The organism is Nostoc sp. (genome assembly GCF_036917415.1).
Lineage (GTDB): Bacteria > Cyanobacteriota > Cyanobacteriia > Cyanobacteriales > Nostocaceae > Nostoc.
Genome location: NZ_JBALDJ010000092.1, coordinates 1 through 57,671, shown reverse-complemented (window position 1 = coordinate 57,671; position 57,671 = coordinate 1). Strand labels below are relative to the sequence as shown.

The 57,671-nt window shown below is 42.1% G+C and carries 45 protein-coding genes (1 of these 45 running past the window's edge); 19 read left to right on the top strand and 26 right to left on the bottom strand.

The genetic code is table 11. The annotated features are described in order from the left end of the window. Nucleotides 1–108, top strand: partial view of an ATP-binding protein gene (locus tag V7K41_RS19740; RefSeq protein ID WP_334850856.1) — the 3' end only. It extends 2,718 nt beyond the left edge of the window; only the last 108 of its 2,826 coding nucleotides appear in the window; the start codon falls outside the window, past its left edge; it ends in the stop codon at nt 106–108. A 186-nt stretch (nt 109–294) separates the two neighbouring features. On the opposite strand, the gene V7K41_RS19735 is transcribed toward V7K41_RS19740, so the two are convergent. From V7K41_RS19735 to V7K41_RS19710, 6 genes are all read right to left on the bottom strand, one after another. Further along, nucleotides 295–1,782 (bottom strand): hypothetical protein, encoded by a 1,488-nt coding sequence (locus V7K41_RS19735; protein ID WP_334850854.1) that lies wholly within the window; start codon nt 1,780–1,782, stop codon nt 295–297. A gap of 18 nt (nt 1,783–1,800) precedes the next feature. Then, nucleotides 1,801–2,532, bottom strand: a complete 732-nt coding sequence (locus V7K41_RS19730) for a class I SAM-dependent methyltransferase (RefSeq protein ID WP_334850852.1) — start codon at nt 2,530–2,532, stop codon at nt 1,801–1,803. A gap of 884 nt (nt 2,533–3,416) precedes the next feature. Next, a complete protein-coding gene (locus tag V7K41_RS19725) occupies nt 3,417–4,511 on the bottom strand; it encodes an alkene reductase (RefSeq protein WP_334850850.1) in 1,095 nt (364 codons plus the stop codon). 84 nt (nt 4,512–4,595) lie between these two features. Then, nucleotides 4,596–5,336, bottom strand: a complete 741-nt coding sequence (locus tag V7K41_RS19720) for an SDR family oxidoreductase (RefSeq protein WP_334850848.1) — start codon at nt 5,334–5,336, stop codon at nt 4,596–4,598. A 452-nt stretch (nt 5,337–5,788) separates the two neighbouring features. Next, nucleotides 5,789–6,244, bottom strand: a complete 456-nt coding sequence (locus V7K41_RS19715; protein WP_334850845.1) for a hypothetical protein — start codon at nt 6,242–6,244, stop codon at nt 5,789–5,791. Between the two features lie 501 nt (nt 6,245–6,745). Beyond that, the gene (locus tag V7K41_RS19710) at nt 6,746–8,056 is read right to left on the bottom strand and encodes an efflux RND transporter periplasmic adaptor subunit (protein ID WP_334850843.1); all 1,311 of its coding nucleotides are present in this window, start codon (nt 8,054–8,056) and stop codon (nt 6,746–6,748) included. Between the two features lie 581 nt (nt 8,057–8,637). Here V7K41_RS19710 and psaK point away from each other — a divergent pair. From psaK to V7K41_RS19685, 5 genes are all read left to right on the top strand, one after another. Then, complete coding sequence (gene psaK, locus V7K41_RS19705) at nt 8,638–8,898, top strand: photosystem I reaction center subunit PsaK (RefSeq protein ID WP_334850933.1); 261 nt, start codon at nt 8,638–8,640, stop codon at nt 8,896–8,898. A gap of 161 nt (nt 8,899–9,059) precedes the next feature. Further along, a complete protein-coding gene (locus tag V7K41_RS19700) occupies nt 9,060–9,182 on the top strand; it encodes a hypothetical protein (RefSeq protein WP_334850842.1) in 123 nt (40 codons plus the stop codon). A 5-nt stretch (nt 9,183–9,187) separates the two neighbouring features. Next, nucleotides 9,188–9,439, top strand: coding sequence for a hypothetical protein (locus V7K41_RS19695; protein ID WP_334850840.1), 252 nt, complete (start codon nt 9,188–9,190; stop codon nt 9,437–9,439). Nucleotides 9,440–9,709: 270 nt separating this feature from the next. After that, nucleotides 9,710–9,853, top strand: a complete 144-nt coding sequence (locus V7K41_RS19690; protein ID WP_334850838.1) for a hypothetical protein — start codon at nt 9,710–9,712, stop codon at nt 9,851–9,853. 96 nt (nt 9,854–9,949) lie between these two features. Beyond that, on the top strand, nt 9,950–10,705 hold the full coding sequence (locus V7K41_RS19685; protein WP_334850836.1) for a hypothetical protein: 756 nt from the start codon (nt 9,950–9,952) through the stop codon (nt 10,703–10,705). Nucleotides 10,706–10,860: 155 nt separating this feature from the next. On the opposite strand, the gene V7K41_RS19680 is transcribed toward V7K41_RS19685, so the two are convergent. Further along, nucleotides 10,861–11,766 (bottom strand): hypothetical protein, encoded by a 906-nt coding sequence (locus V7K41_RS19680; protein ID WP_334850834.1) that lies wholly within the window; start codon nt 11,764–11,766, stop codon nt 10,861–10,863. Nucleotides 11,767–11,907: 141 nt separating this feature from the next. Here V7K41_RS19680 and V7K41_RS19675 point away from each other — a divergent pair, with 141 nt between their 5' ends. Together V7K41_RS19675 and V7K41_RS19670 are read left to right on the top strand one after the other, a co-directional pair. Then, on the top strand, nt 11,908–12,651 hold the full coding sequence (locus V7K41_RS19675; protein ID WP_334850832.1) for a thermonuclease family protein: 744 nt from the start codon (nt 11,908–11,910) through the stop codon (nt 12,649–12,651). Between the two features lie 213 nt (nt 12,652–12,864). Further along, a complete protein-coding gene (locus V7K41_RS19670) occupies nt 12,865–13,584 on the top strand; it encodes a hypothetical protein (RefSeq protein WP_334850830.1) in 720 nt (239 codons plus the stop codon). A gap of 69 nt (nt 13,585–13,653) precedes the next feature. On the opposite strand, the gene V7K41_RS19665 is transcribed toward V7K41_RS19670, so the two are convergent. After that, nucleotides 13,654–13,836 carry a hypothetical protein gene (locus tag V7K41_RS19665; RefSeq protein WP_334850829.1) on the bottom strand — a complete coding sequence of 61 codons (183 nt, stop codon included), beginning with the start codon at nt 13,834–13,836 and terminating at the stop codon, nt 13,654–13,656. Here V7K41_RS19665 and V7K41_RS19660 point away from each other — a divergent pair. Continuing rightward, the gene (locus V7K41_RS19660) at nt 13,835–14,602 is read left to right on the top strand and encodes a DUF1350 family protein (protein WP_334850827.1); all 768 of its coding nucleotides are present in this window, start codon (nt 13,835–13,837) and stop codon (nt 14,600–14,602) included. The genes V7K41_RS19665 and V7K41_RS19660 overlap by 2 nt on opposite strands. Before the next feature lie 366 nt (nt 14,603–14,968). Next, on the top strand, nt 14,969–16,105 hold the full coding sequence (locus V7K41_RS19655; protein ID WP_334850825.1) for a PP2C family protein-serine/threonine phosphatase: 1,137 nt from the start codon (nt 14,969–14,971) through the stop codon (nt 16,103–16,105). Here V7K41_RS19655 and V7K41_RS19650 read toward each other — a convergent pair whose 3' ends face one another. The 4 genes from V7K41_RS19650 to V7K41_RS19635 all read right to left on the bottom strand — a co-directional run bounded on the left by V7K41_RS19650 (nt 16,106) and on the right by V7K41_RS19635 (nt 18,898). Beyond that, complete coding sequence (locus V7K41_RS19650; protein ID WP_334850824.1) at nt 16,106–16,432, bottom strand: STAS domain-containing protein; 327 nt, start codon at nt 16,430–16,432, stop codon at nt 16,106–16,108. Between the two features lie 861 nt (nt 16,433–17,293). Further along, the gene (grpE, locus tag V7K41_RS19645; RefSeq protein WP_334850932.1) at nt 17,294–17,947 is read right to left on the bottom strand and encodes a nucleotide exchange factor GrpE; all 654 of its coding nucleotides are present in this window, start codon (nt 17,945–17,947) and stop codon (nt 17,294–17,296) included. Between the two features lie 81 nt (nt 17,948–18,028). Then, entirely contained in the window at nt 18,029–18,520 is a 492-nt protein-coding gene (locus V7K41_RS19640) for a Dps family protein (protein ID WP_334850822.1), read from the bottom strand. Between the two features lie 114 nt (nt 18,521–18,634). Then, a complete protein-coding gene (locus tag V7K41_RS19635) occupies nt 18,635–18,898 on the bottom strand; it encodes a ParB N-terminal domain-containing protein (protein WP_194043156.1) in 264 nt (87 codons plus the stop codon). 115 nt (nt 18,899–19,013) lie between these two features. Here V7K41_RS19635 and V7K41_RS19630 point away from each other — a divergent pair, with 115 nt between their 5' ends. Then, nucleotides 19,014–20,711, top strand: coding sequence for a SpoIID/LytB domain-containing protein (locus V7K41_RS19630; protein ID WP_334850820.1), 1,698 nt, complete (start codon nt 19,014–19,016; stop codon nt 20,709–20,711). A gap of 237 nt (nt 20,712–20,948) precedes the next feature. Here V7K41_RS19630 and V7K41_RS19625 read toward each other — a convergent pair whose 3' ends face one another. Next, on the bottom strand, nt 20,949–21,248 hold the full coding sequence (locus V7K41_RS19625; RefSeq protein WP_334850819.1) for a ferredoxin: 300 nt from the start codon (nt 21,246–21,248) through the stop codon (nt 20,949–20,951). Between the two features lie 627 nt (nt 21,249–21,875). Here V7K41_RS19625 and V7K41_RS19620 point away from each other — a divergent pair. The 3 genes from V7K41_RS19620 to V7K41_RS19610 all read left to right on the top strand — a co-directional run bounded on the left by V7K41_RS19620 (nt 21,876) and on the right by V7K41_RS19610 (nt 24,457). Then, nucleotides 21,876–22,880 (top strand): Gfo/Idh/MocA family protein, encoded by a 1,005-nt coding sequence (locus tag V7K41_RS19620; protein ID WP_334850818.1) that lies wholly within the window; start codon nt 21,876–21,878, stop codon nt 22,878–22,880. A gap of 10 nt (nt 22,881–22,890) precedes the next feature. Then, complete coding sequence (map, locus tag V7K41_RS19615; RefSeq protein WP_334850816.1) at nt 22,891–23,676, top strand: type I methionyl aminopeptidase; 786 nt, start codon at nt 22,891–22,893, stop codon at nt 23,674–23,676. Nucleotides 23,677–23,821: 145 nt separating this feature from the next. Further along, nucleotides 23,822–24,457 (top strand): Uma2 family endonuclease, encoded by a 636-nt coding sequence (locus V7K41_RS19610; RefSeq protein WP_334850814.1) that lies wholly within the window; start codon nt 23,822–23,824, stop codon nt 24,455–24,457. A gap of 20 nt (nt 24,458–24,477) precedes the next feature. Here the strand turns inward: V7K41_RS19610 and V7K41_RS19605 are convergent, their stop codons facing one another. Beyond that, nucleotides 24,478–25,812, bottom strand: a complete 1,335-nt coding sequence (locus V7K41_RS19605; protein WP_334850813.1) for a pentapeptide repeat-containing protein — start codon at nt 25,810–25,812, stop codon at nt 24,478–24,480. A gap of 93 nt (nt 25,813–25,905) precedes the next feature. On the opposite strand from V7K41_RS19605, the gene V7K41_RS19600 reads away from it, so the two are divergent. Next, nucleotides 25,906–27,354, top strand: a complete 1,449-nt coding sequence (locus V7K41_RS19600; protein ID WP_334850811.1) for an FAD-binding oxidoreductase — start codon at nt 25,906–25,908, stop codon at nt 27,352–27,354. Nucleotides 27,355–27,477: 123 nt separating this feature from the next. On the opposite strand, the gene chlP is transcribed toward V7K41_RS19600, so the two are convergent. Next, nucleotides 27,478–28,698: a geranylgeranyl reductase gene (chlP, locus tag V7K41_RS19595; RefSeq protein ID WP_334850809.1), complete on the bottom strand. Its 1,221-nt coding sequence runs from the start codon at nt 28,696–28,698 to the stop codon at nt 27,478–27,480. A gap of 569 nt (nt 28,699–29,267) precedes the next feature. Between chlP and V7K41_RS19590 the strand changes: the two genes are divergently transcribed. Continuing rightward, nucleotides 29,268–30,284: a sulfate/molybdate ABC transporter ATP-binding protein gene (locus tag V7K41_RS19590; protein WP_334850807.1), complete on the top strand. Its 1,017-nt coding sequence runs from the start codon at nt 29,268–29,270 to the stop codon at nt 30,282–30,284. 353 nt (nt 30,285–30,637) lie between these two features. Here V7K41_RS19590 and V7K41_RS19585 read toward each other — a convergent pair whose 3' ends face one another. Then, nucleotides 30,638–33,454: a M16 family metallopeptidase gene (locus tag V7K41_RS19585; protein ID WP_334850805.1), complete on the bottom strand. Its 2,817-nt coding sequence runs from the start codon at nt 33,452–33,454 to the stop codon at nt 30,638–30,640. A 369-nt stretch (nt 33,455–33,823) separates the two neighbouring features. Between V7K41_RS19585 and V7K41_RS19580 the strand changes: the two genes are divergently transcribed. Further along, entirely contained in the window at nt 33,824–34,291 is a 468-nt protein-coding gene (locus V7K41_RS19580) for a hypothetical protein (RefSeq protein WP_334850803.1), read from the top strand. Nucleotides 34,292–34,558: 267 nt separating this feature from the next. Here V7K41_RS19580 and V7K41_RS19575 read toward each other — a convergent pair whose 3' ends face one another. Then, a complete protein-coding gene (locus tag V7K41_RS19575; RefSeq protein WP_334850801.1) occupies nt 34,559–35,035 on the bottom strand; it encodes a Uma2 family endonuclease in 477 nt (158 codons plus the stop codon). 276 nt (nt 35,036–35,311) lie between these two features. Here V7K41_RS19575 and V7K41_RS19570 point away from each other — a divergent pair, with 276 nt between their 5' ends. Continuing rightward, nucleotides 35,312–40,150 carry a PAS domain S-box protein gene (locus tag V7K41_RS19570; protein WP_442943233.1) on the top strand — a complete coding sequence of 1,613 codons (4,839 nt, stop codon included), beginning with the start codon at nt 35,312–35,314 and terminating at the stop codon, nt 40,148–40,150. A gap of 28 nt (nt 40,151–40,178) precedes the next feature. On the opposite strand, the gene V7K41_RS19565 is transcribed toward V7K41_RS19570, so the two are convergent. The 8 genes from V7K41_RS19565 to V7K41_RS19530 form a co-directional block, all read right to left on the bottom strand. Next, on the bottom strand, nt 40,179–42,272 hold the full coding sequence (locus V7K41_RS19565; RefSeq protein WP_334850797.1) for a prolyl oligopeptidase family serine peptidase: 2,094 nt from the start codon (nt 42,270–42,272) through the stop codon (nt 40,179–40,181). Nucleotides 42,273–42,634: 362 nt separating this feature from the next. Then, a complete protein-coding gene (locus V7K41_RS19560) occupies nt 42,635–43,468 on the bottom strand; it encodes an NAD-dependent epimerase/dehydratase family protein (RefSeq protein WP_334850931.1) in 834 nt (277 codons plus the stop codon). Between the two features lie 302 nt (nt 43,469–43,770). Next, nucleotides 43,771–49,629 (bottom strand): hybrid sensor histidine kinase/response regulator, encoded by a 5,859-nt coding sequence (locus tag V7K41_RS19555; protein ID WP_334850796.1) that lies wholly within the window; start codon nt 49,627–49,629, stop codon nt 43,771–43,773. 125 nt (nt 49,630–49,754) lie between these two features. Further along, nucleotides 49,755–52,703, bottom strand: a complete 2,949-nt coding sequence (locus V7K41_RS19550) for a methyl-accepting chemotaxis protein (protein ID WP_334850795.1) — start codon at nt 52,701–52,703, stop codon at nt 49,755–49,757. Nucleotides 52,704–52,717: 14 nt separating this feature from the next. Further along, nucleotides 52,718–53,248, bottom strand: a complete 531-nt coding sequence (locus V7K41_RS19545) for a chemotaxis protein CheW (RefSeq protein ID WP_334850794.1) — start codon at nt 53,246–53,248, stop codon at nt 52,718–52,720. A 13-nt stretch (nt 53,249–53,261) separates the two neighbouring features. Further along, on the bottom strand, nt 53,262–53,627 hold the full coding sequence (locus V7K41_RS19540; RefSeq protein ID WP_069073698.1) for a response regulator transcription factor: 366 nt from the start codon (nt 53,625–53,627) through the stop codon (nt 53,262–53,264). A 164-nt stretch (nt 53,628–53,791) separates the two neighbouring features. Next, entirely contained in the window at nt 53,792–53,971 is a 180-nt protein-coding gene (locus V7K41_RS19535; protein ID WP_334850792.1) for a hypothetical protein, read from the bottom strand. Next, nucleotides 53,968–55,146, bottom strand: coding sequence for a response regulator (locus tag V7K41_RS19530; protein ID WP_334850790.1), 1,179 nt, complete (start codon nt 55,144–55,146; stop codon nt 53,968–53,970). Before V7K41_RS19530 ends, V7K41_RS19535 begins: the two co-directional genes overlap by 4 nt. A 384-nt stretch (nt 55,147–55,530) precedes the next feature. Here V7K41_RS19530 and hmpF point away from each other — a divergent pair, with 384 nt between their 5' ends. Continuing rightward, entirely contained in the window at nt 55,531–57,288 is a 1,758-nt protein-coding gene (hmpF, locus tag V7K41_RS19525) for a pilus motility taxis protein HmpF (protein WP_334850788.1), read from the top strand. 56 nt (nt 57,289–57,344) lie between these two features. Here hmpF and V7K41_RS19520 read toward each other — a convergent pair whose 3' ends face one another. Then, a complete protein-coding gene (locus V7K41_RS19520; protein ID WP_334850786.1) occupies nt 57,345–57,515 on the bottom strand; it encodes a hypothetical protein in 171 nt (56 codons plus the stop codon). Between the last annotated feature and the right edge of the window lie 156 nt (nt 57,516–57,671).

Here is a 57,671-nt window from a genome sequence, read left to right as displayed (position 1 = left end):
GGCAAGATCGAGTGTATTTCTGAGCCGGGACAAGGGGCCAAGTTTTGCATTCAAATCCCGATGAAACAGGCGTATGTCGCAAAGATAGGTAACACTAGCACTCTTTAATCTGTTTTGCTAAGATAATAACTCTTTTTCACTTGCAATAGAGAAAATCTGAAATCCTTGATTGAAACAACTTTATTTCATTGTTAATTCATGAAATTTATTTTCAATCTGAAGTCCAAAATTCTCATGCAATCAAACTCCAAAAATCATAACTATTTTTTCTTGCCACGCTACAAGAGGAATAATCTAAACCTTATATACCACCCATTGAAGCTTTTTATATTCTACAGGTGAGAACTTCTCTTTGAAGCTAAACAATCCACTTGTTTCCGAGCCACCTAAATTTAAATAGCGATATCCTGCTTTTTGGAGGAGCCGACAGCATTCCACAATCAAGTACTCTGAAAGGTTAGGAAATTCTTGATGCAAGGTGATACTAGCATAAAGCCCCACTGTATCATCACTTACAGGCTCCATAGCAAAGAAAGCCGCAGCCTTACCACCAATCCGAATCAACCGTGAGAAGTACATTTTGCCGTTGTTGCCCAGTGGGGGATAATGAATAATGTTGTCATAGTCTGAGGTCTGGGAAATGTGCAACTGCTTAATATCCAAATAGTCAAAGAATTTATTGACAATATCATGTGCTTCAGCAGCATTCTCTTCGCCGAGAAACTCAGATGTGGTTTGCTCTCCAAACTTAGAGCAGAAGTAACGATAGTTGGTCTTAAGACCACTGCGTTGATGCACCTTGAGCTTTTCCAAAACGGCATTGACATCGAGGATTTGTTCAGCAAAGGTATCATCTTCTTCCATAGCTTGGGCGTGCCAGGGATAGTCCTCGATTGGTGAAAAGCCAATGCCTAAAAGGCGATCGCGTTCTTCTGTCGTTAACTTTTTCACGAACACAGGAACGCCACTTAGCTCTAATAAATGCCGACATAGACGCTGTAAGCTCTCTGGATCGAATTCTCCCATCGGGTTGACAACATGGAAGTGCCAGTTACCTCCAAGTGAGAAGCGATTACCAATACCGATACCAGCCAGCATCCGACCATCGAAGTACTTTAGTCCGAGGCGATCTGGCCCGAGTCCATTAGCTGCTTGGCAGACATAATAAAAGCTGTTACCGTAAGTCTGCGTTTTGTCTAATAGGCGAAAATCTCGAAAAAGCTGCCGATCTTTGCCACTAATGTAGCTGACTCGACCGCCAAATCGTTTGATTGTCCGTTCAGCCAAGAGATGCTTTGCTTCTAGTGTGTTGCTTTCTGTTGTTGGAATCTCTGCTTGTTCCCACATACAGAGAAACTGTTTGCGCTGTGCGTCAGCAAAGGCAAAATCTTGCACTACTAATATCTGAGCCGGAGAACCCCAAAAAATTGTGGCGACCTTATCGCCGTAGACACAAATAGTAGTGGGATTAAAGAAATGCTCTGGAATCCAACGATGTTGGGATTTGGAGTCTTTAAGGGTGAAAGCATCACCAAATCGGGTAAGTACTCGTGTTTCAATCCCTTGAGCTATTAGTTGACGCCAACGGGAAACTATGTTGTCTGGATCGGACTCCATAAAACGACGCTCATCGACACCACTAAAGTAAACTTCACCCCCTGTATTACCAAGGGTTTGGTGAATATCGTCAAGCACAGTCTGCACCACATTATTCCCTTCAAGGGTAGACATTACAGAAGGCCGATTTCCTAGTTCAGCCTTGATAAGTAATACTCCGGTCATGGGTAAAGTTCTCCTTTTTTAGTTAGTACGTTTCTTGAGTGAATAAATCACCCAACATGGATGCTCCAGTTCACTTACCCAGGTAAAGGGTTCGTTCCCTTGAGCGAGAGGTCGTTGCGCTTGAATGACCTCAAACCCCGCCTGCTCAAACGCAATTCGGTAGTCTCGATCTGTCCAGTAGTAGTCATATAAGACTATCTCTGTTCCCCGAATCGAGACTCGAACTCTTTCCCCTGACTGAAGGCTATGATTCTCTGGAAAATCATTTTGAAACGACAACCAATCATGGGAGTAATATTCCTCTGAACAAGTTACGACGATCGCCATGCCATCATTTTTTAGTAGGCGATCGCATTCTCTGAGTGTTTCTATCATCTGAGGAATGGAGGAATATTCGAGCAAGACAAAACTTTGAAAAATCAGATTGAAGTCAGCATCTGCAAAAGGCAATGGCAATGCATCAATCAAATAGTATGTTCCGGTTGGATCGATTTGACGAGCTTGGGCTAACATTTCGGCATTGATATCAACACCAATTGCATCCCATCCCAAGGACTTAAGAAACCTAGTCGATCGCCCTGTTCCACACCCAAAATCTAGAGCTAGTAAACCGCAAGCAGGGTTTTGAATGCGTTGGGGAATATCGGCGAACGCAAGATAATATGTCCCTTCAATTCCTAAGTTGGAATACTGTTCTGAAAATCTTTGGTATGCATGGGTCTGCTCGTGTGCAATTTTAATAACAGACACAAAAATATCTCCAAAATATTTGAAACTTAGTAATAGCTAGCAAATCTAAAATTTACATAAAGAATACGTAACTTATGTAGTTATTGAAATATTAAACGATAATACTAAAAAAGTATTGCAAAAAGTTAATTATTATTTATATTAACTAATATATTATTAAGAATTATTGAGATTTGAGTTAGTAATACACTCAAATATTAAACAATTTGTAAATATTTTGAGATTTTTGAGAATGCAGAAAGTTATGTTAATAACCTGTTAACTGATTGTATAAGTTGTATATAAAGACAAGAATGCGAAGTATTTCTTGAGATACTTCGCATTTATATGCTAAAAAGACAGCTTAATGACAGCAGTTTGCAAGTTAATGAGCTACAGTTTTTAAACTCAAAAACCAGATATAAAGCAAATTTTATTTCTGAGTCTTGTAATATCAAGTTCGGGTTATTACTTGTAATAAAATCTATCAATGTAGGTTGGGGAGCCACTGCGTTGGACGGGTTCCCCGGGTTGTACCCCTCCGGGGAAGCAAGCTACGCGCAGCGTCTCCCCTTGGGAGAAGCAAGTGGCGTTTGAACAGCAGTGAAACCCAACATAAACAAGGATCAAATGTTGGGTTTCGTTCCTCAACCCAACCTACAGATATTATAAGTGTTTAACCGGACATGATATAACTTCTGTTCGTCCTACTTTCTGCATAGAGAAAGGGAATTATAACTAATTAGCCGGACATCATATTAATACAAACTTTTTCAGCCCACATTTAGCAATCCGTTTTCATCGTCAGGTAGCAGGGGCGTGTTCTCCTATTTGGACAAATATAAAACTGAAAAGTTTTGCAACTGACAAATTATATTTTTGATTTAGAGATGACTGTGATTCCTTTAAGTGGTCTGAAGTTCTAAAAATGGGTAGTCGGTGTATCCTATGGCGTCAGGGGCATAAAATGTTTTTGGATCTGGGGTGTTCAAATGTGCGTTAAGTTCTAAGCGTTTTGGTAAGTCAGGATTAGCAAGATATAACTTGCCAAAAGAAACTAAATCTGCATTGCCACCAGTAAGAATACTATCTCCTGTTGGGCGATCGTAGCCACCATTGGTAATCAAAGTACCTTGGAATACTTGGCGGAAGTAGGGTGTAACAGGGTTCATGACTTCGCGGGTTGTTAAATCGACTTCATTCGGTTCCATCAGGTGAAGATAGGCAAGTCCAAAGGGGTTAAGAGCATTGATAGCATAACCAAAAGTTTCTTGAGGGTTGGAGTCATGCATTCCATAAAAAGTGTTACTTGGCGAAAGTTTGATACCAACCCGGTTTGCACCCCAAACGCTAGCGACTGCTTCCACAACTTCTAAGAGGAATCGGCTACGCTTTTCTATTGAACCGCCATACTCATCTGTGCGCTGGTTCGAGCCATCTTGGAGGAATTGGTCGATTAAATAGCCAAATGCACCGTGAAGTTCAATCCCATCAAAACCAGCCGCCAAAGCATTTTCGGCACCTTTGCAAAATTGCTCAACAATCTCGGAAATTTCTGCGCTTTCTAAAGCACGGGGAGTTTCCAACGATACTTTACCTATGGGTGTGTGGAGTGAGCCAATCCCAGCGATCGCACTAGGAGCAACTGGCAACTCTCCACCAAGTAAAGCTGAGTGAGAAACTCTCCCAGAATGCCAAAGTTGCAAAAAAATTCTGCCCCCTTGTTCATGTACTGCATTAGTTGTCAACCGCCATCCTGCCACTTGTTCTTCTGAGTAAATTCCTGGGCAGTTAATGTATCCTAAACTTAGAGGTGAAACCATTGTACATTCGGTAACGATCAGCCCAGCACTAGCGCGTTGGGTGTAGTAAGTTGCCATTAGCGAGTTGGGTATGCTTGCAATTGCCCGTAAACGCGTCATTGGTGCCATTACGATCCGGTTTGGTAGCGTGTAAGGGTCAAGCTGAACTGGTGTGAAAAGATTGATATTGGAATTCATCGCTTAAATTTCTATTACGGCGTTGCACATTACTGGCTGAGGTTTTGAAACGGGGAATATCGCTTTCATCAGGAGAGCTTTTCTTCACGCGATTCCACCGTTTACACGAATATTTTGCCCAGTGATCCACCGGGCTTCGTCGCTAGCGAGAAATGCTACTACATCGGCGATTTCTTGCACATCTCCGAGTTTATTAAAAGCAGCCATTTGGGCTAAACGATCTATCTGTTCTTGTGTTTTACCTTCTCGGAATAGTTCTGTATCGGTGGGGCCAGGAGAAATAACATTAACTGCGATCGCTTTTGCACCTAATTCTTTAGCTAGTACCCGCGTAATTTGTTCAACAGCACCCTTAGTTCCTACATAGGCACTATAAGTTGGCAGCATCATGGCTGTGGTTGATGAGGAAAAGTTGATAATCCGTCCCCCTTCTGCCATGTGTTGCACGGCTTGTTGGCAAGCAAAATAAGTGCCTTTGACATTAATGGCAAAAATCGTGTCGAAATCTTCTTCTGTCACCTCAGTAATTGGTTTATAGAAGGCGATTCCGGCATTGTTGACCAAAATATCGATTTTACCAAAGCGTTCAAGAGTTTGCTCAAATAACCTTTGGATGTCGGGCACTTTGCTAATATCAGCTTGGATAGCAACTGCCTCTACTCCCAACTTTTCAATTTCTGCAACAACTTCTTGTGCTTTGCCTGCATTACCTGCATAGTTAACGACAATAGATGCGCCGTTACCAGCTAATTTTAGTGCGCTCGCTCGTCCAATTCCCCGCGATGCACCAGTGATAATTGCAACCTTCCCGGCTATTGATACCATAAATTAATCGAGTTTTATTTTGGTTCACTAAAGTGATTATCTGCTCTTACAGTACTGTTCCAAGGTTAAATTTAGCGATCGCTGCTAAAACTGTCGACTTGATTCCAGCCGAAATCCCGCCAGCGAATTTAAGTAACTCTCAGGCGGGAGAAATGAAAATACTTTGCAAAAGGTGAGGATACGTGGTTTCTTGGCGGCATCTTCACAGCAGATTAAGATTTGCTACGGCTTGGCAAATATTGTTGAATATGTTGAGCTAAATTGACTTTCTGAGTGTTCTTTGAGCTAAACGCAATGCCTACAACAGTAAACTACGCCCTACCGAACTTGACAGAATTTAAGTGCTGATTACACAGGTATTGTCTTGGCCATAGTCTACAAACATCTTTTATAAATTGTCTGTCTTCGTTAACCAAAAACTCATCTGGTTTATCATATCTGCGTAGATTAAATTATTTTAAGAAGGGATTTTCTGAACCTATCTCGGATTCAATCTCAATCGGACATGTTGGCTCAGATAAGCGTGTTCCATTAAATGTATAAGTAGTGCCGTTGGAATTGATAGCATTACCACTTATCCTTTGATCTGGAACAAAGTCCTTTTTTATTTCACCTTTAAGTGCGACACTTACTACTGAAGTTGGATTTGTGACTGCTTGCCAATTTCTCTGATCCTGACCTAGATTTGTACGGTTATAAGTAGCGTCTAGCCCAACAAAACGTAGGCTGCTACCATTGGCGTTAAATTCAAAACAAGCAGTAAAATTATCTCCCTGACTCGAATTAACATTGACATTATAACTTTTGCCCTCCACTCCAGCTTGTACTGGCGCAGCCAACAACATTATCTGTCCAAGTAAACAAGTTAAAACTAAACCACATTTAGATTGGATGATTTTCCCTGACATAATTGTTTACCTTTGTTACGTAATCAAGTAATTGCTTACTTTTACTCATTGGTGACAGGTTAAAGTCATTAACCATTTGTCAATAAGTAATGGTGATTAAATTTAGTAAAAATCGAGGTTGCAAACGGAAATTTCCAGCCTGCGATGCCTTCGCATAGGGTCTCATAAACAAGACTAGCTACGCTTACGAATATTTAAAAGTATCGTTCATCCTTGCCTTAAAATTTAGTATAAAGCTTAATTAGATACTCGATAGCATAGATAATTTACAGCGTAATCACAATTGACAAAACGAATTATATCTTCAAATGTCATGAATGCTTTTTTCTAAGAGAAAAGAATGGAAGTAAGTTCAGAGTATATTGCTATAGATATATACGTAGAGACTACTTTACAAGTTCTCCAACAAAGAGCGATCGCTATAGTTAACGCTTTTGGGTGAAGATTAGTAGGAGACAAGATTGAGACTTCTCTCCTGCTCCTCCTCTCTACTCCCCTTAATTAAAATTCTGGAACGATCGCAACACCATCCCTAAGATTAAGCAACCCTGAAATAATAACTTTATCTTCTGGCTGTAATCCTTCAATAACTTGGTAATTATTACCTTTAATCTCGCCTAGCTTCACTCGCTTTTGCCGAGCTACTTGTTGGGATACACCTTGGGGAGATGTTTCTGTTTCAACTACATAAACAAAAGTGTCCCCGCCTACACGAGTCATTGCTGTTGTGGGAATTAAAACTCCGGGGCGCTGATTCCAGAACACTCTAGTCCTGACCAATTGATCTGCACGTAGCTGACCGTTAGTGTTATCAAAAAGTGCTTTAATCAATATCGTTTGTGTTTCATTGCTGGCATTAGGTGCAATAAAAAATATCCTACTTCTACCAAGCTTTTGACCTTGTGTGTTCATCACCTCTACTGGCATACCCTTACGCAATTGGGACCCTTGCTGTAGTGGTATAGAGATATTCACTTCTAAAGGTTGATTTTGCGTGATATTAACTAATGGTGTAGAAGTATTAACAAAATCACCGACTTTCACAGGGATGTTACCAACTGTGCCATTAAAGGGAGCGGTAATTTTGTCAGACTGAGGCTGTTGTGTTTGGGTATTTACATTAGATTGCTGCAAAGATTTTTCAGCCTGCAAGATGGTGGCTCGTTGTGCTTGAATCCTGGAATCGATTGCATCCAGACTAGTCTTAGCATTGGCAAGCCGATTAGCAAACTGATTGCTAGTCTGTCGAGACACGGCTCCTTGTTCAGCTAGGCTAACAAACTTTTCGTAGTTCTGCTGGTACAATTGCACATTCGCAACGTAGGATGGTCGTTCTGCTTCTAAAGATTTGAGTGTGGCGCGGGCATTTGCCAGTTGCACTAAAAATGCTTGAGGTACAGTATTACTCCTAGCGATCGCTGCCTGTGGCGTAGGTTCTACTTGGAGAATTGCCGCTCCTTCGACGATTGGATCTCCCGATTTTACAAGTATCTGGGTAACTTGACCCTGAATCTTTGGCTGGAGCGTGACTGAGCGCAGGGATTTTAGACTAGCAATAAAATCTGAACTTTCCTCAATTATGCCGTTTTGTACTGTTGATATTTTGACTCTTACCCCTTGAGGTTGAGCGTTAACATTTGAAGGTGCTGAATTTTGCGGAGTGAGTAAACGCCAAACTAGAGTTGCTCCGCCCCCTAAAAAGAGGAGCACGGCTAAACTCAACCAAAGCCACCGCCGTTTTCCAGAAGGTGGCTCAAATGACGTTTGTGGAGTTTTTTCTCCAAAATCAGTTTGAGGCTCAGGGGATGTCATGGCTTTTGAGGAACTTAAGGAACAAATTAACTAGAATTCAATCAAAATTTCATCTGTTGATTTGGAAATTACTGATTTAGCATGAGGTTTTGTGGCAAATTATGTGTTATACCCATTCAAATATACAGTTTTGATGATTCTGTCTAAATCTACCAAAAGGTGAATCCGCTCTTTAAATTTCTGACTTCAACTGTATCCTTCAAAAAGTCGGGGATTATTTTGTTCATAAATCCTGTACAGATTTCTATAGATACATTGACATAATTTTATCGGAATCACTTTTATCTACAGCAGATTTCAAATTGGTGAGGTATACAAGTTAAGTCTGTTACCCACGTATAAAGCGTATTTTACTCCTGAAGTTATGCTATAAGTATAAATTCATACTAACAGGTTGTTTGTTTCAGACATTGAAATTCAAACTAGCTACCACAATCAGCTCACCGCGTTGAACTCATATTGTATTAAGTAGTAAGAATAACTGTTAAATATTGATGCAAAATCGGGTAATTTATTGAATTTGCTTCGGAAAGTTTCAGATTATGTTTTCAACCATTAATAAATTTCAGGAGCATAATCAGGTGTTGACCTCAACCTTACTCGCTGCTGCAACCACGCCTCTGCAATGGAGTCCTATAGTTGGACTGATTATGATTATTGCTAATATCGTTGCCATTGCCTTTGGCAAATCTACCATCAAGTATCCCAACGCAGAACCAAAACTACCCTCAGCCAATTTCTTTGGTAATTTTGGTCTACCAGCCCTTTTAGCAACTACCGCCTTTGGTCATATCTTAGGAGTAGGTACTATCTTAGGGCTGCATAACCTGGGAAGAATTTAGGTTCTTACCCAAGTTAGCCTTTATTTGATGATTCTTTTGTCTCCAGGTTAGAGTCAGAGAACTAACTCTCTGGCTCTTTTTTATCTAAATGGATGCTTTAGTCCAATAACTCAACTCAAAACTACGTCAATGACAACCTGACATTGCTCAATAAATGCGCGATGTTTAGCGCTGGCTACGTCTATGCACTTCTAAAAGTAGCTTTAGAAGCCAAGCAAAAAGGCAAACCTATTTGGGTTGCAGATAATAACCAAAATATTGAAACTGAAATTATTGGTATCTAAACAGCATGACAGATATAACAGATTTATCAAAAATAATTGCCAGCAAAGGCAACAACCCGCTAATTTTGCCATCTGTAAACTTGCAGTCACAAGAAGACTTAGAACTTGAGCGAAAACTACGAGAACTCAAGTTTAAACAAGAACTAAGAAAAGATTGGATTTTATTTATTGTCAGGGATGTAATAATTTTCCCTGCTGCCATCCTTTTTATTTTTGCTCTCAGTGGTTATTCTCTATTTACTCATATTCATCGGTGACATATCTGGCTACAATTTTTAATCGACCGCAGAGGCGCAGAGTCTAAAGAGAAAAGAGAGATGTTAACAATTCAAAATTCACGCATTCAAAATTCAAACATTTTAGACATTTTCAGACGGGGATTTAAACCCCGGCTGAAACTGATCGGAGGCGGAGTGGCTCCGACTCCGCACTACGTATAGACGTAGGGATCTTAAACCTTTTAATTTACGATAAAGTTCACAAATAATTTGAAATTGTTGTAAATTATTTCTCTCGCAGTCATGATTATGGCAATTTATATTGCCAGTTTATTTCTGTTTTGCATGGCTCCTCGTGTTTGGTGGCATCCAGGGTTATTTCTCTACGTGGCTGGGATTACAATAATTGCGATCGCAGTGGGAAGTTTATACAAAATTGCCTGTCTCCGATAGGGCGGAAGCGTAATTGCCCAAGAGTTAGGAGAAAGACTCCTGCTACCAGAAATAGCCGATGAACAAGGGCGACAACTATTAAATATTGTTGAGGAAATGGCGATCGCTTTGGCGCTAGCGTTAGATACGGAAAATCTCCAAATTCAAGAACGTCAAATTGCTTGGTTACGCGAGGTGCAGCCTGCTGATTTGGTAGAGAAAACCTTGGAACTAAGTAGCGAAATAAGCCAGTTAGATCCCAGAATTCGCTTACCACTTGTGGATTTGGCAGTGCCTATATTGCGCCAAAACTCTGCCAAAGAATGCCAAAGAGTGTGCAAATGCGTCCACGGTTTAGTTGTAGCCACCGGAAGTTTATCGCTGTGGCATTTTGTGTTGCAGTTAATACTGTGGCATCGTCTTCAACCTAGTATAAATCCCACATCTACTACAACCGTAAAATTCACCTCCATCGAACAGATTTGGCCAGATAGTCTATTAGTACTGTCCGTAATTGCCCGTGTCGGACACTCCCAACCTGATGCGTCTACTGAAGACATCGCCTATGCTTTTCGTTCTGGAGTTTTTCGACTTCCCAAAGCCGGAGAGCAAGAAAAACCAGAAAAACCACTAAGCTGTAATTTTACTGAACTCAAAAAAAGTCTTGAGCGTCTGCGTTTTGCCACTCCCAAACTCAAACAGGCTATTGTTGATGCTTGCGCCCACACGGTACTATTAGATAACCAAGTTACTCATTCAGAAGCGGATTTACTCAAAGCGATCGCCATGACGCTAGAGTGTCCTATCCCCCCATTTTTAAACCCTCAGCGTGGCGTTTCAAAACAGAAACAATCTTCTCCAAAGCGAAATTAATGTAACTAATGGGATGCAATACAAACAATCACTTAATCAATCATATAGCAATCCTATTTAATTTGCGAGAATTGCAACCCGCAGATCCCCGACTTATTAAAAAAGTTGGGGATCTTGTTTATCAATGATTAAGAATTGTTATAAATATTTAAATATTAAGGACACTGCGACTTTTCTCCTGCTTTAGACTCGGAATTGTTTTTTTGCTTTTCGGTAGTAGAAGAAGCTGTATTTGTCTGTCTTGATAAATCAGGTAAGTCGCCTGTAGATGTATTAATACCAGAATTATTTGTATCTGAAACAGAAGAATTATTTGTTGGGTGAATATAATTTAAATAATCATATACAGCCTTACTATCTATTGCTATTGGTATTGCAAAAAGTGCTAATAAATTTAGGGTAATTGTAAGATGAGATGTAGTTGTTTTTATTCGTTTATTGAGGTCTTGATTAGTATCCTCAAGATTTTGGCATTTCTTTCTCAGTTCTTCTAATTTATTTCGCATATTTTTAGGAGATGGATCGCTGCTAATGATACCCGTTCCTAAATTATCAGGATTTGACTGTATTTCTCCTTCTGCTTGAAGGTGACTATTAGACATTGCTCTTCGATTTGGCAATTTTTCAGAATGTTTATCTTTACATATTTCATCAAACTGATTTAAATTATTCTCCTTGTCGGTATCCCAAAGTGTGAAAACAAATTGCCTATCTCCCACACCTTGTTGAGAAAAGTTGGTGAGGATTTCTAAATAGGTTTCAAAAAAGTCAATCGCGTTTTCAATCTTCGGTTTATTAAGTATTTCTTGGTATCCATCAGCTTTAATTAGTTCAATTAATGACTCTACAGTACACCTAACAGCAAGTTCTGGTTTGTTCTTTGCCCAATTGACTGTGAGTTTTTCACTCAACTTTACTTTCGGCTCATCGTTTGCATAGTTGAGTAAATCCTCTAGTAAGCGCCTTGCTCGTTCTTGTTGTGAATCCCCGTAACTCCTCTTTGTCATTCTTGATAAACCTCTATGTGTAAATTTTTCATAAAGAAATTCAGGATACCTCAAGTTATTTGACTACCCCGAAGTTACAAAAGGCTGATATTATGAGTATTTTCAGAATAATTAGCTATTTATTTTGTGGTGTTGCTTTCGGGTATAGGCTGTGTTGTCTAATTGAAATCGAACAACTCGTTGCAGGTCATACCAATGAAATCAGTTATTTTAAAAACAATTTTTGCTATTGCAGCGCTATCTACTCTTGGTTTAGTAGCATCTAAAGATAAAATCACCTCGTCATTTTTGACGACTCAATCTTCTGTAACTCCAAATTTATTAGTTGCTGAAGCAAAACCATTTTATTCAGTAGAGCGGATTACTGATGGTGACTCAATTTTGATTAACAAAAATGGCAAAAAAACCGAAGTGCGGTTAGCCTGTATTGACGCACCAGAAGGAAAACAGTTTTGGGGACAACAAGCAACAAATAGATTGTCAGAACTTTCACCTCCTGGTCAAAAAATCGAATTGCAAGAAACGGGACGCGATCGCTATAATCGGACTGTAGCTGAAGTTTTTGTTGCTGGTCAATCAGTGAATATACAGATGGTTCAAGAGGGAAATGCTGTGGTTTATCTGCAATATCTAAATAATTGCGCTTCTAACAAAAAACAGTATCTTCAAGCTGAAGAGTATGCCAAGATACAGAAATTAGGTTTTTGGAACCAGCAAAATCCAGTAATGCCTTGGGATTTCCGACGAGGTAAGCGCAGCAGTCAACCTACATATTCACCTTCTCCGGTTAATCCGAGTAACTTGCCCAAAAACTATAACTGTCCCGACTTCAACACCCAACCGGAGGCTCAAGAAATCTTCAATAAGTATCCCAACGATCCATTTGACCTAGACCGCGATCACGACGGCATAGCCTGTGAAAACCTTCCTAAAAGCTAATTAGTGAATAAAACAGAATAGGTGAGCATTGCTCACCTTTCTTATTTTTAATGTCTCCTAGCAGGAGTTTATAAAGTATCATATTGTACAAAACTTTTTGATATTGCCTATAAATATTAACTTGCCTGAAAAAATTTAGACAAAATGCCAGCATTCTAGAAATTTGATTGCTATATTAGATTAAATAACTATTCTGGCAAGGGTTTAAAAGCTGTGCGGAATGATTTACAGGACTTAGAAATTAGTCATAACGATCTGCAAAAGCTGACTAATTTACCTGTCAATGGGGAACTTTTAATCATTACAAATCCTCTCAAGAGATTAGCAAACATATATATACAAAAGCTTAAAAGCTCTGAAGGAGCAACTGTAGTTTTTATTGGATTTTCTACATTTATTTTTGTCTATATTTTTTTTGATGTGATTATTAAAATGTTTGTTACATGGATAACAATCCCATCTTGGATATTATTAATTTTCTTAGGTCTTTGGATTGGTGGTCTGACACAAACTATCTTATATTTAATCTGGAAAAATAGAAGTAAAATTGTTAAAGCTAATATGACAAAATCTCTACAAATCCTATTAAAGGAGGTTAATAGATATAATACTGTTATTAGAGTTATAGATATCAATGACCAAATAGAAGAAGCTGGTAATCCAGAAGTGACTATAAAGGAAAGAGAGGCTGTGCTCGAAGCACTTAAACTCACCAAAGCTGATTTAGTTCGCGCTTTGAAGACAGAAAGAATTTTAAGAGAGAATAAGAATTTTATCTTGAGTAATACAGAACTATTTGTCAACAATTTAGCAACTTTAACAGCTATGCAAGTAACAGAGGAGGCTACTGAGCATGGAAGGTTACTCAATGAAGCATTACAAATTGCATTAGATGTGCAATACGAGATGAAAAGATTACAGACTCAACGTTAAGATAATTCGTAATTCGTAATTCGTAATTAAGTTTTGTAATGGTAATTGAGAAAGCACTCCTGAATTCACTCAGAATTCAGTAAGAGTTGGAGAAAGCGTAGGTGCTGCCGATAAGTCCATAGACACTACTGGGTGAGTTGACTTCCAATCTACTAGTAGGATATTTTCAATGGCTTTTTCCATAATCCTTCCCACGGTTGCGATCTCCGGTCTAACATAAAGAATAATCGTAAAGCGATCGCTTATCCGCATGGACTGGAAAGAAATTAGAGGGAACTGGGTAATCATTCCCCAAAATCCCATAGGTATCGTTCATTTTTTAGGAGGTGCATTTGTCGCCACTGCACCGCACATCACTTATCGCTGGTTACTCGAACAACTGGCAAGTAAAGGCTATGTTGTAATTGCTACGCCTTTTGTCAATACACTGGATCATACTGCGATCGCAAAATCCGTGCTGTTAAACTTTGACCGCACCCTCGAACGATTGCATGATTCTGGGGCATTACGCAAGCTTTACTTCCCTATCTACGGCGTTGGACACAGTATGGGCTGTAAACTCCACTTGCTGATTGGTAGTCTTTTTAAAGTAGAACGTGCAGGCAATATTTTAATATCCTTCAACAACTACGCCGCGAAAGAAGCTATCCCTCTAGTAGAGCAGTTCAATTCTACTTTTGCGATCGAATTTACCCCCTCGCCGTTGGAAACTAACAAACTTGTCCAAGAAAGTTACAATATCCGGCGCAATTTATTAATAAAATTTAGTAATGACACCATCGATCAATCGGCAGCTTTAACCAAAATCTTACAAGAACGTTTTGATGAGATGGTGACAGCGCAAACGTTACCAGGAAATCATACAACACCTTTAGGTCAAGATATTAAATGGCAAACGGGAACATCTTTTACCCCCTTTGACGCTTTAGGGCAATGGTTCAAACAAGAAGCATACCGCGACTTAAACCAGTTAAAAAGCAACATTCTTTTATGGCTAAATCCTTTGGGAGCGCCATAATATTTTATGACTTTTAAACAGTCGTAAATTCGATGAGTAAATAGAAATGAGTTATAGTGCTTCTCATTTGAGTCTAATAAAGACCAAATCCTTAACTCTTTACGCCTGTTGCTACAAGGGAGTGTACTCTATCTTTTTAGGAGATAGGAGTCAAAGTCTATTGCATACATAGATGCGTAGCAGCTACTCTACGAGTTCTCCGTTTGCGCTAGCGTCTCCCCTTCTCCCAAAGGGAGAGGCTAACGCCAAGGGAAAAGCAGTACCCGCAGGGTAAGATAAGCGCTATAGCAGCATCTCTGTATTGATACATATTTTTATTTTCTATTTTGACAAAAAATTATTAATAAGTGTTTTCAATAAATTTATATGTTTCAAATACTAATAATTGATGACGATTATTCAATAAAAATACTCCTGAAAAGGATGTTGGAAAAACAAGGTTATGAAGTAGTTACTGCCAGTAGCGGCGAGGAAGGAATAGAAAAGGCACTAGCTTATCGTCCAGCACTAATTATTTGTGATTGGATCATGCCGGGGTTGAATGGTCTGGAAGTTTGTCACCACATTAAGGCAGACCCCAAATTTTCTACCACATTTTTTATTTTATTAACATCCTTAGATTCCGTTGCCGATTGCGTCAAAGGTCTAGATGCTGGTGCTGATGATTTTATCTCTAAACCTATTGAGCATAATGAATTACAAGCACGGGTAAGAGCAGGATTACGCCTGCATCAGTTGAGTAGAGATTTGCAGGCTCAAAAGTTGCTTCTAGAATCAGAAATGTCAGAAGCAGCAGAATATGTGCGATCGCTGCTACCTCTTTCTATGACTGAACCCTTCAATATAAATTTCCGATTCATTCCCTCACGACAACTTGGCGGTGACTGTTTTGATTACTATTGGCTCGATAATGACTATCTGGCAATTTACTTACTCGATACTGCCGGACATGGACTCAAAGCTACTCTTCCCTCTGTTTCAGTGCTGAATCTGCTGCGTTCTCGTGCGCTCAAAAGTCTTGATTACTATCAACCTAGTGATGTATTAAAGGCTTTAAATGATACTTTTCAGATGAACTATCAAAATGATAAATACTTTACGATTTGGTATGGAGTTTACAACCGAATCAACCGCCAGTTAATTTATGCTAGTGCAGGTCATCCACCAGCAGTTTTAGTAACTGGTATATCTCCAAGAAAGTCTGAAGTTAAACTATTGAAAACCCCTGGTATGCCAGTTGGTATGTTTCCAGAGGCAAAATATGTTGATGGGTTTTGCAATATCGAAAAATTCAGTACCCTTTATATTTTTAGTGATGGCGCTTATGAAATAACTAAATCAGACGGCACACTTTGGAGTTTAGATGCTTTTATTCAGCTACTAGTTAGCTTACAAGATCCTGTTGATAGCCAACTCGATCGCGTACTCAGTTATTTAATAGCTCTCAACTCCAAAGATGCTTTTGATGATGATTTATCTATTTTGCAAATGAAATTTGATTAATTATGTATTAGAGACTAAAACCTGATTAAATGCATCTTGACTTGGAAAGATTTCAAATACTTTATCCATATTAGTCAGTTCAAATAATATCCTGACTTGCTCATTAATTGAGCAGAGAACAAGCTTAGTATCCGCAGATCGCAAAGTTTTAAAAGCTAATACTAAAGCTCCCAAACCTGAACTATCCATAAACGTTACATCTTTAAAATCAACTAATACAATTTTCGCACCACTTTCTAGAATCTCAGTGATTTTTTGCCGAAAGTCTTGTGAAGTTGTGGCGTTCAAATTACCACTGAGCTTAATAACTTTTACTTGTTCTATCATAATTATGATACTCTGACTTGTGTAAATAATGTTCTGATTTCGCTATTATAGAGCATTTAAAAATGCTTGTAAAATAAAATTTAAGATTAAATATTCAGTAATCATTGATAATTTATCGGGATAGATAAATATTAATTATAAAAAATTGAATCTATTTTTTTGTAATTTTAAAAAATCATTAGCTTAATTAAGTATAGTTTTTTTACTAAAAATAGACCAATTATAAATCAACCAGCTAAGTAAGTCGGCTAAATAATAAACAACTGGTATATTTAGTTTTGTAAAAATGTTAAAATGACCAATTTATAAGCCGTTCGTTGATTTGATTTTTTATCATGTATGTTGATTTTTTAACGCCGACTTACTTGCATCTTATGGATTTAGACTTACTTACATACAAGCTGAAGTTACTGCTTTTCAGATTATTTACCAAAGATTTTTGCAAAACTGAAATTCTCCAATAAATCTCATGATAATAGCTGTCATTAAGCAATTCAAAATTTAACCAGTCGCAGCGCTCGCGTAACTAAACCGATTCTAGCAGCAACGTTCTTCTCCCTAAGTACTTACGATCGTAACTAGGATCTACGTTTATTTATGTCCAATTACTTACATAATTGAAATAATTTACCTCTGGACTACCGCTCTAGAGCCAAAAATTTAGGTTTCAACAGCACCAAGCAAGCTAGAACCGACACCAAGGCTTTAAAAGAAGTTTTCTCAAGGCGATCGCCTCTGCTATTTTAGTATTCCCAATATCTGTCATTTCTCGACAGACAATACAAAAAGTAAAGAGTTATGAATTTATTACTCCTAACTCCTGTAGAGACGCGATTAATCGCGTCTGTACTCCTCATTCCCTCAAACAGGACTCACTTTGGCTCTGTAAAGCAGCTTTTCACCTTGAAGGTAGCCAGTGTAGCGTACTTTGACTGTTTCTCCAGGTTGTGCAGTTCCCTCCAGCAATTGGTGCAGTTGGGGATCGTAAGGTAATTCTGCTCCTACAGGTGCGATTGCTTCCACTCCCCACGCCTGTAAAAGCTTTTCCAGGGGTTTCTGCACCAACGGTACTATTTTGACTGCTGCTAGCTGGGGATTCTCTTGCGCTTTCTGTGCTGCTGTGGGCCATTGCAATAATAAAGACTCCAGCAGTTGCAAACTCGACTGCTGGAGTTCTTGTAGTAATATCTCTCGCTGCTGTTCTAATTGAAGTTGCGATCGCTGATACTCTTTTCTTAAATCTGTAATTTCTTGTAACAATTCCTGATTCGGCGCTGCTTTCTCTTGTAGTAACTCTACGTTTGAAAAAGTTGCGATTAATTCCTTTAATGAAATCTGTAGCACTGGCGACAGCTTGAGCAGCACATCTACCCGCATCTGCTCTAGCTTTCCTTGGCGTAAGCGCAAAAGTTGACGCTCTGAGACACCAGCAGCGCGACTTAGTGCTTTAAAACTAGAAATACCCACCTGTTGCATTAAATCTTGCAACTTCTGGGTGAAATTAATATTAGGCATTGGGTATTGGGCATGGGGCATTGGGAATTGGGCATTGGTGATTAAGTTTTTCTCTATCCCCTATTCCCTATCCCCTATTCCCTATTCTTCCAGTAAACTTCTCAACATCCAAGCTGTCTTTTCGTGTACTTGCATCCGCTGAGTCAATAAATCAGCCGTAGGTTCGTCGTTAACTTCCTCTATCACCGGGAAAATAGATCGTGCAGTTCTGACTACCGCTTCTTGTCCTTCCACAAGTTCGCGAATCATCTCCACAGCTTTAGGAACTCCAGGAGTTTCTGGAATCGAACTCAGTTTGCCGTATTCGCTGTAGGTTCCTGGTGCGGGATAGCCAAGTGCTCTAATTCTCTCGGCTATTAGATCAACTGCTAAGGCTAATTCTGTATACTGGGTCTCAAACATCAAATGCAATGTTTGAAACATCGGCCCCGTTACATTCCAATGGAAGTTATGAGTTTTCAGATACAGTGTATAAGTGTCAGCCAACAGGTGAGATAAACCATCGGCAATTTTAGCCCTACTCGCCTCGTTAATGCCGATATTTACATTTTTGACTGTTACTTTCGATGACATAATTTTCTCCTAATTAGGTTATATGTAATGGGGGACTGGGAATTGGGGATTGGGCATTAATTATTCTCCTTGTCCCCTTGTCCCTTTGTCCCCTTATCTCCCCACTCCCATTTTCTATGCCAAGTGCATCTTCAAAACGCTACGGGGTGCTTTACGGACTCTGGCTAAAACGGTTTCTTTGCCTAAGCGCTGGCAAGCTTCATACCGATGGCAACCAGAAAAACCATAATATTGTCCATCTACTTCTAGGACATCAATAGGTTCTTGCTGCCCAATTTCCGCAATCGATTCCATTAAGGCTTGTACTTTATTTGGATCGTTTGTACGGGGCAATGGCCGTTTTATCTGATTTAATGGAATTTCTTGGACTCTAACCATAAAGAGTTTATCCAACTAGTTCTGTTTTTTGTCTCTATATAAATCATAGTCATTATGACTTCGTTTTGCAACTAGCATTTAGGGCAAAATTGGTAATGGTATCATTGGAGCATTCATGCGACAAAAAAACCGCACTACAAAGCAATTGGAAAATCAGCTCCAACGACGCATTCAGGGGCAGAAGACGCTTGAGTATTCGCTATCGCTTCCTTATCAGGTAGCCATGAAATTTTCGTTTTGGCGTTTTCCCCACATTGTGCTTACAACATTTTGTCTATTGGGACTGACTGCTGCATCAGGACCTGAGAGCAACATCCAGGATATAGAACTGAAAATTGGGATTGTGCAGCGATTTGGCGCCGAAGCCACAGCCAAGCTGCAACTGGAACCCATAAAAGGCGATCGCTTAAAGCTAAAATTTCAAGCGGGCAATAAGCAGCAAATCCTGTTTACTAAGAATCCTGTAAAGCTGGAAACAGTCATGCAAGCTTTACCCCAGTCAGCAATCGAAGAAGTAGTAGTTTTGGGCACATACCGCACTTTTGAAACTGCGGAAGACAGTGCTAAGAAATGGCGTTCTCAAGGAATGGAAGTGGAAATAGCCCAGCCAGAACGCTGGCAGGTTTGGGCAAAACGAGATGTTTACAGCACTCCTTTACTGCGACGCTTGCTATTGCAGAACATCCAAGCATCTACTCAAGAGAAAGTATATCTTGATACTAAAATTTTGAAACAAGTGCCGCGAGTGAGCTGGGTGGTGAATGGTAATCGCTATAGCCCGAATGATTTGGAAATTAGCACTGATAAAAATTTGATTCGGGTAAATAAAAGCGAAAAACAAGAGTTTGCTCGTCTTTATGCCGGTCGAATGAATTTGCAGCCAAATTCTTATGGCACATACACTCTAGTTAATCAAGTACCGTTAGAAACTTATTTGCGTGGGGTTGTGCCTTACGAAATAGGAACAGATGCACCAACAGCAGCGCTAGAGGCTCAAGCAATTCTCGCCCGGACTTATGCCTTGAGAAATTTACGTAGGTTTGCCGCAGATAACTATCAGTTGTGTGCTGATACTCATTGCCAAGTTTATTATGGGTTGAAGGGAGCAGCTGCCAAAACAGACCAAGCGATCGCTTCAACTAGGGGTAAAGTACTAACTTATAAAAATGAACTCGTAGACGCCCTGTATTCTTCTACCACTGGTGGCGTCACCGCTTCCTTTAGCGATGTCTGGAATGGCGACGATCGTCCCTATCTGCGCCCTGTATTGGATGCTCCGACTAATTTTTGGGACTTGTCTAAGCAGAGTTTAGCAGATGAAAAAAACTTCCAAAAATTTATTAATACGCAACAAGGATTTAATGAAAGCAAGTGGGATATGTTTCGTTGGCATAAGGAAACCCCTTTAAAGGATATTATCAAGGACTTGCAGAAATTTTTACAGGTGAAAAACAGTCCTTATGCCAAATTTAAGACAATTCAGGCTATGGCAGTAGTGAAGCGAAGCCAGAGTGGACGTATCCTTGAACTTGCAGTCAAAACCGATCGCAGCACCTTTATTTTGCACAAAGACGAAGTTCGCAGTGCTTTTGCCGCCCCGATAAGTACGCTTTTTTACATAGAACCACTGAACAAAGGCAAACCGGAACTCTGGGGATACGCTTTTATTGGTGGTGGATTAGGACATGGAGTCGGCTTGAGTCAAACTGGCGCTCAAAATTTAGCAAAACTAGGTTGGTCAAGTCCAAAAATTCTCCAATTTTACTATCCTGGTACTCAGATTCAAATTCTCAAAAAAGAGACTAAGCTTTAAGCTAATTGGCATTCAAGTTGCATCTTGAGCTAGGAGTCGGGAGTTAAGAAAAGGCAAAAAAATAAGCAGGAACACAACATTTACTGTGTTTCTGCTCAAGACAAAACTAGACTTTTTTTCAAAGTCGCTTTCACAGGTACGCACGGCATTACAAGGGTATAAATTCTAGATGCCCTGCTTCCATTTTGTCAAAATTAGTAACTCTTGCAAGAGGTTTATGGTTGAGTCGCTTAACTCTTAGTAAAGTTCTTCTTCTTTGTGAGTTTCGATTGTTACGTCAGAGGTTGGGTAAGCAACACAAGTCAGTACATATCCTTTTTCTATTTGTTCATCATCTAAGAATGACTGGTCACTCTGATCGACAGTACCCTTGGTGATTTTACCTGCACAGGTCGAGCAAGCACCAGCGCGGCAAGAGTAGGGCAAGTCAAGACCAGCTTCTTCGGCAGCATCTAGAATATAGACATCATCATCAACGTCAAGTGTTTGGTTCAGACCTTCGGCTTCGTTGACTAGTGTCACTTTATAAGTTGGCATTGAGTAATCCTCTCTTTTGCAAACGGCAGTATAAGTTATCTTAAGGCAAAGGTCACGGCTGTTCTGTAGAATTAGCCGTTGGTTTAAATTTGCTTCAATTCTGATACTACGAGAAAAACTAAACGATGTACCTGGAAATTGAACCCGATTAGTAATGAAATTTAGTTACTTAATCCCGATAAGTTTTCTTTATATTATTTTCGACTCAACTCAGGTTGTGATTAGAAAAAATTATATGATCGAAAAGTAAACATGAGTAAGGTTAATGTTCCCTGTATTTTGTAAAACTTACGTAGAAAAGGTTCGTAGGGCTGTTTCATTTTCTAATCTGATTAAATACGCCCGTTAGAAATGAAAGAAACATAACAGTACAGTAGAAATGTAACTTTTATTTTGTCAATTTTTGCTCATTATATTCACAAATTTCTGACGTTATCGACTAAAAGGGGACTTTCTTTTGAAGTCTTCCTTTTTGAGTTAAACGTAATTATATAGCTTCAACTAAAGTCTGATTTATCCTTGAGGGGGTAAGAGGAATGGTGTAGAGTCTAGACTGGTGAACTCCTATGAAGAGAGAATCTCACCACTAGAAGCGTAGGAAGATCAAAAACAGAACAAATAAGGATCGTGTATAATTCAGAAGCAGCTTTGGAAAAAGCAAGAGTGCGTGTAGGTTTGGTAGGTACTGGGTATGTGGCAAAGTTTCGGGCTGAGGCATTGCTCCATGATGAGCGATCGCACATAGTCGCAGTTGTTGGTCATACAAGAGAAAAAACCGAAACCTTTGCCAGAGAGTACCAAATTGAAGTCTTGAGTACTTGGCAAGAGCTAGTAGAGCGTGAAGATATAGACCTAGTAGCGATCTCCACTATTAATCGAGATCATGGTGCGATCGCTCGTGCAGCCCTTAACAATGGCAAACACGTAATTATAGAGTATCCCCTTTCGTTGGATGTAGTCGAAGCAGAGGAACTGATTGCTTTAGCCAAAGCACAAAAAAAACTCTTGCACGTGGAACATCTAGAACTTTTGGGTGGTTTGCATCAAGCCTTGAAGCAAAACTTAGCCAAAGTTGGTGAAGTGTTTTATGTTCGCTACAGCACCATCAATCCCCAAAATCCCGCACCTCGTAAATGGACTTATAACCACGAGTTGTTCGGCTTTCCCTTAATTGGTGCCCTGTCTCGCATACATCGCCTCATCAATTTATTTGGTACAGTATTTACTGTTAACTGTCACCAGCGATATTGGGAAATAGAACCGGAATACTACCAAACCTGCTTGTGTACTAGTCAACTCTGCTTTGACAGTGGACTTTTAGCCCAAGTAGTATACGGCAAAGGCGAAAGTATTTGGCAATCAGAACGCAAGTTTGAAGTTCACGGTGAAAAAGGTGGTTTAATTTTTGATGGCGACACCGGAATATTTGTCCAGCCGGGGGAAACAACATCTATAGAGGTTGGCCCTCGCCGGGGTTTGTTCGCCAAAGACACGAGTATGGTGTTAGACCATCTTTTTGATGGGACTCCTTTGTACGTTACCCCGGAGGAGAGCTTGTATACCCTCAAGGTTGCTGATGCTGCACAAAGAGCTGCACAGACAGGGCTAACTATGTTTATGAAAGATATCTAGATAAAAGTTAATGAAAACCGAACTAATTGTTATTTTATCCCAACGAGAATTAGACAAAATGCGTCAAGCTGGGCGTTTGGCAGCTAAACTCCTTCAGCATCTAGAACCGTTTGTAAAGCCAGGGGTTAGCACTCTCGAACTAAATGATGAAGCCGAACGTTGGACGCAAGCTCATGGAGCAAAAAGCGCACCCCTTGGTTATAAGGGTTATCCTAAATCGATTTGCACTAGTGTCAATGAGGTAATTTGTCACGGCATTCCTAACGCCAAGCAAATTCTCAAAGATGGTGACATTATTAATATTGATGTAACGCCGATTGTTGAAGGTTATCACGGCGATACATCCAAGACATTCTTTGTTGGTACACCTTCTCCAAAAACGAGAAAGCTGGTAGAGGTGACAGAAGAGTGTTTGCGCCTGGGGATTGCTGAAGTTAAACCTGGGGGACGGATTGGCGATATTGGTGCAGCTATTCAAGAGTATGCTGAAGGACAAGGCTTTTCTGTCGTGCGAGATTTTGTTGGACACGGCATCAGTAATATTTTCCACACTGCGCCGGATGTTCCCCACTATGGCACACGGGGTAAGGGCAAACGCCTCAGACCAGGGATGGTTTTTACCATTGAGCCAATGATTAATGAAGGCACTTACGAAGTCGAGGTTCTGGGCGATAAGTGGACTGCGGTAACGCGCGATCGCCAGCTTTCTGCTCAATGCGAGCATACCTTAGCTGTAACGGAAGATGGTGTTGAAATTCTCACTCTACCTGAAGGCGAGAATTACTGGGCTGTATGACAACATTATGATGAAAAATTCCTTTCATTTGGAAGGAACTAAAGCCACTAGCTCCAATTCCTGAAAGACTTATATTTCCTTCGCTTAAGGATGTCGTAAAATCTCTTGTTTTTTTCTCAGCGCTCTCTGTTATAGAGGTAGGATTATGACCCAAGCGTTACCCAAATTACTCCCTTTCAATGAATTTATTGAGTGGTATCCCAACGATGGAAAACGCTATGAATTGCACAAAGGAGTAATTATTGAAATGCCGCCTCCGACCGGTTCGCATGAAAAAGTTGTAGGATTTATAGCCCATAAGCTAACTGTCGAGTTTGATCGCCTGAATCTTCCCTACACTATACCCAAAACCGCATTGGTCAAAACTCCTTCTGCCGAATCTGCTTATTCGCCTGATGTGTTGCTGCTAAATCTTGATAATCTCGACAATGAACCGCTTTTTCAAAAACAGTCAACAGTAAGCCAAGCAGCATCGGTTCCAATAGTTATTGAAGTTGTTTCAACTAACTGGCGAGATGATTACTACAATAAATTTGGAGATTATGCTCGCGTAGCGTCTCGAAGAGAAGAAATGGGCATTCCCGAATATTGGATTGCTGATTATGCTGCATTGGGTGCAAGAAAGTTTATCGGCAATCCCAAACAACCCACTATTTTTGTATGCGAATTAGTTGATGGTGAATATCAAATGACAGCGTTTCAAGGTAACACCACGATTTCATCACCTACTTTTCCCCAATTAAATTTAACTGCACAACAGATTTTTAATGCGGCTAACTAATTTTTTATCTAGTTTTATAACTATCTTCCCAATTTATTAGGAATGCCTTCACAACCACCAGGAATAGTACCTCTAGTTTTTTCGCCACCCCAAGTGCAACAGTAGTTACGTGTAGACTCAGACATCCGTTGCACATTGCTGAAATCGGCATTTTCTACCACAGCGCCAGTTTGTTCGCCGATTTGATAATCTGGTGGTTCAGTGCGACTGCGGGGTGATGCTTTATCTACTACACCGTAGAATAGGCGAATCCCGTTGATGTCGGCACCATTGAGATTAGCACCATATAAAATTGTGCGGGAGAGGTTGGCTTTTACTAAATCACAACCGCTCAAATTGGCACGGACAAGATTAGCTTCGCTGAGGTCAGTCCAACGCAAATCAGTACCAGAAAGGTCTGCTGCGGCTAGCATTACACCTAAATCGATGACGCGCACACCTTCGAGACGGTCTTCTGCATATCCGCCAGTACCGTCGAGAATGGCTCGACCTAATAAGCGATCGCGTTTTAGGGGTGACAGCAACTTTGAACGTGACAAAAAACGGAGAATTTTCGCTTTCCCACTACCATCGACACTACTTAAAATTGCCGCAGTGCGTCCTTCAGCGATCGCTCTTTCTTGGGGCCAATCTTCTAATAATCCTTCTTCATCTAATACTAAGTCGGAAACGCCTTGGAAGTAGGAATCAATCGTTTGTTGCTGGGTGATAATATTTTGCTGAACTGTCAGCATATTCTGCTGAATTGTCAAGTCTTTAGAAATGACATATTGTCGCCATGCTACGTAAACAGCGATGATCGCAATCAGAATTTGCCCCAAAGCGCCAAACCATTCTGCTAGGCTACCAGCAGTTTCCCAGTTAATCTGGCGTCCTAAAAGCAGTAAGCGATCGCCTACACCTGTGAATCTGATCGTGCCGATGATAGCTACTATTAGTCCCAAAAAGGCAACAAACAGGGTGCGTTCTTGGGGTGAAAACCACTCGTCTAAAACTTCTTGTAACCAAGGCAATAATATCGCGAGGGATAATAGCAAAGCCATCAGCGTTCCGATAATGCCAACGATCCAGTTATTAAGGATAATTCCAATGAAGGTGATGGCGATCGCTATTAGAGTAATCAGCAATGCCCTTGGCTTAACTGTGAATTGCTTGGTAATGGGTTCCTTGAAGTCAGAACGGGCTTGTTGTAAAGCAGTTGTATGTTGCGGAGATTTTAAAGATGCGATCGCCGCTAGTACTTCTGAAGTTAAGTTTTTCTCAGTTGAACTACCGTCAAAGTCATCCGGTTGCAAGTCGTTTTCGGGAACTGGTTTTGGGGTTGGTAGATTAGAGGAATCGGGTTCAATCGTCATGTTTTCTATTTTGCCCCTTCAATCCAGGTTATGCAGCGTTCCTACCGGAGTAAATCGTTAAAAAACAGGCTGAAGATTATCCTGCTTGTCCTTGTGGCAGTTACCGCTATTGCCCTGACAGTCATTGCCAGACCTGTTGCTCACCTAACTTTAACAGCTTGGAGCGATCGCGACGATCGTCAACCTCTGCCTCCTGGTACGGTTGATGATGCCAGTCACCTGAATCAGACACAGGTGACAATTAAGCAGGTTAAGAGTCAGCCTGGAGTTACTGAGGTGATATTACAGTCTGTACTTAGAGATGCCTTACGTCAAGGTAAGAAAGTAGCGATCGCAGGTTCACGCCATACTATGGGTGGTCACACGCTGTATGCTAAAGGCATCTCACTGGGGATGCTTAACTTCAACCGGATGCAATTCAATCCGGCAACTAAAATTCTGACGGTACAATCAGGAGCTAAATGGTCTGATCTTATTCCTTACCTAAATGAACGTGGCTATTCTGTCGCCGTCATGCAGTCCAACAACGATTTTTCTGTCGGCGGCACGATGAGTGCCAATGCTCATGGCTGGCAACATAATAATCCTCCCTTTGCTAGCACGGTTGAAGGTTTCCGGTTAATGCTGGCAAGTGGCAAGATTGTAAACTGTTCCAGACAGGAAAACCCAGAGTTATTTTCTCTGGTTTTAGGTGGTTACGGACTATTCGGGATCGTTCTTGACGTGGATTTGAGAGTAGTACCTAATGAGACGTATATAGCTGAACGGTTCGTGATTAAGAGCGAGAACTATATTGATACCTATCGGCAACGGGTAGATGGTGCAGCCAATATTGGTATGGCATACGGTAGACTTTCTGTTGCACCGGAAAGCTTTTTACAAGAAGCTATTCTCACCACTTACCGCAAAATTCCCCAAGCAACTCAGGCTATTATCGCTTTAGAAAAACAGCCAGATTCTGGATTAACTCGGACGGTTTTCCGTGGCAGCATTGGCAGTGACTATGGTAAAAACTTGCGCTGGCAATTAGAAAAAATCGTTGGGGGAGAAGCCGGAAACCGGGTTTTGAGAAACCAGATTCTTAACCGTCCCTCCACCTTATTTGAAAATCGTCACCAGGCAGAGACTGATATCCTGCATGAGTACTTTATTCCTCCTAAATCTCTGGAAGCGTTTTTAGAGAAGTGTCGCGTCATTATTCCCCAGAACGAAGGGGATTTGCTCAATGTCACGGTACGAAATGTTCACCAAGATAACGACAGTTTTCTCAGATATGCCGATCGGGAAGTTTTTGGATTGGTGATGCTGTTTCATCAGCAACGCACTCCAGAGGGGGAGGCAAAAATGCAGCTAATGACCCAAAAACTGATTGAGGCAGCCCTAGCAGTCGGTGGTAAATACTATCTTCCCTATCGTCTTCATGCCACACCGGAACAATTTCATAGAGCTTATCCACAAGCTACTAAATTTTTCGCCCTCAAGCGCAAGTATGACCCAGACGTGATTTTCCAGAATTATTTTTACCTGAAATACGGTAGTTAAAGGGGTGTATTGATATATATTGTGGAGTGGGCGTCTCACCCGCTTTGATTAATAAGCGTGCAAGATGTCCACCCCACAAAATTGGTGATTTATTTGTTGCAAGTCCCAGTCCTTTGCACTCAATTAAGGTGCAAGAGCATTACCGCGAATTAGACTACCAATCGTTTTGGCAGTAATTTTCAATTGGGTGATGGGATTAGCTGGGACAACCGTTTTATACAGATAGCTATCGAATGTTAGCCGTTGTACATCAAGGTCATCGCACATTTCCACAAAAGCTTCGCGGGTGGCGTCAGAACGGTAGAATACGGTTTGCAGAATGTCCAGCACCTTGTAAGTGAGTCCGTATCTCTTATCCCAACGCTTCAGGTAAACCTTGAGGTCGCCTTCTGTAGGAATACGGCTACCACTATTAGATGCTTCTACAATGGTTTCGGCACACATCCGCCCAGATTTAGCGGCAAAATAAATACCTTCACCAGAGGACTTGGTAACGTAACCAGCAGCATCTCCCACCAAAGCGATGCGACCAACAACACGACGGGGACGGGGATGTTCAGGAATAGGGTGGGCTTCGACTTTGATGATTTTACCGCCTGCTAGCTTCTCAGAAGCACGAGCGCGGATACCCGCTTGTAACTGTTTGATGCTGGCTTTATTGATCTGCATTGTACCAGTACCAACTGCTACGTGGTCATATTTGGGGAAAACCCAAGCGTAGAAATCGGTAGAAACGTCATCACCGACATACATTTCGGCGAGGTCGTTGTAGTAGGCCATTTTGTCTTCGGGTAAGCGAATTCGCTCTTGGAAAGCGATCGCATAATTGTAATCCCCAGCGTCCATTTCTTTGGCAACGCGAGAATTAGCCCCATCCGCCCCAATAATTAAATCCACCTTCAGAGTTTTGGCAATACCCTGTGATATCCCATCTGTGTGGTCAATGTAATGAATGGTATAAGGATCGGTATTGTTTCCTGGTATATCAAGTTTATGAACAGTGGCATTAATTAAATTTGCGCCGACTTTTGCCGCGCGATCGCGCAAAAAGCCATCTAGCACTTCCCGGCGGCACATTCCTATATATTCATCTTCATTTATCAGATTGATATCAACCTCGCGATTGGAAGGCGAAATCATTTTCATCTTCCGTACCCGGCGATCGATAATCTCTGGTGGTAAGTCAAATTCACTCACCATACATAGAGGAATTGCACCCCCACAGGGCTTTGCATTGTCTAGCTTCCGCTCAAACAGGTAGGTTTCAATCCCAGAGGCTGCCAGTGTTTCTGCGGCAGATGAACCAGCAGGGCCTGACCCAATAACAGCAACCCGTAGTGTCAAAGGTCTTTCTCCCAATCTTCACATTTACCGAGAGCATACTACCACGGTCTTTTGGGTGATTTGGCGCTTTTCCTCCAGGTTTCTGCACAAATGCAATATTCCTTAATGTTTCGATACGAATGGGGAGTGGAGAATGGAAAATTTACAGGTATAATTTTTGTCAGCCAACCCAATTACTACCCTTAGTATTAATCGTTGTAAGGTTGTGGATCGAGAATCTCTATATCACCAGGTGATACTTCCCTCAGCCCACCAGTTGGAAATAAGTCTTCTGGATATAGACTCCTGATGCGGTACGTTCTTCACTTTTGTATCTAACCTCTTGCCATTTTCCCTGCTTAAGAATAAGCCGCGATCTTTGGATGATTCTTGGCAATTCTTCCAGAAACAGATTAGAGAACTTCTTCAACCCCAAGGTTCCTCACACTTTGCTCCTGATTGTAGCTTCCTCGAGTGCGGCAGTTGCGGTAGCTAAATCTTGTTCATCCATAAATAACAATGTATGGTATATGTAAGACACAGTAATCCTACCAAGGATCTGTAGATTTAGTTGCAGAGGTACAGCAGCAGTGGGTATAGTAGTTGAGAACGTCTCCAAACAATTCGGGAGTTTCAAGGCAGTCGATCGGGTCAGCCTGGAAATTAAGAGTGGTTCGCTAGTTGCGTTGCTAGGGCCATCGGGATCGGGTAAATCTACGCTATTACGGTTAATTTCAGGTTTAGAGATGCCAGATAGCGGTAAAATCCTGCTTACCGGTAAAGACGCTACATACCAAAGTGTGCAACAACGAAATATTGGCTTTGTGTTTCAACACTATGCCTTATTCAAGCATCTGACTGTCAAACAAAATATTGCCTTTGGCTTAGAAATTCGTAAGGCACAGCCAAAGAAGATTAAAGGGCGGGTAGAACAGTTACTCGAATTGGTGCAATTGAGTGGATTAGGCGATCGCTATCCATCACAACTTTCTGGTGGTCAAAGACAACGGGTAGCTTTAGCAAGGGCATTGGCAGTAGAACCGGAAGTTTTATTGCTAGATGAACCCTTCGGTGCACTCGATGCTAAAGTCCGCAAAGATTTACGAGCATGGTTACGCCGCCTCCATGATGAAGTTCATGTTACCACAGTTTTCGTCACCCACGACCAAGAGGAAGCAATGGAAGTCTCCGATGAGGTTGTAGTGATGAATAAAGGACGTGTGGAACAGGTGGGGACACCAGCCGAAATTTACGATAATCCCGCCACGGCATTTGTAATGAGCTTCATCGGCCCAGTGAATGTTTTACCCAGCACCTCGAAGATTTTTCAAAGCAGCGGGTTTGATGCGCCACACCCACAAGTGTTTTTGCGTCCGCAAGATGTGATTTTAGAAAAGATCGCTAACGGTACCACTACACCTGCAACAGTAAGCCGATTGATACATTTGGGTTGGGAAATTCAGGTAGAATTAACTTTCGATGATGGACAAGTATTGACAGCGCATTTAACACGCGATCGCTTTAATGACTTAGAGTTAGAACCTCTACAGCGAGTGTATGTAAAGCCAAAAGATGCAAAGTCTTTCCCAGTGTCTTATTCAATTTAGACTTTATAGGACTTACGCAAAACTATCCCAAAATCATTGGTGAACAATGAAAACCCCAACTTCTTTAATAAGTTGGGGTTTTCATGCTTGCGTATAAGTAAGTCGGTGCAATAAAACCAAACTGTGTGAAGAAAAGTAAATAAGGCTCAAACTCCTTCTCCCCCTACTCCCTGCCCCCTGCCTTATCCCAACAATAATTATTTACGCCGACCTACTTATCTGAGGTAAGGGACTTCCAAATAAAAAAATATTCCAAAACTGACGCAAAAATCCTCTTAATCTCTCCTCTCTCTGTGTTCTCTGCGTCTCTGTGGTTCGTTTTTTGGGATAATTTATTTCTTGGAAATCCCTAATTAGTTGCCTTTGGTTACAGCATCTCCAGGGCCGGCGGTGACAATCACCAGATTTTCTGGCTTAATTAAATCTTCAATTGCTTGTTGCATATCAGTCATAGTAACTGCTTGAATCCGTTGAGGAAACTCTCGGATTTCTGACCGTGAAAGCCCCAAGACAGCATTATCCAAAATGATACTTGATACACTACTAGGATTAGCTAAATCCACAGGGTAGCTATTGGTAATTGAGCGTTTTGCTGTGTTAAATTCAGCCTCAGTTACTCCTTGCTCGCGCAACTGTTTTAGTAAAGCGAGAGTACTGGCGATCGCTTTTTGAGCATCAAGAGGAGCAGTTTGCATTTGAATCAAGAAGGGCCCCGGATTGATCCCGGCGGCAAAACCACTATATATACCATAAGTTAGACCTTGGCGATCGCGTACTTCCGTACCGAGGCGGCTGGCTAAGGTATCACCACCCAAAATTTGATTTAGCACTAGTGCCGCATAATAACGTGGATCTTTTCGAGAGATGCCGTTGTAGCCAATGTAAGTAACAGCCTCAGCTTTACCGGGAATTACTTTGTTTAGTTGTGTCAAAGTTTGCGGAAATGGTACGGTTTGGATTTTGAGAACAGGTGGCTTACCTGTGGCTTGCCATTTACCAAACACCTCATTTAGCAAAGCTTTTACCTTAACTCGATCGAAGTCTCCAACCATTGCGATCGTCGTGGTATCCGGTCGGTAGTGTGTCTGGTAGAAACCAAGCAAATCATCACGAGTAATGGTCTTTAAACTCTCGGCTGTGGGAAAGCTGTGGAACGGATGATTTTCAGGGTAAATTGCCTGCTGGAATACTTGTCGTCCCAGTCCTCTAGGGTCATCTAGCTGGACTTTTAGGCTTGTCAGTGCCCTTTGGCGACTCAGTTCTAACTGATCGGCTGGGAAAGTGGCGTTTTCTAACACATCTGCCAGAGTTTGAATCAATATTGGCAGATTTGCTGAAAGTCCCTCACCACTAACGTTAGTTCCCTCACGGCTAGCACTGAAGCTCAAACCGGCTCCCAGGTCTTCTAAGGTTTTTGCTAGGGTCAGAGCATTTTTAGTCTGCGTCCCATTCATTAAGTTATTTGCAGTTAGATTCGCTAATCCAGCTTTTTGATTGCCGTCAAATTCAGTACCAGCGTCAATTTGTCCACTCAGGTTAATGGTGGGAAGGTTGCGATCGCTCAACAGCAGAACCTTCAAACCATTCTTTAAGGTAAACTCTTCTGGTAGTGATTGTTTATTAGAATCTGTATCTGATGTAGCAGGTGGCAGATATTTTGCCAGTTCTGCTGGATCTACAGGCTTACCAGGGCTGAAATTTTCTACCGTGCGTCCAGAACCAGCGTTAGAACTCCCTGGTTTACCATCTGGTTGAGTCGGCTCAAAGAAGCCGATGGTTTGTTGAGCCGGATTGAGGTAAGTTTTTGCTGCTTGCTGCACTTGAGCAGGAGTGACTTTAGCGATCGCAGCCAGATACTTTTCAATAAAATGATAATCCCCGGCGATCGTTTGGTTATATCCCAGTTGATTAGCCTGACTAGTGATATCTTGGTTCCCCAAAATATAAGAAGCTTGCAGTTGCGTCTTTGCCCGGTTCAATTCTTCTGAGGTAACAGGCTGCTGTTGCAATTTTGCTAAAGATTCCTGGAGTACCTGGGCAATTTTCCCCAATTCTTGACCGGGAGCCGCTGTAGCATTAATTTCATACCAACCCGGTTCGATGAGTTCGGCAGCACCGCCACTGACTGAACTAGCGAGTCCAGATTCCACCAAAGCCTGATAAAGCCGAGAACTACGTCCACCTGTGAGAATGGCATCCATCAAATCAATTGCCGGAACATCAGGATGTTTGATATCTGGCAGAGGATACACCGTTTGCAATAGTGCTGCACTTCCAGGTTGCTTGAGGACTATCGGCGCTTTTTTAGCAACAGGGGTAGATGGGGAAGCGTCGGCAATGGAAGAAGATGCCGAGGAATTATCAATTGCTCTGCTGGCATTATGGAGTACCGGATTCTTTTTTTCTCGTTGCGATAACTTCCCAAAAGTTTCTTGGACAACTTTGAGTGCAGGTTTTGTGGCAAAATCCCCGGTAATCACCAATGTGGCATTTTCTGGGCTGTAATAGGTTTGGTAATAATTCCGTACTTGCTCAACCGTGAATTTCTCTACATCGGCTTTTGTGCCTCCCACAGATAAGCCATAGGCTCGATTGGGGAAAGCAGCTCGCATCACTGCCCGACTCAGACGATAGCCTGGGGAATTTTCGTACCCTTGTAACTCGGAAATTACCACCCGCTTTTCACTGGTAAGTTGTTCAGTCCCAACTAAGGAGTTTTCCATGCGATCGGCTTCCAGTGTCAGCAGTGCTTCCAATTTGTCTCGCTGCACTGTGCCAAAGTAAGCTGTTTCGTCATAACTAGTAAAAGCATTGAACTGGCTACCCAAGGCACTAAACAACCGTCCAAACTGTACTGGACGGTCATTTGTGCCTTTGAACATCAAATGTTCTAGCTGGTGAGAAATACCATTCTCTCCCTTAACCTCGTTGCGCGAACCAACTTTATACCAAACTTGCACACTCACCACTGGAGCAGTATGAACTTCTTTGGTTAGCACCGTTAAACCATTGTCTAATACCGTTTTTTGCACTCCTTGTGTGAATGAGAGAGCAGAGACAGGTGTGACTGCTGTTGGTGTTGCAGCATTCGTGAAATTACCTGACAAAGGCACAAGAGTCAAAAGAAGGCTGAGGAAAAATCCTAGAAGCATGTATGAGCGCCGTTTCATAAGCAATACAAAATTTCCAATTTTAAAATAAAACCCCAAAGGGTATTTCAAAATCTAAATCTAACTCAAGTTGCTAGTCCACTGTGGCGGAAGTTTGTCTACCTTTAACAAGTTGCTCAAGCAATTTGTTTAGTTAATTGAAATGGTAGCTAGATTTACGCCATTACATATACTGAGTTTAATAAAGTTTGCAGATAAAAATTTTACCGAATTTTGAAAATCATTGTAAGTATATTAACAACTTTTACAATGTGTTCCATTTGACACTATTTTCGAGATATCATTTTTTAAAATTGATTTGAGACATATTGTTATTGTCATCCAATTTAAATAAGTATCTTTCTCAAATTACCAATAACTTTTTGAAATATGCAAACAAAAAACTTAATTGGCTCGTTAACATTAGGTATGCTGTTAACAACAATACCTGTATTATCAGCTAAAGCCTCAGAAGCAGTACCAAACTTATACCAGTTCCAAGGGAAGAATGTCAGCATTACTTACTCAACGACAAGCTTTACTGGCAAGCCCCTTTTTACCTATAAAGATAAGCAACAGACATTAAATTTTACAGGTACTGAGCAGATCCGTAGTGTAGAAACAGAAATTGGTACACTAGTAACTGTAACTCTCCGTAAGACAGTAGATACTGGCAATACTGTATTTACCTTGATCTTACCCCGTATAAACCTTGGAAAAAGCAACTCAGCGCCAGTTGAAACTAAGGGAATCACAACAACAAACCTCTTTTCTGTAATTCCTAAATTCAACCAGGGGCAAAGACAAACTTATACGACAATCCATTTGACTGGTACAGCCCAAGCTGTCGCGTTTTAACTATACAAGCAAGGATAAAGATATTAAACTTTTTGCTTAGAAAGAGCAAAGCATTAAGGGTAAAAGTAAATAATTGTTTACCTTCACCCTTTACCAAGGTTAATATCGTGTCATTTATGAAATAGATAATAATTTAAATCAAGTAACGATGATTTTAATTCAGCATCGAAGTAGAGTTTAGGAATAATTTTAATATATATTTTAAAAATAGGTAATTTAGGCGATGCCTACGGCGGTAAACTACGCTCTCTCCCCTCTTTTCTATAATTAACGTTTAATTTGTTTAGGAAACTTAGGATCTAACAAAGATTGTCCTAATTCACCTTGCTGATTATAGAATTTAATTTGACCTTGTTCATTACATAACCATACTTCAATAGCTTGAGCTTCTAAATATAAATTTCTTTTAAATTCCATTTCTTCTAAAGTATTACCAGTTGATTTGACTTGTACACAAATTTCTGGTGCAATAGACGCTGATACTTCATCTTCAATTTGAGAAAATCGTTCTTCTGAACACCAGACAACATCAGCAACTTTCACACCGTCTGATGTGTTAATAGCGCATTCTGGCATTACTTCTCCTGTATTTAATAAAGATTCCAATAAACGTTGGATTCTTCCTTGATAAAAAGAATGTTTAATTTTGACTGGACTCATGACGATTTGACCCCATTTATTTAATTCAATTTTGAAGGGTAAATCTTGTAATTGTTTGTGTTCGCAAACTTCTTCCCATCTCATAGTTAATATTTGCCTAGAGTGATTGATTGAATTTTAACTCATCTATCAATATTAAGACTCACCCTCTGATTGCAGATAAAAGAGTGGAACCAAACCCAGTCGTACTATTTATGGGCAGAATACAATAAATGGTATCAATATCTGGTTACACTCATTGCTATGGAATACGAAGCCTTAACAATCTGTTTTCCGCCTGACTTGCTTGCAAAAGCCAGGAAATTCAAGGAAGGCAGCGAATCATTTAATGATTTAATAGTTGAGGCTTTAGAACGGGAGATGCGACACCGCCAAGGATGGGCTGCTCATCGCAAGGCAAGGGCTGAAAACCTCTTTGTTGGTGGTGGCGAGATCGGTGCATTGTTGAGATCGCACGATTGGTCGCAAACGCCGCTAGGGTCCGTCGAAACCTGGTCGGACAGCCTAAAAACGGCTGTGCAGATCCTGTTGACAGAACTAGATCGAGTCCAGCAGCTAGAATCCGATCTGCTGTCGGTTAGCACATTAACAGATACCTTGCCTCAAGTTACCGAAGCCGATGCGTTTCGAGTCAAGCTCACCAATGCGCTACGCCTGCTGACTGATGCTAATGAGATTCAGGCGATCGCTGCCCTTGTTCTGGGTGAGTCTCTAGGCGCAAGCCGCGTTATTTACATTGAAGTGTTACCGAGCGGCAAAGAGGTTATCGTTCACAAGAACTACACGAACGGCGTTGCCGAACTGAGCGGGCTGTACCATCTGGAAGACTTCGGACGCAACCTGACAGATGACCATCGAGCTGGGCAAACGGCGATCGTTCCTGATGTGGCAAACTACCCTAAATACACAGCCAGCGATCGGGCAAGATATCGATCAATCGATATTGCCGCGCATATTGATGTGCCGATGATCAAGAACGATCAATTTGTCGCGTTGCTGGCGGTGCATCAGGCAAACCCTCGCCAGTGGACGGAAGATGAGGTGAAACGAGTCGAGGAAACAGCAGAGCAGACGTGGGCAGCCGTCGAGCGTGCCCGTGCTGAAGCAGCATTACGCGAGAGCCGCACCCAACTAGAAGGACAACAGCGGAAGTTCGATGCGCTCGTCGCTGCAATTCCCGATTTTATTTACACCTTTGATTTAACGGGACGGTTCACGTATGTCAACCCGGCGTTGCTCAATCTTTGGCAGAAAACTTCGGATGAAGCTTTGGGAAAGAACTTTTTTGAGCTGGATTATCCAACCGATTTAGCAACCAGACTTCAGCAACAGATTCAACAGGCGATCGCCACGCGCCAGCCGCTCAAGGATGAATCGCCCTACACCAGCGCAATCGGCACACGCACCTATGAATACATTTTTGTGCCACTTTTCGGCATAAACGGCGCAGTAGATGCAGTGGCAGGCGTGACGCGAGACATCACCGATGTCTACGACGAGCTTCGCTTACGTAAACAGGTAGAGCAAGCCTTGCGCCAAAGCGAGGAGCAAAGCCGGAATATTCTAGAGAGTATTACAGACGCATTCTTTGCTCTGGATGAGAACTGGATGTTTACCTATGTGAATCAAGCTGCCGAAATGCTGCTCGATCGTGTGGCAGGGGATTTAATTGGCAAGACTTTATGGGAAGAATATCCAGGATTGATTGGCAATGAGTTGGAGCAGATTCACTGGAGCGCCATGCGCGATCGTGTAGCTGCGTCAATGACTGCGTTTTACCCGGATCGCGATCGCTGGTACGAAGTTCGCACCTACCCCACCCTAAACGGTATCACCGTTTATTTCAAGAATGTTACCGAACAGATTCAAACTGCCGCAACCCTGCGTCAATCCGAAGAACGCTACCGGACGCTGTTTGAGTCGATCGACGAAGGTTTCTGCATTATTGAAGTGCTATTTGACGAAAATGATACGCCAATCGACTACCGCTTCTTAGAAATCAATCCTATCTTTGAGCAACAAACAGGACTTCGACAAGCAGTCGGGAAAACAGCGCGTCAGTTAGTTCCAGATTTAGAAGACCATTGGATTCAGATTTACGGTCAAGTTGCTCTAACGGGTGAACCTGCTCGCTTTGAAAATGGCTCTGTTGCAATGAACCGATGGTTCGATGTCTATGCCTGTCGCATGGGTGAAGCCCAAGCGCGAAAAGTTGCCATTGTCTTCAAAGATATTAGCGATCGCAAACTCTCAGAAGAAATTTCGCGGCAAACCGCCGAATTTAATGCTTTCCGCCTCTCTCTCACCGACGCGCTCCGCCCACTTGCCGACCCAGTAGAGATTCAGGCTACGGCCAGCCGTGTGCTTGGCGAATATCTTGGCGCGAACCGTGTAGCGTACTTCGAGGTTCGCGGCGCTGATTACGTCGTTGAGTGTGATTATGTTAACAAAGCCGCAGCACTCGTTGGCAACTACCCAATTGATTCGTTTGGCCCCAAGCTACTCGCAGCCTACCGCACTGGTTGCACCGTGTCCGCGTCCGATGTGGAAGCCGATCCCAACCTGTCCCCAGATCAGCGATCGGCTTACGCCGCGATTGAGATCGGTGCCTACATCGGTATACCCCTGGTCAAGAGGGGCGAATTTGTAGCTGGGCTGGCAGTTCACACATCCGAATCGCGAGATTGGACACCAAACGAGGTGTCCTTGGCGGAAGAAGTAGCCGAGCGCACTTGGGCGGCAGTCGAACGCGCCCGCGCCGAAGCAGCCTTGCGCGAATCGGAGGAGAAATACCGCACGCTGTTCGATTCGATTGACGAAGGTTTTTGTCTGGTCGAAGTTTTATTCGACGATGCCGGCAAGGCAGTTGACTACCGCTTTCTTGAAACCAATCCGGCCTTCTTGAATATCACCGCGCTCGAAAACGCAATTGGCAAAACCATCCGCGAGTTGGTGCCAGACATTGAGCCGCACTGGGCGGAAACTCTCGGAAAAGTCGTCAAAACAATACAGCCCGAAAGGTGGGTCAACAATTCCGAAGCAATGGGGTTTTGGTTCGATTTGTACGCTTTTCCGGTGGACGAGCCGGAAGAGCATAAAGTCGCCATTATTTTCAGCAACATCACCCAGCGCAAACAAGCCGAACGACAAGTGGAGTTTTTGACCGAGTTAAGCCGAAGACTCGGCACGGTGACGGATGCAGTGGAAATCAACCGCATCGTCACGCGCGAAGTCGGAACGTTTTTGAACGGGCATCGCTGCTATTATCTCGATGTCACGCCGGACGGCAGCCAGGTAACGGTTCTACCCGATTGGCGGCTCGACGGATCGGATCTTGCTGGAACTTATGACCTTTCCCTTTTCGGCGCGAAGGAATGGTGGGAAACGGCGGCACGTTTACCGTTCGGGATTGATGACGTGAACGTGCATCCGTGGACAAAGGATTTCGCCGACAATTACACGCTGATCAATCTGCAATCTTACGTCATCGCACCGTTTGTCCGTGAAGGGCGTTGGGTAGCTTCGATCGGAGTCAGTTCCAACAAGCCGCGCCATTGGACGGCGGATGAGATGTTGTTGCTGGAAAACGTTGCAGCGCGTGTCGCTCCGCTGATCGAACGCGCCCGCACCGAAGCCGCCTTGCGCGACAGTGAAAACCGCTTCCGCATGGCGATCGAATCTGCCCACTTAGGCACCTGGGACTGGAATCTCATCACCAATCAATTGATTTGGGATCAGGGTTGCAAAGCCATGTTTGGCTTACCACCAGAAGCTGAGAGCAGTATTGAGGTTTTTTTTGCCGGACTGCACCCCGACGATCGCGAACGAATAGAACAGGTGCTGCAATGGACTTTGAATCCAAAAAGCAACGGCAAGTATGACGTAGAATATCGCACAATCGGGATTCAGGATAAGGTTGAACGGTGGATTGCGGCCAGAGGACAGGCTTACTTTGATGCTGCCGACAATCCACAACGCTTTGTCGGCACTGTACTCAATATCACTGAGCAAAAACGCATTGAGGCAGAACGAGAACAACTCCTTGCCCGCGAACAAGCCGCAAGAGAAACAGCCGATCGCGCCAACCGAATCAAAGATGAGTTTTTGGCGGTGCTGTCCCATGAATTGCGATCGCCTCTCAACCCGATCTTGGGTTGGACGCAATTACTACAAAACGGCAAACTGAGCGAAGCTCGTAGAGCTGAAGCCTTGAAAATTATCGAGCGCAATGCCAATTTACAGACGCAACTAATCGAAGACTTGCTCGACATCTCGCGCATCATGCAGGGCAAACTCAGCTTAACAGCGGCTCCGGTCAGTTTGACCTTTGTGATTTCTGCCGCCGTGGAAACGGTGCGTTTGGCAGCAGAAGCAAAAAATATTGCGATTACTCTCGATCTTGACTCTGAGATCGCTCTGCTTTTTGGCGATGCAGCTCGTTTGCAACAAGTAGTGTGGAATTTGCTTACCAATGCAGTTAAGTTTACACCCAACAGCAAACAAGTGACCGTTGAACTGCGGCAACTCGACGGGCTAGCTCAGATTCGGGTAATCGATACTGGCAAGGGCATCAATCAACAGTTTTTGCCCTATGTATTTGAGTATTTTCGTCAAGAAGACGGCTCAACCACACGCAAATTTGGCGGGTTGGGATTGGGGTTAGCGATCGTGCGGCAAATTGTAGAAATGCACGGGGGCACGGTGACAGCAGAAAGTCAGGGTGAGAATCAAGGCGCAACTTTCATCATCCAATTGCCCCTCATGCAGCAGGCAACATCGATCCTATCCGAGCCAATCCACATACAGACAGAAGCAGAAGTGCCTTTAGACGGCGTTCAAATTTTGCTGGTGGATGATGAGCCAGATACCCGCGAGTTTCAGGCATTTGTGCTGTCAGAAAGCGGGGCAAATGTGACAGCCGTCGCTTCTGCCTTAGAAGCTTTGCAAGCTCTAGAGCGGTTCACTCCTGACGTGTTAGTGAGTGACATAGGTATGCCTGAGATGGACGGCTATATGCTGATGCAGCAAATTCGATCTCGCCCACCGAATCAAGGAGGAAACATTCGGGCGATCGCACTAACCGCTTATGCCGCAGAAATTGACCAACAAAGAGCACTTCAGGTAGGATTTCAAACTCACATTACAAAACCTGTAGAGCCAGAGAAGTTAGTCAGGGCGATAGTTAGTTTAGTCTCGTAGGGTAGGCAATGCCCACCCGACAAAGTTGCTAAAATTTCACATCTAAAGCACGTACCAAAAAAGCCCATTTATCTGCGGCTTCTTCGATAATTTTAGCCGTGGGTTTACCCGCACCATGTCCTGCTTTAGTCTCAATTCTAATTAGCGTTGGCGCATCACCTGCGTGAGCCTCTTGTAAAGCGGCGGCAAATTTGAAACTATGAGCAGGGACAACGCGATCGTCATGATCGGCTGTGGTAATTAAGGTTGCTGGGTAAGCTGTATCTGGTTTGATGTTATGTAATGGCGAATAAGCATACAGTGCTGGAAACTCTTCTGGATTATCTGCTGAACCATATTCGGAAGTCCAAGCCCAACCGATGGTAAATTTATGGAACCGCAACATATCCATAACGCCGACTGCTGGTAAAGCTGCACCAAACAAATCAGGACGTTGCGTTATGCAAGCACCCACTAATAAACCGCCGTTACTACCACCTGCGATCGCTAGCTTCTCAGTCTTAGTATACTTATTAGCAATCAACCACTCAGCAGCGCCAATAAAGTCATCAAAGACATTCTGCTTTTTATCTTTTATCCCTGCTTGATGCCATTCTTCACCATATTCTCCACCACCGCGAATATTAGGCATAGCATAGACACCACCCATCTCCATCCACACCAAAAGACTCACAGAAAAACCAGGTGTCATTGAAACATTAAAACCCCCATAGGCATAGAGATAAGTTGGGTTATTTCCATCTAAGTTAATACCCTTTTTGTGCGTAATAAACATTGGCACTTTAGTACCATCTTTGCTCTGATAAAAGACTTGTTTTGTCTCGTAATCATCAGGATTAAAATCTACCTGCGGCTGGCGGAAAATAGTACTTTTTCCAGTTACCATATCGTAGCGATAAATAGTACCTGGTATTGTAAAGCTGGTAAAACTATAAAAAGTTTCAGTATCATAACGCTTACCACCAAAGCCACCTGCTGAACCGAGTCCGGGTAGTTCTACCTCTCGAATAAACGCACCTTTGAGGTCAAAAATTTTGATTTGGCTGTGAGCATCTTTGAGGTAATCAGCAACAAATTGGTTATTAAGTATGCCAACACTTTCCAAAGTTTCTGCTGACTGGGGAATGATTTCTCGCCAATTTTCCTTAGCAGGTTTTTTCGTATCAATCGCAATAACTCGTCCCCGTGGCGCATTTGAATCTGTGCGAAAATAAAAGATGCTATCATCATTGTCGATAAAGCTATAATCTGCCTCAAATTGGTTAATTATTTCTAATACTTCTGCGTTAGGATTAGTCAAATCTTTGGAAAAAACCAAATTTTTGGAATCACTACCCAGCCAAATTGAAATTATTAGATAACGTCCATCTTCAGTAACGCCACCACTAAAACCCCATTCCTTTTGGTCAGGACGATGGTAAATTAGTACGTCTTCTGATTGAGGTTTACCTAGTTGATGATAGTAGAGCTTTTGATAATAATTGACATCTTCTAATCGAGTTTTTTCATTTGGTTCATCGTAGCGACTATAGAAAAAACCTTGATGATCGTGTGTCCAAGATGCGCCAGAAAATTTAATCCACTTCAGATGGTCTTGGAGGTCTTCACCAGTTTCAACATCGCGTACTTTCCACTCTTGCCAATCAGAACCAGAGGAGGATAAACCATAAGCTAAAAGTTTACCATCCTCGCTAATCGACAATCCCGAAAGAGCAACAGTGCCATCTTCTGAGAGTTTATTGGGATCGAGTAAAACTTTGGGTTGGTCGTCGAGGGTTTTCAAAGTGTAAAGGACACTTTGATTTTGCAGTCCGTCATTTTTGAAATAAAAGTAGCGTTCGGTGGAACCGTCTGGTAGAGATTCGCCTTCTTTAAAAGGGATACCATATTTTTCATAATCCCAAAGTTTGGTAAGGCGCTGTTTAATTTTTTCCCTAGCAGGAATTTCACTCAGGTAGCCAAACGTAACTTGATTTTGTGCCTCAATCCAAGTTCTTGTTTCTTCCGAGTCAGGATCTTCTAACCAACGGTAAGGGTCTGCAACTAAAGTACCGTGGTAATTATCAGCTTGATTACTCTTATGGCTGGTTGGGTAAGTGAGAGATTTTTCAGAAGAAGGCATAGTCTTAGGTCAAAGTGCTTCTTTACATACTACAAAGATAGACCCAAGACTTGGGGTATACACTCTAATTGTTCTCAAAGAGAAAGCCCCGGCTTCTGGCGGGGCCAATACGTGCTATTGATGTCTATAGAACAATTGTACTATTAAAAACTAGTATCAGCTTTAATTGAGGTAGAAGCGTGTAGATGTAGCGACCTGCAATGTTAATCGCTCAGACCTGCAATCATGACATTTTCAAACTGGGATTAAATGCAACTATAATTGTGCTTCAGCCAGGATTAACTGCAACTGAGTCAGGATTATTTGCAACTATAAAGTAAAAAAAACGAAGCATTATTGCTGATTCTATAGGAAACTAAAATTTATTTGTTTTGTGGTCGCCATCTGTGACGCGGAATCCATTGGAGGACTTCTTTAGCAAGTTGGGTATTAATAAGAGCTTTGTAAGGCTCACGTTCATATTCATGTCCACCATGCCAATCTACTTCAGGAAGTAGGGACTGAGCCATTTCTGGACTAGTTCGATGTGCCGAAGAAATATCATCCGCGCATAGCAGCAAAGTGACATGACCAGGATTAGGGCAGTGTAAAGCGCACCGTGCTGCTTCTGCTGCGTCTTGAACATCGAGAAAAGCGCCGTATTCCCAAAATGGATTCCATTCAAAATCGGGATTGGCTTGCCGATTGGAAATAATAAAATTGTAAGTTTCTTCATCAAAAACACCTGGTGGTCGCAAACAAATAGTTGGGATACCTGTGCTATCGGTAAAATATCTGCACATTTCTTCACCAAGACGCTTAGAAACGGCATAAGGGGTAATTGGATAACAAGGATGATTGTCATCTAAAGGAAGATAGTCCGGTTTTCTCTCACCTTTAAAGATTCCTAATACATCAACACTGCTGAAAAAAACAACACGTTTGAGTTTTGCCTCTGCTGCTGCTGAAAGAATATGCCAAGTTCCGAGAAGATTGACTGCCATTATTTCATCTGGCGTGTCCTCAGAGTTTCCAAGTAGCGCAGCAAGATGAACAACTGCATCGCAGCCTTGAAGTGCCGAACGAATTTCATTTGGATTTAGAATATTATGACCACTTGCAATGTCAAAGCCGATCACTTCATATCCGTCGGCACACAAAACTTTTTCAACAACTGAACCAATCATTCCTTCGTTGCCCGTAACTAATATCTTCATAGTCCTCACCTGTATATGATTTCGCTCAAGACCTGCTCAAAGTGGCAGCCCCGCAGCCAACATTTGCTCCTGCAACTCACGCGCACGCACCGAGTCAAGTTAGCCACGAAACAACAATTTAATTTCAGCCGGTTTGGCATTGAACTGTTCAGCCAAGCCCGTCAGGTCATAGCCATGGCGAGTGAGAGTCGGTTCCAAATCATCAATTTGCTTCGACAGCAACGACTAGTCAACGTACCCTGGCGCGGTTGGATAAAGCCATTTGGTGTAGACATCCCAAATTCTTCAATCTTTTGGTTGGTTTAGCTAACGAGTTTCTCTCCTTTGAGCATTCGCGCTGCGGCTTCAAGTAGAGCTTCTTCGAGATAAGGCTTGGTAAAGTAGCCACTAGCACCGAGTTGAGCTGCAATTTGTCTGTGCTTGTCTGCACCCCGCGAGGTGAGCATTGCGATCGGTAAGTGGTTAAGGTTAGAGTCTTTCTGAATGCGAGAGAGTAATTCCAGACCATCGCAACGGGGCATTTCGATGTCGCAAAATACGATATCGCAAGGCAGACCGGAGCGGAGTTTATCCCAAGCTTCCTGACCATCACGTGCCTGTTCTACGCGATAACCTGCTTTATTAAACGTTAGGGAGAGCAGTTCTCGGACTGTAATCGAGTCATCAACAATCAGCACTGTCGGGTCAATCTTTGTAGGAGAGGTATCTGGGGGAGTAGTTTTCTGTTGCCAAGAATTGCCACCAATTTGTGTAGAAATTCGTCCCTGGAAGATGTCAATTATTTCTAGTACGTCAGCAATGGGCATAATCCGACCATCGCCCAAGACTGTAGCACCAGCTACACCAATGGGTTTAGGTGCTGGCCCTTCAAATTGCTTAATTACAATTTCTTGTTCGCTCAATACCAGGTCAATCTGTAGAGCAATCAGGGTATTTGCTGATCGCACTACAACCACAGAAACCATATCATCATCTCTGGTACCGCCATAGACATTACCGCGACTGATTTGGCGATTGAAGGTTAAAAGTTCCTTCAGAGGTCGGAATGGTAGCACCGTATCGCGCCAGGAAATAAATGATTGCCCATTGGCATCGTGCTGAATATTTTTGACTGATATATCTAGCGTATCTTCTACACCATCCATCGGGAAGGCGATCCTGGCGCGATCGGAGACGCAGCAGAGAGCTTTACAAATACTCAGAGTCAGTGGTAAACGAATGGTGAAGGTGGTTCCCTTACCGATCGCAGAATCGGTGTTCACTGTTCCCCGAATTTCGCTAATTTCGGAGCGCACTACGTCCATACCCACACCACGACCAGAAATTTCATCTGCTTGGTCTTTGATTGTAAAACCAGACTGGAACAGCAGATCGTAGACTTCCAGACGAGACATAGCTTTTGCCTGCGCTTCTGTAATCATACCAATCTTTACTGCCTTAGCCTTAACCCTTGCAGAATCGATACCTGCACCATCATCGCCTACGGAAATGATCGTTTGGTTGCCTTGGTGGAAGGCACGGATAGTAATGATTCCTACAGGTAGTTTACCAGTAGCTTGCCTCTCTTCTGGCGTTTCAATACCGTGAGCGATCGCATTATTCAACATGTGAGTCAGTGGATCGGTAAGATGATCCAAAATCATCTTGTCAATTAAGGTATCGCCACCTTCGATCACCAGCTCTACTTGTTTGCCACACTTAATGGCGTTGTCGCGCACTCCTCGCCGCCAGCGATCAATAGTTTGAGCAAAAGGCACCATTCGCGCTCTAGTTAATCCCTCTTGTAACTGGGTGGTTACTTGGCGGAACTGCCTTGCGACTCGTTCGGTTTCTTCGGTAACAAAATCAATGTCACTAGCCGACTCACGCACTCGTACAATCCGCTCAATCATCTGCTGTGAAAGTGTATGGAAGGGAGTAAAACGATCCATTTCTAGCTCGCTAAAACCCCTGTCGGCATTGGAATCAGGGGCTTGTAAGCCGGGGTCTTTCTTTTTGCGTCCAGCTAACAGAGACGCTTCCAGTAGCGATCGCTCGTACAACTCCTGCATCCTTGCGCCCACATCCGAGAGTTGTTGTACCTGAATCAGCAAGTTATCTAATGACTGTCGCAGTCGTTCATGATCTTGCTCTAAGGTATTGCGATTTACCACCAACTCCCCAACTAAATTACTCATATCGTCCAGTTGCTTAACTGGAACCTTCATCGTTTCTTCAAATCTCGCAGCCCGACGAGTAGAGGGGCCAGTAGTTTTGCTGATGTTCGATTTTACTACAGGAGAATGGGATATTGTTTGATTCGCTTCTGCCAGCAATTTCTCCAAGTCACCAAATTCATCTTTTATGGCTGGTGATGGAATATCATTTTTAGCTAAGACTGGTTGAGTGTTGAAGGGCTGGGGTTGGCGTAGCTCGTCGTAGACATCGCTGTTGTTATCTGTACTTAGCAATTCTTCTAGGGCAGCAAAATCTATTTCTGGTATCTTCTTCGCTTTGGAGAACGGTGCTACTTCCTCTCCTAATAATGCTGCCAAGTCTGCAAATTCATCTTCTGGAGCAACTACTTCAATAGTTTCTGTAAACAATAAATTATTTTCAACAACTGTATTTTCTGTTAACTCAAAGGTAGTTTCTAAATTATTATTTTCCTCAGTAGCTATAACTTCTGGGCTTGTCTGGCTTGGATCTGAAGTTTCCCCAAAACTGATATCTAAAGAAGTTTCTGATAGTTCATCCACAGTATTTTCTGTGGTTTCCATCTGAATATAAGTTGAGTCATTTGTAGCGACATTTTCAAACAACAGTTGCGGATTTTCATCGAAAGAGCTGAACAAATCATCTGACCGTGATTCGGGTGATATTGAATCTGAAGTTTCCCCAAAACTTATGTCTAAAGAAGTTTCTGATAGTTCATCCACAGTATTATCTGTGATTTCCATCTGAATATAGGTGGAATCATCTGTGGCGACATCCTCAGAGTCTAACAAATCACCTAGCTGTGTTTCGGATGATACTGAATCTGAAGTTTCCCCAAAACTGATAGTTTCTGATAGTTCATCCACAGTATTTTCTGTGGTGTCCATCTGAATATAGGTCAAGTCATTTGTCGCAACATCTTCAAACAGCAGTTGCGGATTTTCATCGAAAGAACCGAACAAATCATCTGACTGTGTTTCGCGTGATGCTGAATCTGAAGTTTCACCAAAACTGATAGTTTCTGATAGTTCATCCACAGTATTTTCTGTGGTGTCCATCTGAATATAGGTCAAGTCATTTGTCGCAACATCTTCAAACAACAGTTGCGGATTTTCATCAAAAGAGCCGAACAAATCATCTGACTGTGTTTCGGGTGATGCTGAATCTGAAGTTTCCCCAAAACTGATAGTTTCTGATAGTTCATCCACAGTATTTTCTGTGGTTTCCGTCTGAATATAAGTCAAGTCATTTGTAGCGACATCTTCAAACAGCAGTTGTGGAATCTCCTCAAAAGAGCCGAACAAGGCATCTGATTGTATTTCGGATGATGCTGAATCTGAAGTTTCCCTAAAACTGATAGTTTCTGATAGTTCATCCACAGTATTTTCTGTGGTTTCCATCTGAATATAGGTCAAGTCATTTGTCGCGACATCTTCAAACAGCAGTTGCGAGTTTTCTTTAAAAGAGCCTAGTAAATTAACTTCCAGATCGACAACAGATATCTCTGGAGGCTGATTAGTAAATTCTGGAGCAAAATCTGAAGATTCTGGTTGTTGCGATCTGAGAATTTCTTCCCCTGGATGCTGCGCGAGCAAAGGCGTTTCAGTCGTGTAAGTATCGTTGATTATAGGGTCAATAGTTGAGCTACTTGATGTTAATTCATCAAATAAATTATCTCCAGAATCTGATGATAATATCAAATCTAGCTGTTCTTGATGCTGGAAATTGATATCAAAATCTTCTTCTATATCAAAACTGGCTATAGGAGAAGGTATGGACTGCTGATTATCAGCAAAAATGTCATCAGCCGCCGCAGTAAACAAACTTTCGTCTAACACCCTTTCCAGATTCCGATCAATTAAGGAATCGAATTCGTCCTTTTCCTCTGTGATTTCCTGATTCCAGAAGTTGCTCAGATCATTTTCTGATTGAGAAAACTCAGGTTCTGTTGCTAAAGGTGTATCAAACAAATCACTAATTTCTGGTTCACTTGTCGATAGTTGTGTCTGTTCTTCCATTTCAGCAAACAGGTTGTCCAAAGACAAGTCTATTGGCTCAGGTAATTCTATGTAGTCACTAGGGGTAATTTCTTCTACCCAATTTGCATTTTTAGTTTCTAAGAATAAGTTATCAAAATTGTTTTGTTGGTTGATAGATAGTTCCACACTGGCGAACAGCTCAGTTTCTGCTTGAGTGACTTCACCTGTTGGCAATAGTTCTTCATCATCTAATCGCAGTGTCAAGAAATCTTCAACTGCACTATTTTGGACAATCTCACCAGTAGTCTGGTTTGGATCGCTAGGAATATCAATAAATTCTTGTAAAATTTCGGAAGAAGATGAGTCTAAATTTATATCAAGTTCGTTAATATCGCTCAACTCTAGAGGCGTAGCAGATGTTTGTTGATTTTGCGGTTCTGAATTATCTTTTTCTAGGAAATGGTTACCAAATAACAGGGATAAATCTTCTGTTGTGGCTGTAGTTATTGGGTGTAGCGCGTTGTTTATATCTTCATTAAAAGAGAGTAAGTCAGATAAATCGTTATGAGCGTCTTCAGCCTCAGTGCTGCTTAAATCAATTCCAAAGTCATCGGTAGCAACAATATCTAAGGTTTCTTCTTGATGCCAGTTGTCATCTAGTTCGGGAGTCTCACCGTCAAATAAATCGGCAAGGGTATTTAACTCAGCTATTCCCACCTCTGGCCCATTGGGGTCAAGATTATTACTGATTGGATGTGCTTCGTCATGTGTGGTGAAAGTAAAACTAGTGTTTCTACTTTCGTTTAGTGGTGTTCCTTGTAACTGAAGGTAGGGGCGTTCGTTAGAGACGTTGGCATAGCTATCGCTACTATCTTTGTCTAGATTCAGTTCTTCAGTTGTCTGGGTTAAGTTCGTTATGACAAAAGGCTCGGTGTTACCAGATACAATTTGTTTTGATTCTGTGAAAACCGCAGACTGTTCATCAAATAAATCAGGGGTAACTTCTAATAACTCAATTTCTGCAAAGCTCAAAAGTGCTTCTAGTTGCTGACTAATTGCAATTTCGGCTTCTCTACCTTGCAGGACTAATTCTTGAGCTTGTTTGATTTCGGTAATGACAATTTTAGCTAAAGTCAGATAAGTATTTTCGGGATTGCCGATCGCACTGGCTGCTGCTTGACACAAACCACACCACTTGGACAAATTCCAAGTTTCACCAAGTTTGACTAACTGGTGACAGCATTGCTGGAGGTTTTGCCGAGTTGAGGGTGTTGTCGTTTGCTTAAATAATTGCAACATTTCCCGCAGTGTTTGCAGCACTTGGGCTTGGAACTCGCTCCAGTTATTACTTTCTTTAGCTGCGACTGGCGATAGCGTAGCGTTAGCGAGTCCGCGAGCGTCTAGCGTCTCTTGAGGTGCTACCGAGTCTGAAGATTCCTGATGGGTGTCTTCTGCCAAATCGGGAATATCTCGCCGCAGGAAAAGTTCTGTAAGTGTGGAGACATTCTCTACAGAGGTTGTAAGTTCTGTTGCGTCAGGACTGCTGGCTGCTCCACTCTTTCCTTGTTCTACAAGCAGTTCCAGATGCTGATACAGCCATTGAAAGACTGGCTCAGTTTCTGACATCAAAGTATTAGCTGCATCTTCAGAAAGACCATAAGGCCCGCTCAAATGCTCTAACAGCGATTTTAGGGTATCAGATACACCAAGAAATAAAGACTCTAACTTTTGGTCAATCTGAACCGGATTATCTTTAAGAACTTTAAAACAATCTTCCAGACGGTGGGAGGTATGCTGGATGCTAGTCAATCCAAGCATCGCCGCTCCTCCTTTGATGGAGTGAGCCGCCCGGAAGACCTCACTGATCATTTCCGGGTCGTTCAGGGTACCCTCTAAATTCAGTAAGCCCTGCTCAATGGTATTCAGGTGATCCCTGGCTTCTTCAATAAAGTAACCCAAAATCCGCTGTTGTTGTTCCGGCAGCATAGTTTTTTAGTCATTGGTCATTGGTCATTGGTCATTGGTCATTGGTCATTGGTCATTGGTCATTGGTCATTAGCAAATAAAAAGGACAAAGGACAAAGGACAAACGACAAAGGACAAATGACAATTTATCTGGTTTCCATAGTTTCCACTCGGAAACGTTCAACGGAGGCGATCAAGTCACGGGATACACCTACTAAGTGTTGTAGAGCACCTGAAACCCGCTGTGCTTCTTGGGAAGTTTCTTGCGCGGTCAGTTCTACTGATTGCATTACATGAGCGACAGCGCGGGAGGTTTCCGTTTGTTCCACAGTGTCGCTGGTAATAGAGCGCACAAGAATATCGATGCGATTCGCCACTTGAATAATGTTTTCGAGCGATCGCTTGGCTTCTTCTGCCAATTTTGTCCCTTTAATTACTTGTTGTGTGCCTTCTTCCATCGCGGTCATTACTGAGCCTGTTTCGCTTTGGATTTGCATCACAATTTGTTCAATTTCCTTCAGGGATTTAGCAGATTTATCTGCTAGCTGGCGCACTTCATCTGCAACGATCGCAAACCCACGTCCAGCTTCTCCCGCCCTTGCCGCCTCAATACTAGCATTGAGTGCTAACAAGTTTGTTCTGGAAGCAATTTGAGAAATCAACGCCACAATTTTAGAAATTTCTTGGGAAGATTCCGCCAACCGCTTAACTTTGCGAGTGGTTTCGGCAACGGTTTCTCGAATTTCTAAAATCCCTGCTACGGTATTTTCGACTGCTTCACCACCTTTGAGAGCGATCGTACTAGCATCACGAGCAACGGTTTCGGCTTCCCGCGCCGCCTCTGCTACCCGCTGAATCGAGTCGGTCATCACCTGTACAGAATTCAGCGTCACCGCTAACTCTTCTGCTTGCCGCAAAGCATCACTAGATAAAGCTCTAGCAAAAGTTTCAGAGTTGGTTGCACCTTTTGTCACATCCTTCGCCGCCACTTTTACCTGTTGAACGATATCCCGCAAGTTTTGAATTGTCAGGTTAAAGGCATCAGCTACCGCTCCGAGTACGTCGGCTGTCACTTCCGCTTGGACTGTTAAATCGCCTCTAGCAGCTCCTTCCACATCATCCAAGAGACGAATCACCTGACGTTGCAGGTTTTCTTTGGCTTCTTCTTGTTCATCGGCTTTGCGTTGGGCTTCACTTGTGGTTGTGAAAATTACCCGCGCCATTTCATTAAAGCCAGTGGATAAATGCCCCAATTCATCTTCGGAAAACACTGTGGCTTGAGCATTTAAATTTCCTTGACGTACAGCCTCAAACTGAGCTTGCAAATCATCAGTTGTGCGCCGAATTTGTTTAAGCGTAAGATTCCCCATGAAGCCTGCGGTAGCAAAACCTGCAATCCCTGCGGCTAGTGACATTGCCCAACCTGTGTTTCGTACTGATTCTCGTTGTTGGGGTGGCGAAAATGTGGTGGCGACAAAGCTAACTGTGGCTACAACCAGCGCTGAGACAATGCCTACACTTCCAGCAATTAGCCATTGTTTCCGTTCGATAGAGGCATTTTCTAATGGTGCTAACCATCCTTGCTCGATGCTGACATTGGGTTCTAGTTTCGAGATATCTGTTTGGCTAAAGACTGGAACGGCTTCATGGGAACCAGTCATTGAGAATAGTTCTTCTTCGCGATCGCTAGCAGCTGCATTACTTAAAAAAGCTTCTGCGCTTTGAAGGCGTCCAGTATCACTAGTTTCTACTGGAGCAGAATGGATTGCTGCATCACCGAAGTTAGAATCTCCTTCGATCAGGTCAAACCCTGGAATATTGCCTAAATCGTCAAATTCCTCAAAATCATCTAAAAATTCGATATTGCTCTTAGAATTTTCTCCATTTAGTATATTGCTTGAATCTTCATAAGAGTTTAAACCATCTGAGCCAAAGGCAGACTCAAATGCTTCCATATCAAACTTCTCATCGTCATCAAACTTATTTTGACTGATGAATTCACCTGACTTCAACTGCTTTTCTTCTCGAGGTAAATTGCTATTAAAAGATAAATCCTTCTCAGGCAATTTCGGCTGAAAAGCTGATTCTACTTCCAAATCTTTTGGTGCTAACCAACTATGTGCTTCGGTTTCAGATAAGTTATCTTGACTGCCGTATTCCAACTTATTTGTTGTTGACGAATCATTTCTCAGTTCTTCTGCAACAATCAGTAAAGTTTCGTCTCCAAAAGGAGATTTTTTATATTCTAAATTTCCAATCCTCTCCTCTGGAAACTTTGGCTCACTCAACAATAAATCAGGAGAGTTATTCTCGCTATTACCAGTTTGTAAATTAGAAGATGAATAGTTATTATTGTCAATATTTGAATTTTCGTGAGGATAATTTAGCTCACGATCTGAGAATTGACTATTTGCTAATGATTCTTCCAGAATTTCTTCTGAGATACCTTCCTGCCAAAAAGCAGGCAACTCTAATTCTCTGTTATCCTCCCAGTTTTTATTTGACTCTTGTTCCTGTGATTCTTCATTTACGGCAAAAGGGTCATCACCAAAAGGTATAGAATAATCTGATATTTTTTCTGTTCCAATACTATCTTCTGTGGGTATATCAAATGGGCTTTTTGAAGATATATCTTCAACGCCATTTACACTTTCTTGATGCTCTCCAAAAAAGTTCAAATCAAGGTTATCGCTGTCAAACTCCTGATTAGCACCCAAATCTTCTAATTCTGGTTCGCTATATGCCAGTACATCAGATATTTCTGAGGAATTTATTTCCTCTTGACTTTCTGGTGGATCGATCTGCCCACCGAATGACTGTAAATATTGATTGATATTATCAATTCCATTTTTGGCAAAACCAATAATTTCTCGATCGTTAGTCAAGCCTAATACTTGTTGATATTCTTCTTTTGCTACATCGTACTGCTGTAAAACATAGTAGATGTGACCCCGCAACAAATGGGTATTGGGGTCATCTGGTAAATTTTGCACCACTTGGTCAACTAAAGTGGCCGCAACCTCATAATTTCTTTGAACATAGGCGGTCATCGCCTGTTGATATGTTGGCTCGTAATTATCAATACTTGCTGCCATTTCCTCCTCCAATTTCATCCTGCCCACCTAGCACTCCGTACAATTGCCATTTGATCGAGCAGTCGTAGACACTGGTTGCTTTTAGCACCTAATGGCCACTCTCCACGTAAAAAGGGAGCCATAGTATCTGGAACACTAGTTGGTGGCATCAGATTCTGGACATCCAACCAGTCCATGCCACCGATTTCCTCTACTGCTAAACCGACTATTGTGTCTTGCTCTTCAATAGCAATCACCGAAATTTCAGCTCTATCCGTGTTTAACACACTTGCTTCCCCAAGAAATTGACCCAAATCGGCCACCCAAATAACTCGACCTCGTAAATTTAGAGTACCCAAAAGTAAAGGAGAAGCATTAGGAATCGGGGTGATTCTATCAGGACTTAGTTCAATTACCTCCCGGATGCCAGTTGCTTGTAGTGCAAACTCCTGATGCGAGGGAATGTAAAACCTCAAATGTAACTCACCTTCAGGACTTTCTACTTGTAATTCTGGTCGAAAGTGGTCTTGACCGCTGCCACTTAAAAAGTCCGGTTTGCTGACCATGTTGTTTTTATCCTTATCCTCGCAGCAGTTGTTTGACTGTTCCTACCAACTCGGTTGGTTGAAACGGTTTGGCTATGTAAGCGTCTGCACCCTGCTTCATGCCCCAATAGCGATCGAATTCTTCACCTTTAGAAGAACACATAACCACTGGGACATTTTGGGTTTTTGGATCGGATTTTAACCGCCGACAAACTTCGTAGCCGTTCATTCGGGGCATGACAATATCCAATACCACTAAATCTGGAGGTGCTATTTGAATTGCCTCTAATGCTTCTAATCCATCACTAGCATGGGTAACTGTTAGGCCAGTTGCTTTCAGGAGGTCTGTAATCATCTCCCTTTGCGCGATACTGTCTTCCACAATCAGAACTGTGCTCATAAGTGTCTATTTACCTCCTGATGTAGACGTTCCTATTTGGAACATTCCCTGATTCCTCCGCAAGTATTAACTGTATAAATTAATTTTAGGTTTTCACTATTTTCCTGGATATTGACGTTTCACTGAGTTAGCTGACTCTGTGATAACATCTTTTTACTCATCTTTTAGTAGATCAACAAATCTTCGATCTCTTTTATATGCCCCATAAACTCCAGAGATGAGGGAAAAATAATTAATGCCCCATCCCCAATGCCCAATACAACTCTTGGAGAGGCTGCGCCAACGACTTCTCTACGAGACGCTACGCGAACGCTCGGTACAAGTGCCCAATGCCCAATTTTCATTGGTTGTTGATATATTTCTCTACGAGCATGAGTAACTCAGTGTCTGTAAACGGTTTTGTCAAATAATCTGTTGCTCCGACCATCCTAGCTTTGACTCGATCGATAAACCCATCTTTCCCAGTAAGCATGATAATCGGCGTGAGCCGAAATGCTGTTGAATGTCGCAGCATGGCGCAAACCTCATATCCTTCCAATTCCGACATAGCAATGTCGCATAAAATTAAATCCGGTTTGAGTTTAAAAACCAGACTCAGTGCCTCTAAGGGATTGGTAAGAGCGATCGCTTCATAACCTTGTGGTTGTAAGATGGAATTTATAGTCTCACCGATGGCGATCGCATCGTCAATACATACTATCCGTCCCCTCAGTTTTTCCTTCAATTCCCAGCCCTCCGTGTGTATATCTGGGTAGTTAGTATCGGAATATACTAAATTCAGCCAACTTTGTTGCACATAAGGGTATATTGCCTTAGCGACGGTCAAAATGTCTCGGTTGAGATGGCGAGCTAGTTGTCGCAAGGATGTTTTACCATCAGCCCAATGTTGTAGCTTATTCACGGTTGCTTCTGGTAAAGAAGATTGTAGCTGAACTTTGTCAGATAGCATTGGCAATTGTTCTGGAGACTGAATGTGTGGATAGAGTTGCTTCCACTCTTGCAACTGCTTCGTAATTTTTGTCACAAATGGAGCAATCTCAAAAGTGTTTAATTGCGGGGCAAGCGCCGCACCCTGATGGAAAATAAAGTTACCTTGGCGTAAACTCAGCAGGTCAAACAGAGTTTCATGCACTAAACCGGAAATGATACTACCAGCTATCTTTGGGTTGATGATATTCCGCTCCAAGAGTGCCCAAAGATAGGCATATTCTGGCGCATCGGTTGGTGGTAGTGAGACAATTTGTTTGTCGGTGAGTCGCATCTCAACTCGATAATGACGTAAATAATCGCTAATTCTGGATAAACTACTCTCGCCTGCTTGGCAATAGATAATTTGACCATTAAGGAAAAAAACAAACCAAGACTGTTGTTTAGGGCGATAAATACTTGCTCCATCTCCACCCAGTTTGTTGTTATGGTGAGAGCTATAAGCTTCCACCCATAGTTGCCCAGTTCGCTGTCCCAATTCAATCAATTGCAGGATACTGCAAATATCAATTTCATTTAAATTTCCCTGCATTTAGCTAAAAAGTACTCCTTAAGTATTGCTGAATTCTGAATCGTGAATTATGACTTCTTCTTTAAGTATTGATTATGGAGTATTGAAAAGATTTTTACTCTGTTCTGATTGTCATTAGGGAATACATTAAGCTATAAACCTTCATCTTTCGTAATACACTTTGACAAAGCTAGTGTTAACACGGAAGTCATCATCACTGTCATCAGTACAAAATATAAAGGCGCGACCAGATCGCTTCTATAAGTATCAAGACGTAACCTCTCGCGTCTATAGTTTTGTCTGTCTTGTTCTCCTAAACCTCGGTTCAGTCAGACAAGTTAACAGAATTATTTAAGGTATATCTCAAAACACAAACTTTAAGTGCATCAATAAAGGACAAACGGTGTGCTGTATTTAGCAGAAGTACAAAAACAGAAAGGTGGTTTACTCAGTGGCGGTGCTAAAACCGAATTGAAACTGCTAGCTTGTCAGCGAACTGACCAGAATTGGAGTACTGTGTCGGAAGAAGTGATTGCCGCTGAGGACGCAAGCAAATTAAATGATGGCGCTTTAGTATTGGTTGAACTGAATCCGAATCGTCAAGTGCAGCGGATTCAAGAAGCAGGGCGTCCACTCGTCAACATTTTGCAGAATTTTTCCCGCCAGTTGGAGAAATTTAAGCTTAAGGAAGATGAGATCGATCAGTGGAAACAGTCATTAACATTTCAGGCGCAAGAGTTGAATCGCCGTGAAATGGACATGGAAGTACGAGCAGAACAGTTGCAAGAATTGGAGGATGAGGTACAACATCTGGAGGAGCAAAAACAGGAAGTTGACACCTCCCGCCAGGAATTTGAACGGCTGCAAGCAGAAATTGAGCGCAACCGCCAAGAGTTGGAAGGTGCTTGGGAGCATTTACGGGGAGAGCAGCGTCGCCTAGAGGAACGCCAAGCGGATTTTCAACAAGGGACGGTTTTGGATGAGGAGCAAAGTCGAGTAATGAGTGAGTTACTCGATCGCTTATCTAGTCGTGTTGCTCCTACACAAACAGTCAGAGAACACCTGCATCTAGCCTTTGAATTGGTCGAAAAGCAGCAAGCGACTCTCACCCCGCACTGGCAAAAACTAGAGGAGCAAAAAATTGCGATCGCACAACAGCAAGAAGAAGTTGAGCGCTTATCACAAACTTTTAGCGATCGCCAAAATGCATTGCAAGAGGCACAAAATTCTCTAGTTCAGCAAACAGCCCAATTACAAATAAATACAGCAGACCTTACCAGCAAGCAAGAGTATGCTCGGCTCGTCAAAGAGCAGTTACGAAACGCCGAAGAGTTATATCAACAGATGCACTCTTTAGCTGCAACATCTGGTGATGTAGTTCTCGGTAAGCAAGCTGATGTGGAGGCTTTGAAGAAAATGCCTTTAGAAGAACTACAAAAGATAGTGCAAGACTTGCAGCATAAGTTAGAAATCGACGCTAGCTTTGTTCACGATCAAGAACAAGAACTGAAATATAAACAAGAAGCTATAGAAGAACTCCAAACTAAATTAAATCACGCATCTGACCATGACCACATCAATTTAGAACTGGAACTAACGGATGAAAAAGACCTTTATCAGATGCTAAATTCCAGTTTGGTGGGACAACGCCGCAATATGCTACAGCACCAGAAGTTTCTCAAGCAACACCAAGCTGTACTGCTACGGCGGCAAGGACGTCCTGTTACTGAAGAAGAAAGTAACAACAAAATTAATTTAGAACCGATTCTGTTACAAATTGAAACCCAGCGACAACAATATTCACAGGAAATCCAAAAGCTGGAACGTGAAATTGAGCAAATTCGTTCTGGTGTTGAGCTAAATCAGGGAATGATTGACAATCAAACTCACGATTTGGATGAAAAACGCCAAGAACTCAAAGCGATGGAGGAAAATTTGCTATCCCTACGAAGAACAACTGCTGAATACTATGGTCGAGTAAATCTTTATCAAGAAGCACTACAACCAATTCAGAATTCTCTAGATGGATTACGGCAAAAGCTGCAAGGAATTAGAGAATCTTTAGATCAATTCCAGGAAACTGCTGATTATCAAGTCCAAGCGATCGCTCAGTTGCGTCATACTCTCCATTTAATGCCTCAGCCAGAATTACTAGCATCTTAACAAGTACTTGGACTTTAGCCTAGCTAAAGTCCAATTACGAACTATGATCTTAGTTATTACTCTATAAATAAACTAGAGTCTAGATTAAAAAACTCTCCCAGCTTACGAGCTTGTTCTGTATTTATCTTCTCTTGTCCATTTAAAATATTATCAACCAAATCTTCTGCCCCTAAAACTGATACTAAATCATCTCTACTTTTCTCAGATTCTTCTAAAAAAAATAGCAATATAGATAGAGAATTATTTTTCTGGCTTGGCTGATAATATTCTTGTTCAAACTTTTCAATTAAAGTATAGCAACCGCCAAGATGGTTAGGACAAGCAGTATAATCTCTAATGAAAGTAAGATTAGATACTGATTATATATTCAGTATAAAAACAGA

What these genes read in the sequence shown, in the direction of transcription:
- V7K41_RS19735 (WP_334850854.1), bottom strand. Translation starts at nt 1,782, where the DNA reads ATGACCGGAGTATTACTTATCAAGGCTGAACTAGGAAATCGGCCTTCT.
- V7K41_RS19725 (WP_334850850.1), bottom strand. Translation starts at nt 4,511, where the DNA reads ATGAATTCCAATATCAATCTTTTCACACCAGTTCAGCTTGACCCTTAC.
- V7K41_RS19720 (WP_334850848.1), bottom strand. Translation starts at nt 5,336, where the DNA reads ATGGTATCAATAGCCGGGAAGGTTGCAATTATCACTGGTGCATCGCGG.
- V7K41_RS19715 (WP_334850845.1), bottom strand. Translation starts at nt 6,244, where the DNA reads ATGTCAGGGAAAATCATCCAATCTAAATGTGGTTTAGTTTTAACTTGT.
- V7K41_RS19710 (WP_334850843.1), bottom strand. Translation starts at nt 8,056, where the DNA reads ATGACATCCCCTGAGCCTCAAACTGATTTTGGAGAAAAAACTCCACAA.
- V7K41_RS19700 (WP_334850842.1), top strand. Translation starts at nt 9,060, where the DNA reads ATGTTTAGCGCTGGCTACGTCTATGCACTTCTAAAAGTAGCTTTAGAA.
- V7K41_RS19695 (WP_334850840.1), top strand. Translation starts at nt 9,188, where the DNA reads ATGACAGATATAACAGATTTATCAAAAATAATTGCCAGCAAAGGCAAC.
- V7K41_RS19690 (WP_334850838.1), top strand. Translation starts at nt 9,710, where the DNA reads ATGGCAATTTATATTGCCAGTTTATTTCTGTTTTGCATGGCTCCTCGT.
- V7K41_RS19685 (WP_334850836.1), top strand. Translation starts at nt 9,950, where the DNA reads ATGGCGATCGCTTTGGCGCTAGCGTTAGATACGGAAAATCTCCAAATT.
- V7K41_RS19675 (WP_334850832.1), top strand. Translation starts at nt 11,908, where the DNA reads ATGAAATCAGTTATTTTAAAAACAATTTTTGCTATTGCAGCGCTATCT.
- V7K41_RS19660 (WP_334850827.1), top strand. Translation starts at nt 13,835, where the DNA reads ATGGACTGGAAAGAAATTAGAGGGAACTGGGTAATCATTCCCCAAAAT.
- V7K41_RS19665 (WP_334850829.1), bottom strand. Translation starts at nt 13,836, where the DNA reads ATGCGGATAAGCGATCGCTTTACGATTATTCTTTATGTTAGACCGGAG.
- V7K41_RS19655 (WP_334850825.1), top strand. Translation starts at nt 14,969, where the DNA reads ATGTTTCAAATACTAATAATTGATGACGATTATTCAATAAAAATACTC.
- V7K41_RS19650 (WP_334850824.1), bottom strand. Translation starts at nt 16,432, where the DNA reads ATGATAGAACAAGTAAAAGTTATTAAGCTCAGTGGTAATTTGAACGCC.
- grpE (WP_334850932.1), bottom strand. Translation starts at nt 17,947, where the DNA reads ATGCCTAATATTAATTTCACCCAGAAGTTGCAAGATTTAATGCAACAG.
- V7K41_RS19640 (WP_334850822.1), bottom strand. Translation starts at nt 18,520, where the DNA reads ATGTCATCGAAAGTAACAGTCAAAAATGTAAATATCGGCATTAACGAG.
- V7K41_RS19635 (WP_194043156.1), bottom strand. Translation starts at nt 18,898, where the DNA reads ATGGTTAGAGTCCAAGAAATTCCATTAAATCAGATAAAACGGCCATTG.
- V7K41_RS19630 (WP_334850820.1), top strand. Translation starts at nt 19,014, where the DNA reads ATGCGACAAAAAAACCGCACTACAAAGCAATTGGAAAATCAGCTCCAA.
- V7K41_RS19625 (WP_334850819.1), bottom strand. Translation starts at nt 21,248, where the DNA reads ATGCCAACTTATAAAGTGACACTAGTCAACGAAGCCGAAGGTCTGAAC.
- map (WP_334850816.1), top strand. Translation starts at nt 22,891, where the DNA reads ATGAAAACCGAACTAATTGTTATTTTATCCCAACGAGAATTAGACAAA.
- V7K41_RS19610 (WP_334850814.1), top strand. Translation starts at nt 23,822, where the DNA reads ATGACCCAAGCGTTACCCAAATTACTCCCTTTCAATGAATTTATTGAG.
- V7K41_RS19605 (WP_334850813.1), bottom strand. Translation starts at nt 25,812, where the DNA reads ATGACGATTGAACCCGATTCCTCTAATCTACCAACCCCAAAACCAGTT.
- V7K41_RS19585 (WP_334850805.1), bottom strand. Translation starts at nt 33,454, where the DNA reads ATGAAACGGCGCTCATACATGCTTCTAGGATTTTTCCTCAGCCTTCTT.
- V7K41_RS19580 (WP_334850803.1), top strand. Translation starts at nt 33,824, where the DNA reads ATGCAAACAAAAAACTTAATTGGCTCGTTAACATTAGGTATGCTGTTA.
- V7K41_RS19575 (WP_334850801.1), bottom strand. Translation starts at nt 35,035, where the DNA reads ATGAGATGGGAAGAAGTTTGCGAACACAAACAATTACAAGATTTACCC.
- V7K41_RS19570 (WP_442943233.1), top strand. Translation starts at nt 35,312, where the DNA reads ATGCGACACCGCCAAGGATGGGCTGCTCATCGCAAGGCAAGGGCTGAA.
- V7K41_RS19565 (WP_334850797.1), bottom strand. Translation starts at nt 42,272, where the DNA reads ATGCCTTCTTCTGAAAAATCTCTCACTTACCCAACCAGCCATAAGAGT.
- V7K41_RS19560 (WP_334850931.1), bottom strand. Translation starts at nt 43,468, where the DNA reads ATGAAGATATTAGTTACGGGCAACGAAGGAATGATTGGTTCAGTTGTT.
- V7K41_RS19555 (WP_334850796.1), bottom strand. Translation starts at nt 49,629, where the DNA reads ATGCTGCCGGAACAACAACAGCGGATTTTGGGTTACTTTATTGAAGAA.
- V7K41_RS19550 (WP_334850795.1), bottom strand. Translation starts at nt 52,703, where the DNA reads ATGGCAGCAAGTATTGATAATTACGAGCCAACATATCAACAGGCGATG.
- V7K41_RS19545 (WP_334850794.1), bottom strand. Translation starts at nt 53,248, where the DNA reads ATGGTCAGCAAACCGGACTTTTTAAGTGGCAGCGGTCAAGACCACTTT.
- V7K41_RS19540 (WP_069073698.1), bottom strand. Translation starts at nt 53,627, where the DNA reads ATGAGCACAGTTCTGATTGTGGAAGACAGTATCGCGCAAAGGGAGATG.
- V7K41_RS19535 (WP_334850792.1), bottom strand. Translation starts at nt 53,971, where the DNA reads ATGAAAATTGGGCATTGGGCACTTGTACCGAGCGTTCGCGTAGCGTCT.
- V7K41_RS19530 (WP_334850790.1), bottom strand. Translation starts at nt 55,146, where the DNA reads ATGCAGGGAAATTTAAATGAAATTGATATTTGCAGTATCCTGCAATTG.